Raw genomic sequence first — 57,671 nt, forward strand, 5'->3', positions numbered from 1 at the left:
TGCCGTACTTCGAAGCCGTCCTCCTGCCAGGAGGATTGCGCGACGTCGCGCCGCTCGATCACGGCCTGGCTAGGCAGCTTGAAAATGGCACCGATGTAGGTGAACAAGTCATTCATGGTCATGTGGCAAATAATTGGACGGTTCCGTCTGCACTTCGAGACACGCTGGCGGCAGCTGCAGGAACGCGCAAGAGGCAAAGTGTAGCACCAGCCCTGATCCGCGCGACACGCGCCATAGGGCATGGTTGCGTCAATCCCCGGCACCGAGCAGCCTGAGCGGCACAAGCCCGGCGAGTGCCACCTCCACTTCGACGCCATCGGCGCGCCGCAGCCAGGCCAGCCCGTCCCCGCCAGGCCGGCGCCCCAGCACCAGCACGCCTTCGCCCTGGCCATGGCGCACTAGGAGGCCGGTGCAGCGCCAGCGGCTGGCGCCAGCCTGCGCGACAGGAGTGGCCTGCGGAGATGCCGGCGGACCGGCAGCCGATGCCACGGCTGTGGCGTCGCCGCTACCGGGGGTAACCGCTTCCTCCTCGCCAAACTTCGCCCCGAGAAATGCGCGCAGCAGCTTGACGGCGCTGCGCGTGATCTCCGGCTCGCCCTCGCGCAGCCAGGCCGCGACCTCGCCCGGGTGCGACTTGTAGGCCGTCACCAGTTCATTCACGGTCGTCACGTCGCGCACCCTTCCCTCGTTGAACGCCAGGGCGATCGGTTCCGGCAAGTCCAGCAGGGCCGCATGCTGCGTCACGAAGGCGGCGGACTTGCTGATGTTGCTGGCGATCTGGCCACGCTTCAGCCCCTTCGACAGTTCGCGGCCGATGTAATTGGCGATCTCGCGCGCCGTCAGCTCGTTGCGCTGCAGGTTTTCCACCACCTGGTCGGTCTCGCTGTAGTCGTCGTCGATAAAGCCGGGGATGGTCGCCAGCTGTACCAGCCGCGATGCGCGATAGCGGCGCGCGCCGTGATTGATGATGTAGCGGCCGGGCCGTTCGGGATGATGGCGCACGGAGATCGGCGTCTTGATGCCGCGCAGGCGGATCGAGGCGGCGAGTTCGGCCAGGCTGTTCGCCGTAAAGCCCGGATTCTCGGCCGAGCGTGGCTGCAGCGGGTCTTCGTCGATATGTTCAAGCGGCAGCGCCAGCGGCCTGCCCTCCGGCGCGCGGCCGCTGGCGGCGCCTGGCGGCGCGGATGCCTTCTTCATCGCGCCTGGTCCGGCTTGCCATACGCCACGAACCAGGTCAGGTAGCAGAAGAAACCATAGTGCAGCAGCAAGGTCCATCCGGCATGCGCGCCAGGCGTATCCCACAACACCAGCGCGCGCAGCAACTGGAACAGCACATCACACACCATGATGAAGCGCAGCACTGGCCAGCATAGTGTGACGATGACCCACAAGATGGAGCGCAGGCTGGTTCGGCCCGGCGGCGGAACAAGCGCGGCCGGCAGCGGTGGCGCTTTCTCCTTGCTTGGTACCGGTGGAAACTGAATGATGTCTGCCATGCTTTTTCTCCCTCCCGCCAACTGCGCTGCCCCAATGCAACTGACATGCCGGCAAAGGCTATCGTCGCTCCGCATGCTGTCGACGACTTTGATCCAGAACAATGACTGATACTGCCATCAGCGTAATTTTTAGCAGCTAAAACGGATGGAACGCAGTCTTCGGGGACAGAACACGTAAGCATGCACGCTACATTGATCCACTGAGTCGCCACCAGTAGCTTAGACTCTTCTGATCCATAGCTCATGAAAGATGAGAAACCGAAGGGTCGTATTAGAGGTCTGGGTCTCTGCCAGACTCCTGATGTGCAATATCATAGTTGCCGGATCCAACGACGAGATCGGATCTGGATCTGTCTATCCCCCCCCCCAGCCCTGCAGCGACTCCTGCCGCGCGCCAGCAAAAACTAGCATTACACCGCTGGGAAGTAGCGTCCTCTCAGAAGGCTGCTGGCGGGTTCCAACTCCAAGACACGAATTCATCAATCCGGTTGAAGGGATAATCGGCGATGTGTGCCAGCAAATGGCGTAACCAGGCTTCGGGGTCGACACCTTCAGATTCGCCGTGCCGATCCAGCAGCAGGCGTTCTCTTGCAGACAGAATGTCATCGCTCAGAGTTGCGTGCAGCTTGAAACCTTGAACCAGTATTCTTTTCCGGAGCCTTGATATTTGAATAGAACGAATTCCCCTGCACGAACTTCTCTTTTAAGGAACGATGAATACTCCCTTGCCTGGGAAAGTCTTCCAGTGCCAACGCCAACCTTGCCGGCAGAGTTTGAGCATTCGTAAGCCTGTTGCAACATTGCTCGCTGTTCAGGTTGATTCTCGATCTTGCTCGCTTGCATTCGAGCAGCATTTACACCTGATCCGACATCTTTCACGCTAGGAAAATTTTCTATGACGTCTAATTGATCCCTGTTGTAGACGGTAGTACCGAGGTATTTCTTTTTCGTTACTCGTTCATACCTTTGAATGTCGTTGACATCGAATTCATCGCCATTCTCCTCTTCCAGGGGATGACTAATAGGGTGATTTTGTACCTCAGCCTGCCTTGCATCGTAATGCCTGCTTTCCGCATGCAATTCCTCCGACTGCAAACGCTCATGAGGATCTTCCGTACTTGTTACCTTCTCTCCCGCAGTTTCAAACGCCGCAATCGACGTCGAATCGGACTTCCAGGGCGAGTCAGATGCAACCAGAAGAAGAGCGCCAATAACTCCAATCGATATCATCGCTAGAATGGCGGGGAGACGGGCACGGTGTTTTAGTTGTTCGCGCTGCACAGAATGCGACGATCCGAACGTCTTCTTTAGGTCGGCCGTCATTCTCGCGTTCGACCCAGCAGGAGCGCTTGCCGAATGGCTAACACTTCTATCCTGCCTGAACCCGAAGAGATTGATGAGAAGCGCAATTGCCAAGGTATGAGGCACGGCTGCAGCAAGACAATGCGGAGCGAAACAGGCGCCGAATATTAACAATTGGTTGGCAATCAAAGTGACGAGCCAAACGCCAAAAAAGCGCTTCACATTTTTAACTGCCGCACGAAGAATTTTTTTAAACATAGTTAGCCGATATAAAAACGTAGGCCGCTGCTACTGTCGTTGAAAGCCTATTTCCGGAGGCATACGGTTCGCGGTGCTACGCATTTTTTAGATTTTAGAAATACCTTTGTGCACCTATTTTTAGCCGCTAAAACTGCACCGACCATCAAATGCCCCTGTGGCAGCAGCACTTGCAAACACCTTTGATCTAGTCGATATACCCGTCCGATTCCAGTTGCATTGGACGTATGCGCCATAGATACTGACTGCGTATTTTCGGAATAATGATTGTAATGCAATGTCGACAGACCGCCATTGGCGATACGACCTCAACGATCGGATCAGAGTCTTTGCCGCCATGCTGGCACCGAACCTGTCTCACTCGCTGAGGAGCAAAAGGAGCAAAAGGAGCGTACGATGACCCAAGTCACATTTCCTTCCACCCCAAAGCCACCAGCAGCACCAACTCTCAATGAAGAGCGCTTCATCCGCTTGGCTGAAGTGCTGGCCACCTGCGGGAAATCGCGCAGCAGCGTTTATGAAGGCATCAAGGATGGCACCTTCCCTGCCCCTGTAAAACTCAAAGGCCGCTCATCGGCCTGGCTAAAGAGTGAAATCTTGCACTGGATGCAGGCGTGCGTTGCCGCACGGCATCCTGTCCCGGTTGCAATACAGGCGACGTCCATGAAAACAGTGACAGCGACTGGTTTAAACACGCGCACCAGGCGTCAGCCTGCGTAAGGATGTCCCGTACAAACATCCCATCGCGCGACAGTAGGTGTGCCGCTGGCGCAAAAACAAGTCCGTGTCTGCATCAGCAAGCCACATTAATCGAAAAGATCGTCGCGCCATCGGGGGAGGGCAATCCACCCAAGTTAAGGAGCAAGCTCGTACAATTGCTGGAAAATCAATGATATAGTCCTGCGCGGGTCTGGGCAGTGTTGATCGTTGCTCGTCAATGAAGCGCTGGCGGTACAACGCTTCAAATTGGAGTATTCACTGGCTTGATTGCTCCATGAGTGAGCACAGGTTATCAGCACGTTCAAGTTAAACCGCCGAAAACGGGGGGCATCGCGCCCCCGCCACGATTACTGGAAGTGCGCCGCCAGCAAGCGCACGTCTTCGGCCGACAAGATACCGGCCGCCGCGCGCATGCGCAGAGAAGCCAGCATGTAGCCGTAGCGCCCCTGTGCCAGGTCCCTCTGCGCCGTATAGAGCTGGCGCCGGGCGTTCAGCAGATCCAAATTGATCCGCACTCCGCCCTTGATACTCTGCTCGGTCGCCGTGATCAGCAGCTGCGCCGAATCGACCGCCTTGATCAAGGCGTTGATACGCGGGATGCTGCTGGCCACCTGGTTGTAATCCTTGCGCAACTCGACCGCGACCTTGTCTTGCTGCCCTTCCAAGTCTGCCCTGGCCTTCTCGCGATTAGCCACAGCCTGCCGCGAGGTCGCGTTGACCGATCCGCCTGAATACAATGGCACGTTGAGCTGAATACCAACGCTGCGCGTGGTCGTATCCTGGCCAATCGTGGTGGTCGTCTCCGAGGCGCTCTTCTGATAGACGGCGACAAACTCCAAACGCGGCGCGTGGCCTGCGCGCGCCTTGTTCACTTCCTGGCTCGCGATCTCAATGGCAAGGCTTGCAGTTTTGATGTCAGGGTTACGCTCGAGCGCAATCTTCTTCCAGGCGTCGAAACTGAGCGTATCGCCCGGTAGCACGCGGAACCCGGGCCGCAGCTGATCGAGAGCATCAACCTCGTCAACACCGATGGTGCCGGCCAGCGTATCTTTCGCCTGCGTCAGCGCGTCCTGCGCTTCCAGCAACTGCGCTTCTGACAAATCCAGCCTGGCCTCGGTTTCCAGCACGTCGGTACGGGTACCCTCGCCCTTGCGGAACAGCTGCTCGTTGACGTTCTTTTGCTCGGCGTAAGTGTCGCGTTCGACCTTGGCCAGGGCCAACTGGTCGATCTTTAACAGCACCTCAAAATAGGCGCTGGTCACGCGCAGGATCACTTCCTGGGTCTGGCTGTCGAACTGCGCGGCGCTGTACTCGCTTTGGGCAATGCCTTGCTTGTAGCGCGCCCAAGAGTCCATATTGAACAGCGGTTGGCGTACCTGTATCACAGTCGATCGCGAGATATAGTCCCGCGGAATGGAGCGCGAGCCGACAGTGATCGTACTGTCCGCCCTACTGGCGGAATAGCTTGCGGCAACGTTGGGCAACAAGTTCGAACGTCCCAGGGCGCGGCTTTCTTTACCGCTTTCGGCGGAATAAAACGCGGCGCGGTATACCGGGTCGTTCTTGACTGCGGCGTCGTAAGCCTGCATCAGGCCCAGTGCGGATACAGTACCGCCATGCAGCAGCAAGGCAGCGCCAACCATGAGGGCTGCTTTTTTCAGAGTCAGAGCCACGCTTATTCCTCCGTCATCGAGGTCTTCGCGCGGTCCATCACCGGCTTCAGCAGGTAGCTCATCATTGTGCGCTCGCCCGTCTTGACGAACAACTCGACCGGCATACCTGACACAATTGCCAGATTTTGGTTGGCAATGATCTTCGCGCCTGCAGGTGAGACACGTGCGCGGACCTTGTACGTCGCCGCGCCAGTTCGCTCATCCACCGTGCGGTCAGCGGCAACATCGGTGACGACACCCGGAAAATGCGGCGTCTTATTGGCGTTGAACGCCGAGAAGATCAGCTCGACCGGCAGGCCGACATGGATCTTGTCGACCAGGTGCACCGGCAATTGGCCTTCCACCACAAGTGCATCGTCCGCCGGCACGATCTCCATCATCTTCGCGCCAGGGCCGACGACGCCGCCGCGTGTAAAGACATTGCTGCCAACAATAACGCCAGCGACAGGTGCCTTCACCTCGACATTGCCCGCGTCATAGGTTTGCGCGGTCAAACGGCTGGCCAGCGCTTCGGCTTCCTTCTGGACATCCGTCAACAGGGTACGTACTTCCTTCTGATACTCCTGGACCCGTTGATCACTGCGCAGCTTCAATTCCGCTACTTGGCGGCGCGCACGGGCGATATTGCCGACATCTTCAGATATGGCACCACCGATCTGGGCGTAGGTACGTTCCAGTTCCAACAAACGGCTGCGTGGAATATAGCCATCCTTTGCCAGGTCGCGACTATTTTCCATCTGTTCCATGATGATACCCAGTTGCACTTTCTTGCTCGTGAGCGACTCGTCTAGGCCTTGCGCCTGCGCATTGAGCCCGGCGATATTTTCCTGCGCGGCAGCCAGCTCGCTCTGCAGTGCCATCTGGCGCGAGCTGAATAGCTGACTCTGCAACTCGACGTTTTCCTTGAGGCGCGGGTCGCCTTTAAAGCCTTCCAACTCCTTCGGGAAAGCGATCGTCTTGGCGCCGCTCAGTTCGGCCATTAAGCGGGCTTCGGTGGTACGGGCCGTGAAGTACTGCGTACGCGTAACCTGTTCGATGGATTTAACCTGCACGTCGTTCATCCGGACCAACACCTGGCCAGCCTTAACGATGTCACCATCCTTTACTAGAATATCCTGCACTGTACCGCCGGAAAGATACTGCACGGTCTTGCGATTAGTTTCCTTCGCCACATAGCCTTGCATCGGCACCCCCTTGTCGAGCGGCGCCAGCATGGCCCACGTGACGAAGCCTAAAATACCGACCAGAATGATAATCCAGCCAACCCGCACGTAATTGCTCGCATCGGTATTGACGGTCAGTGGAATGACGTCGTGGGTAACGATTTCCGCAGCCGCTTCCGATCGTTTCTTAATGTTGTTCACTTTTTATTACTCCTGTTCCGCTGCAGCCGGAGAAGTGCTCGCAGCCGTCCGGTCCTGATTCGCCGCACTTTGATGCACAGCCTGCTGCGCTCCAAGGTGCTTCTGGTTTGGCTCGCGCAACGCCGCTAGCACTTGGTTGGTCGGGCCAAACTTTGTCAGTACGCCATCGCGCAACAACAGCAGTTTGTTGGTGATCGATATGGTGCTGGTGCGATGCGTAATCAGCACGATGGTTTTTCCCCGCCGACGCAGATCGCTCACTGCCTGGACCAAGGCCAACTCACCGACATCGTCCAGATTCGAGTTAGGCTCGTCGAGCACGATCAGCGAAGGATCGCCGTACATGGCGCGTGCCAGGCCGAGGCGCTGTTTCTGTCCGCCGGACAAGCCCACGCCACCGACACCGAGCGGCGTGTCATAGCCTTTCTGGAAGTGCAGGATCAGCTCGTGCACACCGGCGCGCTTGGCCGCCAGAACAACTTTCTCCGCATCGACTTCGCCGAAGCGAGCGATATTCTCGCTGATGGTGCCGCTAAACAGTTCAATATCCTGTGGCAGGTAACCGACGTTGGGGCCGAGTTCACCCTTGTTCCACTGATAAATATCGGCGCCGTCAAGTCGAACCTTGCCCATCACCGCCGGCCACACGCCGATCAGCAGGCGAGCTAAAGTCGATTTGCCCGAGCCGCTAGGTCCGATCACCCCGAGCACGTCACCCGACTGAATCGCAAAGTTCAAACTCTTAAGCACCGGCGTCGCCACGCCAGGCGGGGCGGCGGTCACACCTTCCACCGAGAGGTGCCCTTGTGGCTTAGGCAAAGCCATGCCCGCGTCGCGTACTGGGTTGGCGCTCAACAGACCGTTCAAACGCTCGTAGGCGCTGCGGGTGCTGCTCCAGCTCTTCCATACGCCGATCACCTGCTGCACCGGCGCCAAAGCGCGCCCGACCAGGATGGATGCGGCAATCATCATTCCAGGGGTAATTTTGTTTTCCAGCACCAGCAATGCACCGAATCCCAGCACCAGCGACTGCAGCGAGGTCTGCACGAACTTCGTCATCGAGCCAATCGTCGATGCCTTCTCGCTGGCTTCGGCCTGAAGGTGCAAGAACTTGCCGTGCATTTTGAACCAGCGGTTCAGCAGGTTCGGCAGCATGCCCATCGCCTCGATCACTTCGGCGTTGCGCAGGTTGTTGGTCGCCAGGCTACTCGCGGCAATCGCCATGCTGTTAGCCTCGGCCAGCGGCTTGCGCGTCACGCGTTCATTGACCACCGCCAGCACGACCAGCACAATGGTGCCACCCAGCGCAAAGAAGCCCAAGCTCGGCTCAAAGAAGAAGATCACGATCAGATAAATCGGGAACCATGGCGCGTCAAAGAATGCGAACAAGGCGTTGCCAGTCAAGAACTGGCGAATATTGGTCAAGTCCATCAAAGACTGGCCGGCATTGCCGCCGAAGGCCTTCAGGTTCTGCTCAAAAGCGGCCGTGTAAACGCGCTTGTTCAGTTGCATATCGAACTTGGCACCGACGCGAACGAGCACAAAGCTGCGAATCAGTTCCAGCCCGGCCATCACCGCATACGCGCCTAGCATCATCAGCGTCAACATCATCAGCGTAATCTCATTGCGGCTGCCTAGCACGCGATCATAGACCTGCAGCATGTATAGGGACGGCACCAGCATCAGCAGATTACTGAACGCGCTGAATGCTCCCACCGTGTAAAAGGTGCTGCGAAATGACATCAGCACTTTTTGAATTTCGTTCTTGGGATCGAGACTTTTTTTCATTGTTGTTTCAAAGTGCGCGGTGAAACCTGCGTCAGTAGGAGTGAATGAAATGGACGCTTCCAGCTTGATGCTACATCAAAGGTAGAGGGAGTGAGCGAAGCAAGCGGCAAGCGGCCCGTTGCGGAAGAGAACAGCATCTGCACCAAATTGAAAGCTGCATTAACTTTCTGTGCCAAAGGAGGAACCGATATAATGGTGTATAAAGACTTCGCCCGGATCGGTGTTTAAGATGGCATCTCGAGCGGCGGCCATTGTGATTCTTGAGGTAATATTAGGTTTGTGAAGACCTTAACAAAAACCACTGTAGCATTCACAATGACCACTGCCACTATCATACTATCTGAGCTCGCCAAAAATGAGGCAGCCTAGCCTAGAAAATCTCTCAGGTATTTTGACTGCCCCATCTGAATGAACAATCACCTAAATCTCGGCTAGATGGAATTTCGATAGATTGCGATGCTTTTAAAAGTATCAATGGACTGCGTTTGATTGGTAGCGGATCCACGATATCCCGCAATACTGCCCACGTTTTTGCATTCCATATTCGGGCAATGACGTCTCCACTGGCCTTTTCCTGACATGCTATGAATAATTCCACACTTGGATTGAAATGTATTGAATCAGATGCAAGGCTGCCATTTGCGCCTGGGGTTTTAATGAAATACTGATGGTGGCGCCATTTTTAGGATTAATAATACGAATCGTCTCATCCACATCCTTTACGGCGAGCAGTGAACCATCCGTACTAAATTCCATGTCGCGCGCCAGAATACCGGCGTCCTGATCGCCGAAAGGCCCAAAATACGGCATCAATTCGGCTGAAAAACTCATTGCCCGGCTTCAAAAATCCGCAACTCTTGCTGCCATCTTTTTTCGCCCGCTGGCTGGCCGACACCTGGGCTACGGAAAAAAATTAATCAGCGATTTCCTAACTATTAGAGTAAGGCATAGTAGTACGGTAGTTATGCTTGTCCTATTCTCGGACCGATATCTGCTCCTATACAGTCTCATTGCACGCAATATTTTCATCAAAATTTAAACACCAAATTATAATTTTTACCGACTTTAATATCTTGAGTAATTTTTGCAACCAACCGGAATTTTAGTCAAGCTGACAATGTTACGTGTTATTTTCTCGAGAAAACTCTCCAATTCTCACATTGCTGAATTTGCCCCGGAATGTGTTCTCAGGTTTGGTGTGTGTTGTGATTCTCAAGAGATTGGGTCCCGTGACGAGTTCAAATGCCTCCAGGCCCGACCCTTCGTTGTTGTGGCTGCTGGCCGCCAAGTACAAGAGTCTGATGGTGCGCAAATCCCTCAACAAAGCGATTATCGCGATCGGCCACAAGATGATCCGCTCGATCCTCCTGCTACTGAACCGTAAGGTCGCAATCACGACCCGCAGATCGACTACCAAGCCATGAGTGCGAAGAAGAACGCGCTACGTTGGATTAAGCAGTTCAAGGCAATTGGCCATTGGTCAGATAAGGCGACAGCGCCGACCAGTGCATAGTCATCGCCACAACCAGGGGTCGGGCCTGGCGAAATTTGCTAACCCGCTGCAACGCGGCCTGGAAAACCATGCGCCCGCGCCACTTGGCTTTCAGGGTAACGAGGTGTGTCAAACGGAGTGGGTCAATTCGGCGTGTAATAGAACTCGACTCCCGATTGTCAATCCAGAGGTTTCATTCTTAGCTATTCGAGAGAAAACAGCCATCATGTGAGAATTGAATAGATTTGCCAAAACGTAATTGGTATATTCTATCAGCTAGAGTAATTCATTAGATGAGTGTATGACGTTCAGGCACAATAATCGTTTGCAACTTCATAGCTATCAGCTTCCCCGCCTTTTTTTCTATCTGCGAACAGTGCCGTCAGTTCAACCTGCCATTAGGTGGCAGAATTACTGTTACTGCCGTCAGGTTAATATCAGAAAAACGGGTATCCACGTGCTACACCTCAATAAACTCGACAAGAAAACGTTTCTAGGCTATGTGACGTGGCATCAAAATATGCAATTTCCCTCGCTTATACGTAATCCTTCTATAAAACCGCCGTGTCCTACGGTAATTTATTCAGCCAGATGAAACCGACATTCTCAAAATTTTTTTTCTCAGTCATCTTAATAATTATTATTGGGATGCTGGTCCACTACTTACATCTTGGATATCGTAATTTTCAAGGATATTGCTCGGAAACGAATGCGTTAATTTCAGACGAAAAAAAAATTGATTTAGCAATCATTGAGCTTTTTAAATATTATCCAAAAACAAATTCGGAGCTTCGCCGACGATTTGATCGCAATGCATCACCGTTATCTACTGAGATGGCAGGAGAAAATTACCCTGTACCATATAAAAATATTAGTGAATTTAAAGATTTGAACAAAAATTGTTGTCGCGTAACGCAACAACCGAGTGATATTGAGGATGCGCGCGCGACACTTTTCGATCGCGCCATGGGAACTAAATCTTCTTTTGTCGAAATTCGATATTTCATACTTTATATCGATTCCACTGGTAAACGCAAGATGTTGCAAAGGGAAACAATGTACGCGATAACAAACTGCGGGATTGTTTGGAATGGTATATAAAAGAGAGAACTATGATTACTGCGCAAGAAGTTACAAATTATTATCTTTACGGTAGTTCAAATAAACCAGCAACGATCGACACCGCATTGATGATCCGGCCCGTTGATGAAACGTCGACTGTTTCGATTAATACAGTTGAGTATATGTCCACAGGGCCTGGGCGGTTCGCCAATCCTGTCTTATTTGAGGTAATCGACAAGTTTTTTAATCCGACAGGAACTGATGCATCGTCCATGCTGCAAGCAGGCTCTTACCAAAAGGCCGATCTCTTTTCTGCATTCGGTATCGTAAGTGGTGGTTTGGTACTTCAGCAATGGCTCTATGACGATGGTTTAGACGATATGGTTGAAAGGGCGTACATTTGGAACACTACCCAATTTCAAATCGATCCACGTGCTCGCTTCATCGTTGATCAGAACGGCAACAGATCAATCGAGAATTTTGCGATAATCCCTCGCGTCAAAGACGGCTCGCCAGAAAACTTTGACTTTAAGGCCGGTGATGGGGTGGGCAAACTCGCGAACTTGGCGCTTGAACCAGCGATTGATCCTTCTGGTATAGGGAGGACAGTCATACTGTCATTCAGCGACGATCAGATACCGGTGAAGAATTTTTCACAATCTGACTATAATACTTCCGTGAGTAATCTTGTAATTCGGAATGAATTGAATGTTGTGAAATTAATTTCAGAATTTCCATCGTTTGTTACCAATCTTTGGAACGAAGGAACAACAAATACAGTTGATGCCGATGGCCGTGTAATACTGTATGGCACGGCTGGCAGTGATGTGTTGAGTGAAGCAAGGATTGACGCCTTAACTATTGTCGATCCCATGGCTAGATATTACATTGAAAGTGGTAAAAAAGGATTGGTTTTAATAGGTGGCGGCGGCAACGACAAATTAGTCGGGACCGATATGAATGATTATATTGTTGGTGGAAATGATAGTGATACTTTAATCGGTGGAGCTGGCTTAGATATACTCGTCGGAGGTAAAGGTAATGATGTTCTTCATGGTGAGCTGGGAGGCAGCGTATTAAATGGAGGCGAGGGAGAGGACACCTATTACATATCCTCCAGAAATTATGGACATACTATTATCGATAGTGATAGTTTAGGATCGATTATCGACGACGGCTATGTTTTGCATGGCGGAAAGAGATACGATGGAAGTTATTACCTCTTCGGAGATGATTATGGAAATCAATACGGGATTTATGGTCCTGACTTGGTCATCAACGGTTCGACGATTGTCAAGAATTGGAAAAACGGGGACTTTGGAATTCATCTTGACCCACGCGCAAGCGAGATAGGCTGGTTAGATGGAGAAAATTCAATGTATAAGCCCGGTGTTCTAGCAATGTTAGCTCGATTGGACGGCGCACCTTGGGTCGGAAACCGCCCAACTGGCGACGATGATTTTTTATTTAGTGATGGGGTATCGACGACGTTAAACGGGGGGAGAGGAAATGATGTACTGTACGGTAGCGAGTTCGCTGATACCTATGTCTACAATCAAGGTGATGGCGATGACTGGATTCAGGAATATGGATCAAACGGCACCGGATTCGATACCCTAAAACTGGGTGCGGGAATTACGCCAAGTTCAATCACTTTCTCGAGGTCAGAGTCAGATCTTGTTATGTCGATGGGTGAGGGAAAAATCACATTCATTAACGGTGGTGTCGGTAGCCAATTTCGTCCAGCGCGAGTCGAATTTGCTGATGGGACCGTATGGGACGCTCGCGCGCTGTCAGATAAATTCTCTCAATTGCCGCCATTAGTGGTGATCATTCCAGATCCTAGGGATGAAACCGTCCTCCCTTCCGGAGCGGGCGACGACGAGTTAAACGGTACAGGAGGAAGTGATACTTATTTGTTTGAACGCGGTGGGGGGCATGACTCGTTAGCAAATTTTGGTCGTAGCTATAACGGCGTCGATGCGATCATCTTCGGTGCGGGTATTACTGCTTCCGACATCATTTTTTCACGTTCGAAAGATGGTGTTGTATTGACAATTTCTGGTTCGGGGGAAAGTGTCACCATTAATAATTGGAATAGCCTCTGTAAAATCCGGGCTGAATTTGCTGACGGTTCCGCTTGGGATGTGCCTACCGTGCGGGGAAAAGTAGCAGCGGTGCCGTTCGTGGGAACGGATGGTAATGACGTGCTCGAAGGGGGCCAGGATAACGATGTCTTCATCGGGGGGAAAGGCGATGACCAACTAATCGGCTCCAGCGGAAGCGACACCTATGTATTTGGTCGCAGCGATGGCAAGGACTCGATTAGCGACGATGGCACGGGCAGCGATGTCGATACAATTCGCTTCGGAGCCGGTGTCAGTGCCACTGACGTTGTCCTAGCACGCTCTGGAAGTAGTGTGGTCTTAACGATAATTGATACCGGAGATAGCATCTCCATCAGTAACTGGAACAACGAGAGCATTGAACGAGTCGAATTTTCTGATGGTACCGTATGGGATCATTCCCTGCTGATGGCCAAAATCGGGTTGCTGCCCTATGTGGGAACTGATGGGGATGACATCCTGAATGGCGACGATGGCGCCAATGTCTTCAATGGCGGAAAAGGCGATGATCTGCTCACAGGATCGACCGGAAGCGATATTTATCTCTTCGGACGTGGCGACGGCCGGGACACGATTAAGGAGTTCGGCTTTAGCAGTGACGATATCGACACTATCCAATTCGGCGCGAGTATCACCGCGAACGATATCGCCGTCTTTAGGTCGGGGAATAATATCACGCTGTCGATCTTTGGCACCGACGACAGCATTACCATCAATAATTGGAACGTTGGTAGCTATTATCAAATCGAACAAACGAAGTTTGCTGATGGAACGGTATGGGATGTAGCCACACTGATGGCGAAGTTTGGTACGGCGCCCTTCACTGGAAGCAATGGCGATGACTGGCTTGATGGAGATAAAGGTGCGAATCTTATTACCGGCAAAAAAGGTAACGACAACCTTAGTGGCTGGGCAGGCAGCGATACCTATTTGTTTGACCGCGGTGATGGCAGAGATACGATTCACGAATTCGGCTATAGCGACGACGACGTCGATACGATCCGCTTCGGTAGCAATATTAGCGCCGCAGATATCACTTTATCTCGTTCAGGAAACGACGTCGTGCTAACAATTGCAGATTCAGACGACACCATTACGATTAGCAACTGGAACGGCGGTAGCTCCTATCGTATTGAGCGCGTCGAATTCGCTGATGCAACAGTATGGGACGCGTCCGTTCTGATGGCGAAAGTCGCGCTCCTGCCTTTCGCTGGCACTGATGCCGACGACTGGATCAATGGTGATAAAGGCGCTAATGTCTTCATTGGTGGAAAAGGGGATGATCACTTGAGCGGTTCTACCGGCAGCGACATATATGTGTTCGGGCGCGGTGACGGAAATGACACGATTACAGAGTTTGACTACAGCAGTGGTGATATCGATATAATCCGGTTTGGCCCGAACATCGAGGCCTCCGATGTCACCCTGTCGCGCTCTGGAGGCGATGTTGTGCTGGCGGTCGAAGGTACGGACGACAGCGTCACAGTCGAATATTGGAGCAGTGATAGCCGCATCGAACGAGTTGAGTTTGCCGACGGCACCGCATGGGACGCTGCCACCCTTTTAGCGAAAGTGGCAGAGTTGCCGCTGATGGAAAACGATAGCGAGCACAGTTTGGTCGCTGAAGGCGTGTCGTGGGATATAGGCGAACTCTACCCTGCAGTGATCGTGGGTGTAGTGTCCAATCAGGCTGCTGTATATGGCTAGTTTCAGCGGTTTGCGATAAATGTTTTGAGGAGGAGATAAGCCAATCCACCCAAGTTAAGCAACAGGCTGCCATCAAGCAGCCTTGTAGGCCATGTATTTATGGGGCTTGTAGGCGTTGGTTTACCGTGACCTTGATTGTCCTGGGCGATGTAAAAACGTTCGCTTGGCGATCAGAGCCAGCGCGTCGGCAAGCAAGTGGGCTGCCGCCAGCCCACGCAGCAACGATGGCAAGAGCGGCTTGAGTACCGAATGGACATAGGCGCGGTTGATGCGTCTGTCCGTCGGCAATGCATCTTGCTGGCCGGCGGCACAGCTCGCCAACGCCTGCAGGTTATCGCATAGTACCTTGGCGGCCAGATCCTGCATCAGGGCCTGCTGTGACAGTCCCGTCACGTGCTCCAGATGGAGGCGGTGTTTGAGGCGCTTGAAGGCTTCCTCGATGCGCCAGCGTTGGTGGTAGAGGTCTTCGAACAATGCGGCAGGGAATTGTTCAACCTCCAGTAAATTGGTCATCAGAACACGCACCTTGCCGGTCGAGGCAACGTGGCGTATCAGGCGCACGGTCTGCGGCGCAATGGGACATTCATAGTCAAGCGCATCGCGTCGATCCGGCGCCTGCAGCGTGACGATCTGCTCCTGCAGCCCCGACTTCAGAAACTGATTGACGCAGGGAAAGCCGCCACCGCGCGCCTGTTCGACACGCATGCAGAAGGCAATGTGGCGCTGGTTCAATACGGCAGGCATCCAATAGCACGGGTAGCCTCGGTCGAGCAACAGCAGATCATCCTTGCCAAGCCGGTCGAGCTGTTCGAACAGCATCTGGCGTTCACCGACATCGGTGCTGTATAGCGAGGCCGAGAGCATCAATTCGGCACCGGGCAGAAACAAGCCAAACACCAGTTGATCGGCCACGGCGGCACGTTTGACATGGCTGGCGCGCAAGCCAAAGCGAACGGTCGAGGCGTCAGCGGCGACCAGCCTGAAACCGTGCCAGCGCGGCAGGTAGCCATGCTGCTGTACTTGTGCAATGAGCCAGTCGTTAAGCTCTGGCATGGCCGTGGTAGCAAGTTTCGAGCGTGCCTGAGCGAAAGCCTGGGCGCCCACCTGGTGCGTCAGTTGCGCCTGCTGTTGCAGATGACCAAAGAATTCATCAAGTTCGGTTTGCACGCTCTTGCGCATGCCGGTGAGCATGAGCGCCACCAAGGACGGTAGCGGCAGTTTGCGGCGCCGTTGAAACGCTGTCGGATGATCAGGATGGCGGGCGGTAAGACGGGACTGGTCGGATTGAAGATGGTCGGAGAAATCGGACAGCAAGGAAGCGAGCGACATGAAAGGCCAATGAAGATCAAAAGACCTTCATTGGCCGCCGCCTTGCCGCTGTCGAAAAAAGAGATGTCAGCAAGGCGGCGGCCGCGCAAAGCCAGTGCCACGTCAAGCACTATTTCATTGATTTGCCAGCAATTGCGCGGGCTTGCTCCTTAACTTGGGTGGATTGGGGGGGGGCTTCCTGTCTGGCAAGCGGTGTGCCAGCGCATGCTCGCATACCTCGCTCGAAAAGGTATTGGCTGCCGCCTCGGCGCACCAGTCGCGGAACGAAGAACGGTAACCATGTACGGTAATGTCGTCAAACTGATTTCCGACAACTGCGCGCCACGCTTGCGACCTGAAAAGATGACGTGCCCCTGACGCGGCAATGCGCGCAGCAGCGCAAACGCCTCACCAGACAGCGGCACGTGATGCTCCCTGCCGACCTTCATGCGCTGCGCTGGAATCGTCCGCAGCGCCGCTTCCAGATCGGTCTACTGTTACCGCGCGCGCCTAAACTCTGCTGAACACGCCGCCTTCAGAATCGCAACGCCAGCGCAGCGATCCTCTCGCTGTCCAGCATCGTCCGCATAGGTCCGAGTCTGTTTCCCGTACTTTTCCCGTACCAAACAAAAAAGGCCTACACTGGATCAGTGTAAGCCTTTGATATCAAACGAATTCTTGGTGGGAAGTGCAAGTTTCGAACTTGCGACCCCTGCAGTGTGAATGCAGTGCTCTACCCCTGAGCTAACCTCCCGAAGCGAGGCGAATTATCGCATAGGTGTTGCGGCATCTGCAAGGGCTGGCGAGAGGAAATTTATCGTGCCCCGCTTCTTTCTCACGCGGCCGCTGGCGGCGACGTGACGGCGGTCCAGATGCACTGGCCTTTGGCGGCCTTGTCGAGGCCGGCGATGGTGGCTTCGTGGGCGGCCAGTTCGTCGGCGCTGGCGCTCTGGAAGATGACTTCGGCCAGGGGCACGATTTCCAGGGCGGCGCCGTCGGCGGCCACTTCCACCTCTTCTTCCATGCTCAGGCTGTTCTGGCCGCGCGTCATGGCCAGGTAGACGTCAGCCAGCAATTCGGAGTCAAGCAGCGCGCCGTGCAGCTTGCGGTGGGCGTTCGAGACGCCGTAGCGGTCGCACAGGGCGTCGAGCGAGTTGCGCTTGCCTGGGTGCATTTCCTTCGCCTGCACCAGGGTGTCGATCACGCCATGTACTTGCTCGTGGACTGGCGGCAAGTTCAAGCGCTTGAATTCCGCGTTCAGGAAGCCGATATCGAACGGGGCGTTGTGGATGATCAGTTCGGCGTCGGCGATGTAGGCACGAAACTCGTCGGCGATTTCCGCGAATTTCGGCTTGTCGCTGAGGAATTCCGTCGTCAATCCGTGGACGGCCAGCGCGCCCTCTTCCGAGTCGCGTTCGGGATTGATGTAATGGTGAAAATTATTCCCCGTCAACATGCGGTTGTTCAGTTCGACCGCCCCGATCTCCAGGATGCGGTCGCCCGTGCGCGGGTTCAGGCCGGTGGTTTCAGTATCGAGGACAATTTGACGCATGGCAGATTCAGTCTTAAAAGCAAAAAGCGAAGGGCACAGTATAGCAAACCTGTGCCCTTCGGTTACGCCCTGCCCGCAGCTGCATGGCAGGAAATTTCAGTTCTCAGGCGCGTACGGTTTCCACGCCCAGGTTGGCCAGCTGATCGGCCCGCTCATTGCCCGGATGGCCGTTATGGCCGCGCACCCAGCGCCATTCCACTTCATGCACGGCCTGGGCCGTATCGAGCGCCTGCCACAAGTCGACGTTTTTCACTGGTGCCTTGGCGGCCGTTTTCCAGCCGCGTGCTTTCCAGCCGTGGATCCATTCGCTGATACCCTTTTGCACATACTGGCTATCGGTATACAGCACCACTTGGCAGGGACGTTTGAGCGCCGTCAAGGCTTCGATCACGGCCTTCAATTCCATGCGGTTATTCGTCGTATTCAGTTCCCCGCCGTAAATTTCTTTCTTGGCGCCATCGGCCACCATCAGCGCGCCCCAGCCGCCCGTGCCGGGATTGCCCTTGCATGCGCCATCGGCGTAAATCTCAACCTTATCCATCTTGCTGTTCCCGCCTTTTATTCGTGACCGGTGCGCCTGCGGGCGCCGTCGCCGGTTTTTTGGTCCACGCCGGACCGATCAAACGCATCCCTTTGACGCGCTTGATCGCCTGCACTATATACACTGCGCCAAGATATGGCCACCAGCGCGCACCGGCCTTGTCCATGAAGGCGTTGCGGCGCAGCCATTTTTCCGTCCTGCAAGCAGGCGCGTAGCAGCCGAAATAGCTTTGGCTCACGCCCATGTTCAGCAATTTTAACCAGTCTTTCATGCGCGGCATAGAGATCAGCTCGCCCGCCTGCGGCAAGTAATGCCGGCCCGTGACCCGCCCCACTCCCTGGCGCATGCCCCACAGGCTGGCCGGATTGAAGCCGCAGACGATCACGCGCCCTTCCGGGATCAGCACGCGCTCGACTTCGCGCAAGACCTGGTGCGGCTCGGCGGCAAACTCGAGGACGTGCGGCAAGACCACCAGGTCCAGGCTTTGCGAGTCGAACGGCAACTCGTCGAAGGCCGACACGAGGGTCAACCGGCTTTCCTGCGGCGGACGCGACGGCAGGCGCGCATCGAGCAGCCATTTGTTCGGCATGCGGTTGGCCGCCAGCGCATCGAGCTGGGGCAAGCCGATCTGCACGGCATTAAAACCGAAGATATCGACAGTCAAACTGTCGAGGCATTGCTGCTCCCAGGCACGCACGTACAGACCGGCCGGTGTCTGCAGCCAGCCGTCAAGCGCTATAATGGATTTTTCGGATGCCACACTGTCCATTCAGTTTTCTCTTTTGCTCATGACACACTCCCCTGAACACGCTTTATCGGTACTTGCCGTGCCCGCCTTTGCCGACAATTACCTGTGGCTGATCCATGACGGCCGCCATGCCGCCGTGGTCGACCCCGGCGATGCGACGGCCATCCTCGATGCGCTGCAAGCCCATCAGTTGACCTTGTCCGCCATTTTACTCACGCATCACCACGCCGACCACACGGGCGGCGTACCTGAATTGTTGCAGCATTTCGCCGTCCCCGTCTTCGGCCCGCGCAATGAGGCTATCACAGCCATCACGGAACCGCTTGCCGAAGGCGATGTCGCCCACGTGCCCGAGCTGGGCTTGCAACTGGCCGTCATCGACGTGCCCGGCCATACGAAGGGCCATATTGCCTACGTGCGCCAGCGCGACGAGCGCAGCGGCGCACCCTGGCTGTTTTCCGGCGACACCCTGTTTGCGGGCGGCTGCGGCCGCCTGTTCGAAGGCACGCCTGGCCAGATGGCCGACTCGCTGGGCAAGCTGGCCGCCCTGCCCGACGATACCGAGGTATTTTGCGCGCATGAGTACACCTTGTCCAATCTGCGCTTCGCCAACGCCGTCGAACCGGGCAATGTGGCCTTGCAGGAACGCATCGCCATCGACACGGAAAAGCGCCAGCAAGGCTTGTCCACCGTGCCGTCGACCATTGCCCTGGAGAAGGCCACGAATCCCTTCCTGCGCTACCGCGAACCGGCGATCCTGACCAGTCTGAAGGTGGAAGGCAAGCTGGCCACCGATGCCTCGCCAGTGGAAGCATTTGCCGCCTTGCGGATGTGGAAAAACAGCTTTTAAGTCCGCCCTACCGCCATAAAAAATCCCGGCAGATGCTTGTATGCATCGCCGGGATTTTTTTATCGATCTAGTTGATCAGGATCAGATTTCTTCGTACAGCGGCAAGGTCAGGAATTCGGCGAACGATTCCGACGTCGACATTTCCTCGAAGATTTGTCCTGCGCGCACATAGGTCGGGCCGTTGCCGCCCGGCGCATCGCGCTGCACTTTGGCCAGCTCTTCCGGAATCATGGCGCGCACCATCTCGGCCGTCACCTTGCGGCCATCTTCCAGCACACCCTTGCTCGAACGAATCCATTGCCACACTTGCGAACGGCTGATCTCGGCCGTGGCGGCGTCTTCCATCAGGTTGTGGATGGGCACGCAACCGTTGCCGGCCAGCCAGCTGCCCAGGTAGTGGATGCCCACGTTGATGTTGTAGCGCAAGCCCGCTTCCGTGATCGGCGCTTCCGGCTGGAAGTTCAGCAAGTCCGACGCTTTCACGTCGATGTCGGGACGCTGTTTCTCGATCTGGTTCGGCTTGTCGCCCAGCACTTTCGTGAACTCGCCCATGGCCAGTTCCACCAGGCCCGGATGAGCGACCCAGCCGCCGTCATAGCCGTCGGTGGCGTCGCGCGCCTTGTCGTTGCGCACGCCGCCCATGGCGATGTCGTTCTTTTCCGGATCGTTCTTGATCGGGATCAAGGCTGCCATGCCGCCGATGGCCGGTGCGCCACGCTTATGACAGGTTTTCAGCAGCAGCAAGGCGTAGGCGCGCATGAACGGCGCCGTCATCGTGACTTTCGCGCGGTCGGCCAGGCAGAAATCCTTGTCCAGCTTGAATTTCTTGATGCACGAGAAGATGTAATCCCAGCGGCCCGCGTTCAAGCCCGAGCTGTGCTCTTTCAGCTCGTACAGGATTTCATCCATCTCGAAGGCGGCCAGGATGGTTTCGATCAGCACGGTCGCCTTGATCGTGCCTTGTGGCAAGCCCAACTCGTTTTGCGTCATGACGAAGATATCGTTCCACAGGCGCGCTTCCAGGTGCGATTCCATCTTCGGCAGGTAGAAGTACGGGCCGGCGCCGCGCGCCAGTTGTTCCTTGGCGTTATGGAACATGAACAGCGCGAAATCGAAAATGCCGCCGGAAATGCGCTTGCCGTCGACCAGCACGTGCTTTTCATCGAGGTGCCAGCCGCGCGGACGCACGACGAGTGTCGCGATCTTGTCGTTCAGCTTGTAGGACTTGCCATTTTGCTCCAGCGAAATCGTCTTGCGCACGGCGTCGAACATATTGATCTGGCCCGTCAGCTGGTTATCCCAGTTCGGCGTGTTCGAATCTTCGAAGTCCGTCATGTAGCTGTCCGCGCCGGAATTGAAGGCGTTGATGACCATCTTGCGCTCGACGGGACCGGTGATTTCCACGCGGCGGCATTCCAGCGCCTTCGGAATCGGCGCGATCTTCCAGTCGCCGTCGCGGATGTGTGCGGTTTCTGGCAAGAAATCAGGACGCTCGCCCGCGTCGAGGCGCTTGGCCCGCTCCACGCGCACAGCCAGCAATTCCTGGCGGCGCGGCTCGAAGGCGCGCGTCAGCTTGGCCACCAGGGCCAGCGCGGCCGGCGTCAGGATCTGTTCGTAGCCGGGTGCAATGGCACCCGTGATTTGCATGCCTTCGGGAAGTGCGATCGTGTTCTGCGTCATGAAGTTCTCCGGTTTTTAGTAAATATAATCAAAGGTAATCTGGTGATCCAAGTATAAGCCGAACGACTGCGCAGGCAAGCTGGATAGAGGCGCAAAAACACTCTGCCGGGCGGCGCATTTGTTCTATAGTATTGCACTATAAGGCATGGAAACGAGATTAAAAATCACTTCATCTATGCGTTTTTATCACAAGTGATGGCATTGCGGGAGCACAACATGGGCCAGTTCAGACAAATATCAACGTTCGTGGAAGTGGTGGCCAAGGGCAGCCTGTCGGCTGCCGCGCGCGCGGAAGGCATCGCGCCAGCCATGATAGGCCGGCGCCTCGATGCGCTGGAGCAGCGCCTGGGCGTCAAATTACTCCAGCGCACGACGCGCAAGCTGGCCTTGACGAATGAAGGCGCCGCCTTCCTGGAAGATTGCCAGCGCATCCTGGGCGAACTGGAAGAGGCGGAAGCGGCCGTGGCCGAGCGCAGCGTGAAGGCCAGCGGCCATTTGCTCATTTCCGCGCCGGCCGGCTTCGGCCGCCAGCATGTGGCGCCCCTGATCCCCTCGTTTGTCGCCGAACACCGCGACGTGACGGTGTCGCTGAACCTGAACGACCGCCTCGTCGACCTGATCGGCGAAGGCATCGACGTGGCCATCCGCATCGCCAGCCTGTCCGATTCCTCGCTCGTGAGCACCAAGCTGGCGGACAACCAGCGCGTACTGGTCGGCTCGCCCGCCTATCTGAAACGGGCGGGCACGCCGCGCATCCCGGCCGACTTGGCGAAGCACAATTGCCTGGCGATCAGCAGCGAAGGCAGCCAGCGGGGCTGGACTTTCCGCGAAAACGGCAAGAATGTGATTTTAAAGGTGGCCGGCAATATGGTCTGCAACGATGGCGAAGTGCTGCACGACTGGGCGCTGGCCGGCAAGGGCCTGGCGTGGCGCTCGATGTGGGAAGTGGGCGCCGAGATCGCCTCGGGCCAGCTGGCGACGGTGCTGGACCAGTTCGCCGCCCCGGGCAACGATATCTACGCCGTGTTCGCCCAGCGCCGCCACTTGCCGCTGCGCATACGGGCGTTCGTGGATTTTTTAAGGCATAGCTATTCACAACCAGATTACTGGCGCGAACGCGCTATCTGAGGACGCGGGACCAAACCTGCCGCATGACAAAAGAGCCACTTAGCCCACACAAAACCCATGCCTCACGGAAATTCAGGCGAAAAAAAATCCTCGGAGACCGAGGATTTCTTTATTTCGTTTGATCCAGCGTATTAGATTGGCTGAATGTTCGAAGCTTGCTTGCCTTTAGGGCCAGCGGTCACTTCAAAAGAAACGCGTTGGTTCTCTTGCAGGGACTTGAAGCCGTTCGACTGGATAGCCGAGAAGTGAGCGAACAGATCTTCGCCGCCTTCGTCAGGGGTAATAAAGCCGAAACCCTTCGAATCATTGAACCATTTTACGATGCCAGTTGCCATTACAATTTCCTATTTCAGTTAAGTTGGGCTTGCGCCCGTTATATCGTTTGAAGCAAGAAAGAAATGACAGACAAACTGCACTACTACCTCGAATCCAACGATGCCCAATTATACCAACAAAACTGAGAAAAACCATTCTTTCGCAAAATAAACTTGCGAACACTACTTTAATAGCCAAATCCCCGTCTTGCGGCGCCCTGTACCAGCGGCATGGACACACTATATCCTAATCTGCGACGCGGGTGCTTTGCGTTGTATCAAATGAATCATTGCAACCACATGACTATGTGCGAGGTCACCTAGGCGGTGAAATGGGTGGCCGCCGCATCGCGTCCCGCCCAGTCCAGTAGCGCCACCACTTGCGCCCGCACGCCAGGCCAATCCGCCACCGCTTGCGCAGGGGCATTGAGCATGGCGCGCACCAGCTGTTCGAGGCGCCGGCACTCCTGCCCCAGCGCGGCAAAACCGAAGGTGGCGGCCGAGCCGGCCACCGCATGCAGCGCGCGGTGCAGCTCCGTCAACGGTTCCAGACGGGGGCCTTCGCTGTCGCAGCGGCCGCTTGCCTGCGTGATCGTCTGCATCAGGGCCGGCACGCCAGCCGCATATTTTTCATTCAGGGCGCGCAAACGCGCGCGAAAATCCGGGTCGATCAAGGTTGCCATCGCAATACTCGCCTGAACCGGTTTACTTGGTGCCGAAGATGCGGTCGCCGGCGTCGCCCAAGCCCGGCACGATGTAGGCGTGGTCGTCGAGGTGCGAATCGAGCGAAGCGCAGAACATCTTGACGTTCGGATGCGCATTCTGGAACACGGTCACGCCTTCCGGTGCGGCAACCAGGGCCAGGAAGATGATCTGCTCGTCCGTCACGCCCCGTTTTTTCAACACGTCGACGGCATACACGGCCGAATTGCCGGTCGCCACCATCGGGTCGCACAAGATGAAGGTGCGCTCGTTCAAGTCCGGCAGGCGCACCAGGTATTCCACGGGCATGTGGGTGGCCGGGTCGCGGTACACGCCGATGTGGCCCACGCGCGCCGATGGCACCAGGTTCAGCAAGCCATCGCTCATGCCGATGCCGGCGCGCAGGATGGGCACGATGGCCAGTTTCTTGCCGGCGATGACGGGCGCGTCGATGGTCACCAGCGGCGTCTTGATTTCGCGCGTCGTCAGCGGCAAGTCGCGCGTGATTTCATAGCCCATCAGCAAGGTGATTTCCTTGAGCAATTCGCGGAAGGTGCGCGTCGACGTGTCGTGCTCGCGCATGTGGCTCAGTTTGTGCTGGATCAAAGGGTGATCGGTAATGAACAAATTCGGGAAGCGCGGGTCTTGTTTCATATTGTTTTTCTTTCTATGCTAGCTGGCGCGGCGGCAAGCCTGGGCCGCAAGCGCGCTGTGTATCGATAAAATGATGGATTGCAGCATTATCCCAGCCCCCAGCCCGCCTGTGGCCGGAATTTTCGAAATAATTGCGTACCCAAGCGGAGGCAAACTCAGTACTCGCGCAGCGCGCGCGCCAGGATGGCCGCGCAATCGGTGCCTGTCGGCAAGCGGCCATACGCCCCGCCCGGCGCCTGCACCAGCCGCGACTGCAGGAACGCTTGCGCGACGAACGGCGGCGCGTGGCGCTGCAGCAAGCCGGCCTGCACGGCCAGCACGATGCGCTCCGCCAATTGCCGCGCGCCGAATTCATCCGTTTGCGGCCCATCCAGGTCGGCCAGCAGGCGCGCGCGGTAGCCGGTGAAAATGGCATCGTCATCGCCGGCCAGCGCCAGCTCGGCCGCCAGGGCGTCGCGCGCGGCCGGCGACTTGCCGAAGGCGCGCAAGACGTCGAGGCACATGACGTTGCCCGAGCCTTCCCAGATCGAATTGACGGGCAATTCGCGGTACAAGCGCGCCAGCGGCGCCTCTTCCACATAACCGGTGCCGCCCAGCACTTCCATCGCTTCGAAGCCGAAACCGGGACCCCGCTTGCAAATCCAGTACTTGCCGGCCGGCGTGAGCACGCGCGCCAGCATGGCTTGCCCTGCATCATCTTTTTCATCGAAACAGCGGGCCAGGCGCAGCGCAAACGCCGTGGCGGCTTCCGATTCCAGCGCCAGGTCGGCCAGCACGTTTTGCATCAGTGGCTGTTCGGCCACCGGCTTGCCGAACACGGCCCGCTGGCGCGCATGGTGCAACGCCTGCGTCAAGGCGGCGCGCATGATGCCTGCGCTGCCCAGCACGCAGTCGAGGCGCGTATGGCTGGCCATTTCCAGGATGGTGGGGATGCCCCGCCCCGGCTGTCCCACGAGCCAGCCGTAGGCATTCGTGAACTCCACTTCCGACGAGGCATTCGAGCGGTTGCCCAGCTTATCCTTCAGGCGCTGCACGCGGATGGCGTTGCGGCTGCCGTCGGGCAGGTAGCGGGGCAGGAAAAAGCACGACAATCCCCCCTCGTCCGCCTGCGCCAGGATCAGATGCGCATCGCACTGCGGCGCCGAGAAAAACCACTTGTGGCCGACGATGCGCCAGGCGCCGGCGGCCTCGTCGCCGAACAGCGCCTGCGCCTCGGCCGGCGGCACCTGCGTAGCGCGCGTGGTGTTGCTGCGCACGTCGGAGCCGCCCTGCTTTTCCGTCATGCCCATGCCGATCAGGGCGCCGCGTTTCTGCTCCACGGGCAGGGAGCGGGGATCGTAGTCGCGCGACAGGATTTTCGGCAGCCAGCGCTGCGCGATTTGCGGCAGATCAAGCGCCTGGCGCAAGGCCGGCACCGAGGCATACGTCATCGTCACGGGACATTGCGTGCCGTTTTCCACCTGCCCCACTAATAGATAGGCGGCCGCGCGCGCCACCTGGGCGCCGGGACCGGGCGACGCCCACGGCGAAGCGTGCGCGCCGGCGCCCACGAGGATGGCCATCAGCTCATGCCAGGCCGGATGGAACAGCACCTCGTCGATGCGGCGCCCGGCCCGGTCGAACTGCTGCAGCTCGGGCGTGTGGATATTGGCCAGGCGCGCCAGCGCATAGGTCTCGGCGCGCCCCAGCCTGTCGCCCAGCGCGTCGAGCTCCTGCAACGCCGCGCCGCCGCCCTCGCGCAGCAGCGCCTCGATCAGCGCCGGGTCGCAGGCGAACAGATTGACGTTTTCAAAGGGCGTGGCCTGGTTGAAAACTTCATGCGTGTCAAAGGCATTCATGGAGGTCTCCCGCGATTTGTTATCATGGCGCCCTTGCCGTCGCTGGCGCACCGTCAACACCGTCTGCCAGCCAGACTAGCGCAAAGCGCATGGCGGGGCAAGCGCGCCAGTGGAAGCAAGCGCAGATAAATGTTTCCATGTGGAACGAAAATGCCTGCGTGTGTCGCGCGGCATGATTTTTTTCATGGAAGGCAGGAATATTTACAAAACCTGAAGCAATGTTGCTCTATTTCATGTAATCGGGTGCTTTTCAATGATACATTTCGTGTGGATCGCGTTCCGATAGCCGCCTTCCGGCCACTATGGCACGCGTCACGCACGATGCATTCTTTCCGTTGGCGCCCTGCCCTGCAGCGAGCGCCGGCACTGATAACAAAAAGGTAAAAGCCAGCACGATGTTTTCCAGTACCCCATCCGCCGCCCACCGCGAGGCTCGCCACGAGTTGGACAACCTCATGGAAGAGGCAGGCGACGTCGTGTTCCGGCTCGATACGGACGGCCTGATCCTGTTCGCCAGCAAGCGCGCGGCCACCCTGTTTGGCGCACCTGCGGGCCTGTCCGGCCATTTGCTGCTGCCGCTGGCCGCCGAAGCGTCGCGCGCGGCGCTGCAAGCCGCGCTGGAAGACGCCCTGGAAGAACCGGGCCGCCTGGAAGTGCGGCTGCAGACGCCGGACCAGGAAATCTGGTTCGAGCTGCGCCTGTCCTCATATATGAACGCGGCCGGCGTGGCCGAATTGCTGGTGGTCGGGCGCGACACGTCGGCCCAGCACAATACGGAAGAACGGCTGCGCCACATGGCCACGCACGATGCGCTCACGGGCTTGCCGAACCGTTTGCTGCTGTCGGACCGCATCCGCATGGTGATCGCCCAGGCCGCCCGTTCGGGCCAGGGGTTTTCCGTCGCCACGATCGGTCTCGATGGCTTTAAAAAGGTCAACGATGGCCTGGGCCACCCCGTCGGCGACGCCGTGCTGCGCCTGGCCGCGGCGCGCCTGCGCAAGACGCTGCGCGACAGCGACACCCTGGCGCGCGTGGGCGGCGATGAATTCGTCGCCGTACTGCCCGGCAGCGCCACGGACGCGCAGATCAAGCTGGTGACGGGCCGCCTGCTGGCGACCCTGCAGGCGCCGTTCGAAGTCGATGGCCACACGATCTATGTCGGCGCCTCGGTCGGCGTATCGATCTATCCGCTGCATGCGGAAGATGAAGTGCGCCTGGTGGCGCTGGCCGATGCGGCCATGTCGCGCGCAAAGGAAACGGGCAAGGCCCGCTGCCTGGTCTACAGCCCGCGCCTGAACGGCCCGTCGGAACACGATATTTCGCTGGAAGCGGCCATGTTCCACGCCGTGCGCGAAGGCGAGTTTTTACTCTTTTACCAGCCCATCGTCGATGCGCACACGCGGCAAATCCAGGGTTTCGAAACCCTGATGCGCTGGAAGCACCCGACCCTGGGCCTGGTGCCGCCCGTGCGCTTCATCCCGATTGCCGAAGCCAATGGGTTGATCAACCTGCTGGGCGCCTGGGCGCTGAAGGCGGCCTGCGTACAGCTCAAGCAGTTCCAGGAAGTGGCCAAACGACCGCTGTACATCTCCGTCAACATCAGCCCGCGCCAGTTCCGCAACGACAAATTCCTCGATATCCTCGACGACGCCATCGCGTTTTCGGGGCTGTCCGGCGAACACCTGGTGCTGGAAATTACGGAAGGCACCCTGATGATCGACCCCGTGCATGCGGAAACAATCCTCGTCAAGATGACGGAGCGCCGCGCGCGCATCGCCATCGACGATTTCGGCACCGGCTATTCCTCGCTCGCGTATCTGAAGCGCTTCCCCATTTCCGTGCTGAAGATCGACCGCACCTTCATCAAGGACTTGCCAGAATCGAGCAAGGATGCGGCCATCTGCAACACCATTCTCGACCTGGCCAAGCATTTGAACCTGTCCGTGGTGGCCGAGGGCGTGGAAACCGAGGAGCAGATGCACTTCATGGAATCGCGCGGCTGCCAGTATGTGCAAGGCTACCTGACGGGCAAACCGATGCCGGCCCACGCCGCGCTATCGGCCTTGAGCGACAAAACCTATGCGGCGCTGGTGCCTGCGCCGTCTGCCAATGAACCGCGCGGAGGGGTGCAATGAATCCAGGTCATTTCACGGCGCCGACACAGCTCGGCAAAAACACCCTGGACCTGCTGTGGGCGCGCACACGCCAGCAGGGCGACATGCCCGGCTTCGCGAAGGCCATCAGCGCCATCCTCGGCGCCATGCGCGGCGAGGATGACCACGAATTCGACATCACGCAAACGGTGCTGTCCGACCCCGTCCTCACGCACAAGGTGCTGCGGCTGGCCAACAGCGGCATGTATTCCGCCTTCGGCCAGCGCGTCAACACGGTCTCGAAGGCCGTGCTGGTGCTGGGCATCGACGCCATCGGCCACCTGGCGCTGGGACTGAAACTGATCGAGGAACTGTCGCAGGCGTCACCCGATTCCGTCAGCGCCCACGTGGAAATGGAAAAGGCCGTGCTGGCCGGGATGGTGGCGCAGCAGGTGGCCACCAGCGCCGGCAGCCTGCAGGCGGAGCAAGCCGTCGTCTGCTCGATGCTGCACACCCTGGGCCGCATGATGGTGACGTTCTACATGACGGACTTCTGGGCACGCATGCAGGCGCATGCGGGTCCCGGCAACGAGGCGGCCGCCGCGCGCGAAATCCTCGGCCTCTCGCTGCCGGAAGTGGGCTATGCCACGGCCGCCCACTGGGGCTTGCCGCAGCACCTGATCAACGGCATGCGTCCGATGGACCCGTCGCCGGACAATGCGCCCGTCAGCGGCGCCGACTGGATGGCGGGCCTGTCGACGATGGCGGCGCGCTGCGCCGACTCGCTGTGGCATGACGACGCGGCCGGCGCGGCGCAGGTGCACGCGCTGATCGACGATTATGCGGGCACCCTGGGCATCACCGCGACCGACCTCGTAGTGGCCGTGGACAAGGCCAAGGCGATGGCGGCGGCCGACCTGTCGATCGCGCCCCTGTCGAAACCGGCCGAGCGGCGCGCGCGCCAGCTGGCGTCGACGCGCATGCGCGCCGAAGGCAACCGCGTGCTGATCGGCGGCCTGGCCGACCTGCGCGGCGCTATCGGCAGCGCCAGCCCGGGCCAGATGGTCTCGATGGCGCTCGAAACGCTGCACCAGGGCTTCGATTTTTCGCGCTCGGTGGCGTTCGTGCGCAACCACAGGGATCATCTGTATTCGGCGCGCATCAGCATGGGCGAAGGCATGGCCGACCTGCAGGACCTGATGGTGTTTGGCGACGCGTATGAACCGAACGTCTTCCACGCGGCCCTCAACAGCGACCGCGTGATCTTCATCGACAACGCGCGCGACCCGAAATTTGCCGCCAAGCTGCCGCAATGGTGGAAAGCGACGCTGTCGGAAGCGCGCAGCTTCGTCGTGCTGCCCCTGTCGGCCAACGGCCACCCCACGGGATTTTTATATGGCGACTGGGACGACAGCTTCCCGCCGATCCAGTTGAACCAGACGGAGTTCAACCTGATCAACGATATCCGGGCGTTGTTGGTGCAGTCGGTGGAGATGCGCCACCAATTGGAATTGGTGGCGAATAAGGTGGCATGAGAACACCTGACCAAACCTACTGCGCGTCGGCATAGGCGGCCTGCGATGCTCACCGTACTAGAGTACGGTTGCGCTTCTTAGCCACCTCTCCCTTCCGCTCGCTACGGTTTTGTCAGGTGTCGCAAGTGTCGTTGTTAAACGAGAAAACGACCATCCAGGTCGCAGGTCGGATCAGGGCCGCAGGCCCGTCATCCGACAACATTCAGCTTATTTCAACTTCGGCGTATTCACGCTGACATCGCCGCACTGCGCGCGGTGCATCAGGGCGTGGTCGATCAGCACCAGCGCCAGCATGGCTTCGGCGATCGGCGTGGCGCGGATGCCCACGCACGGGTCGTGGCGGCCGAACGTTTCCACCATCACGGGATTGCCCTCCTTGTCGATCGAGCGGCGCGGCGTGCGGATCGACGAAGTCGGCTTGATGGCGATCGAGACGCTGATATCCTGCCCCGTCGAAATGCCGCCCAGGACGCCGCCGGCGTTATTGCCGATAAAACCTTCCGGCGTCAGTTCGTCTCCGTGCTCGGAACCCTTTTGCGCCACCGAATCGAAACCGGCGCCGATTTCCACGCCCTTGACGGCATTGATGCCCATCATGGCGTAGGCGATGTCGGCATCCAGCTTGTCGTAGATGGGCTGGCCCAGTCCCACCGGCACGTTTTGCGCAATCACGTCGATGCGCGCGCCGATGGAATCGCCGTCGCGGCGCAACTGGTCCATGGCGTCTTCCATGCGCGCGATCAGGTCCGCATCGCCGCTGGCGGCAAAGAACGGATTCGCATGCACGTGCTCCCACGACTGGAACGGCACGGGAATGTCACCCAGCTGGCTCATGCAGCCCTTGAACGTGGTGCCGTACTGCTGCAGCAGCCATTTCTTGGCGATCGCCGCCGCGCCCACGACGGGCGCCGTCAGGCGCGCCGACGAGCGTCCGCCGCCGCGCGGATCGCGCACGCCATACTTGTGCCAGTAGGTGTAGTCGGCGTGGCCGGGGCGGAAGCTTTCCGCGATATTGCCGTAATCCTTGCTGCGCTGGTCTTCATTGCGGATCAGCAGGGCAATCGGCGTGCCCGTCGTCACGCCCTGGTACACGCCGGAGAGGATTTCCACCGTATCCGATTCCTGGCGCTGCGTCACATGGCGCGACGTGCCGGGCTTGCGGCGGTCCAGCTCGGGCTGGATATCGGCTTCCGACAGGATCAATCCCGGAGGACAGCCATCGATCACGCAGCCGATGGCCGGGCCATGCGATTCGCCGAAAGTGGTAACAGTAAACAGCTTGCCAAAAGAATTGCCGGACATAGTAGGAATTGTGAGGACTGGAAAACTCAATTCTACCAGCCTGCGGGGCATGCCATGCCGCTAATGCCTCAGCAAGGCCGATATTGCCCCGCCAAAATCGCCATTTTCAAATACCGTGTTTTTTTTCATATAAAAAACACCAAATATGAGTTGCAATCATGCAATTCAAGAAATATTGCTCCACAGAATAGACTTAAAAAAACATTTTGCTTATTAAATAGCTATATACTTGGATCAAAGCGCGCTACACAATACAGGTTACCAAACCGCATTTGGGCTGCGCCGAGAGCACGTCACAAAATGCCCAGGGCTAGGCGCGTTGCCGAAGACAGTACGCAAGTACGGCGAGGCAACGCAACAACGCCATGGGCTTTTTGTGACGCGCTCGTAAAAATATCGAGTCATCCTGGAGAAGCTATACATGCCCGCACCGATCATCCCCCTTGACGCCAACAAGGACGATCACGACGACCTGGTATTCCTCGATGAGCAACCAGCGGCGCCGCTGGCCGTCGCACCGCGCAGCGTCTGGCGGGTGATGATCATCGATGACGATGAAGACGTCCACTCCACCACCACTTTCGCCCTGGGCAACCTGGAAATGCAGCACCGCCCGCTGGAATTCGTGCATGCGTATTCGGCCGGCCAGGCGCGCGAACTGCTCAAGCATGAAGACGACATCGCCGTCATCCTGCTCGACGTGGTGATGGAACAGGATGACGCGGGCCTGCACCTGGTGCGCTATATCCGCGAAACCCTCAAGATGACGGATGTGCGCATCATCCTGCGCACGGGCCAGCCCGGCTATGCGCCGGAAATCGACGCCATCCGCGATTTCGACATCAACGACTACAAGACCAAGTCCGAGTTGACGCGCATCAAGCTGTTTACCACGGTGACGGCAGCCATCCGCTCGTACGAGCAGATCCGTTCGATCAGCAGCAGCCGGCGCGGCCTGGACCGCATCGTCCACGCCAGCACGCAGCTGATGGCGCTGCACGGCGTGCAAAACTTCTCGGCCGGCGTGCTGGCGCAGATCGCCGACCTGCTGGGCATCCGCGCCGACGGCGTGCTGTGCGTGCAGGACTTGCAGGACAACGGTGCGCGGGAATTGCTCGTCTCGGCCTGCACGGGCAGCTTTTCCAGCTTGCCGCACAGCGCCCTGTGCGGCCTGCAAAACCCGCGCGTGATGGCCGCCGTCGAGCACACGCTGGCGCAGCGGCGCAATGTGTACGCGCACGACTACGCCACCCTGTACTTCGCGGGCAAGGCCAGCCGCGACGCGGCCGCCTACCTGGTGCTGCCGCGCCCCCTGTCCGCCATCGATGAAAGCCTGCTGGAAGTATTCTGCAGCAACGTCGCCGTGGGCCTGGACAACGTCGAACTGGTGTCACACCTGCACAATGCCGCCTTCTACGACCAGTTGTCGAAGCTGCCCAACCGCACGCGCCTGGTGGAAATCCTCGACGCCACCCTGGCCGGTCCCGCGCGCGACGACGCCACCCTGTCGCTGGTGGACCTCGACCATTTTGCCGAGACCAACGACGCGCTGGGCCACCAGTTCGGCGACATGCTGCTCGTGGCCGTGGCGGGACGCCTGCAGACCCAGCTGGGCCCGCAGCTGACCGTGGCGCGCCTGGGCGGCGACATCTTTTGCGTGCTGGGCGACTCGTCGCAAGTCAATCCGACCAAGATCCTGGCCCTGTTCCAGGCGCCGTTCAGCATCGATGGCCAGGACGTGCAATTGTCCGCCACCCTGGGCCTGGTGCGCCTGGGCGAACATGCGGGCACGGGCGCCGATGCGCTGAAAGATGCCGATATCGCCCTGAAACGGGCGAAAAGCCAGCAGCGCGCCGGGCATTTCTATTTCTCGCGCAGCATGGGCATCGAAATCCGCGAACGGGTGCGCATGATGCACGCGCTGCGCAGGGCTTTCAGCCAGGGCCAGCTGTTTGTCGTGTATCAACCGCAGATCGACCTGACCACGCGCCGCCCCGTGGGAGCCGAAGCGCTGCTGCGCTGGCAGACGCCGGACGGCAAGTTCATCTCGCCCGACCGTTTTATTCCCATCGCCGAGTATTCCGGCATCATCATCGACCTGGGCGAATGGGTGCTGCGCACGGCGTGCCGCGAACTGGTGCTGCTGCGCGAGCAGGGCCACCGCAACTTCGTCATGTCCGTCAACGTGTCGCAAGTGCAATTCCGCCACCCCCTGTTTTTGGAAATGCTGCGCGCCGCGCTGGAAGAAACGCAGGCGCCGCCCGAGTTCATCGAGCTGGAAATCACGGAATCGATGGCCATGGAAGAGCCCGATTTATTGATCAAGATGTTGTGGCAGATCAAGCAAACGGGCGTGAGCATCGCCATCGACGACTTCGGCACGGGTTTTTCCTCCCTATCCTATTTGCAGCGCCTGCAAGTGGACCGCCTGAAGATCGACCGCGCCTTCGTGACGGAAATCACGGGTTCCGCGCGCGGCAGCAGCATCGCCGAAATGGTCATCCAGCTGGGCCGCAACCTGGGCCTGGCAGTCATCGCGGAAGGCGTGGAAGACGAGCGCCAGGCGCAGATACTGCAGGCGCTGGGCTGCCCCATGGCGCAAGGTTTCCTGTTCGCCCGCCCCATGACGGCCACGGCGCTGGGCAGCTGGCTCAACAATGAAGCGCTGCAGGGCGCCGCATAGACGCCACCCTGGATAGACAATGCAAAACGCCGGCAGTTGCCGGCGTTGTTTTTACTGCATGAGTGAGGCTTAGTCGGTGGTTTCGGCCGGCCAGTCGCGGATGTAGGCCTTGAGCATCTGGTTTTCAAAGCTTTGCGCTTCGAGCACGGCGCGCGCCACGTCGTAGAAGGAAATGACGCCCAGCAAGGTCTTGGCATTCATGACGGGCAGGTAGCGCGCATGCTTTTCCAGCATGATGCGGCGCACTTCGTTGACTTCCGTGTCAGGCGTCACGGTGATCGGGTGGTCGTCCATGTGCTTGCGCACGGTGCCGCCGCCGATCTGGCCCGCGTTTTCATGCAGCGCGTTCAACACTTCGCGGAAGGTCAGCATGCCGACCAGGTCGCCAAACTCCATGACCACCAGCGAACCGATGTCCTTTTCAGCCATGGTATTGGCCGCGTCAAGCAGGGGCTGGTCAGGCGTGACCGTATAGAGGATATTGCCCTTGACTTGGAGAATTTCAGATACTTTCATATTGGCCGTCCTGTCCGCGTGATTGGTATTTTAGTTATTCTAGCCCTTACTGCGACTGTAGCCTATGCCTGCGGAAAAATCCAGCCTTGCGCGCAATCAAATCGACGGGGATTGCCGGGCAAGAAAAACGTAGCGAGCGGATGCGCGGCGCGGCCGAGAAGCGCAGCGGTACGCGAGTACCGTGAGCATCGCCGGCCGCGCCCCGCGACGCGCAGTAGTTTTTCTCACGCCCTGCGGCGGAACCAGCCGGCGATCGACAGGCGCTCGCGCGCCGTCGGCAACACTTCGTGCAGCATCTCGCCCGACATGAACATGGCCATGCGGCCCGCTTGCGGCGCGATATCGACGTGCTCGCCGCCCTGCGGGTGCAGGCGCAGCGCGCCGCCGTGCTCGGGCTGCCAGTCATCGTTGAGGTACAGCACGACGGACACCGTGCGCTTGTCGTCGTCGCGGAAACGGTCCAGATGGGCCCGGTAAAAGGCGCCCGGCGCGTACAGGGCGAAATGGCTTTCATACTCGTCCAGCCCCAGGAACAGCTCGCGGTTGAGCATGCAGCGCAGCGCTTCCATGTGTTCCAGGTAGCGGTCGCAAGCGGCTGAGCGGCCCGTTTCCAGCCATTCGATATGGTCGCCGCGGATGTCCGGCTGCAGCAGCGGCGCATGGCCGCTGCCCACGCCGGCGCCCTTCATCTTGCCGCTGAGCATGGATTGCACGCATTCGGCGGCCAGCTGGCGGCTCAGTTCAGGGGAGATAAAATGCTCTTGCATGAGCCAGCCTGCGTGGCACAGGCCGTCGACGATAGAAGGTCCGGGTACGGCAAGGGCGCCGTCGAACGATATTGCGGGCATAAAATCTTTCCTGGTGGACATGCGATGAGAGTTCGCCTGAAGCCCAGGATTTCGCTGGCACGTAGCAGCCTTCCCTGCGGCGCGGCGCACGCGCACAGGTCAAACAGCTCGAATATCGCTGATCCGGTATCCTACCACCGCCGCACCGCAGCGGTCACTTTTTTTACACTGCAGGTTACACGCGCCACCCGCCAGCACGGCGCCATGCGCCCTGCACACGAGCCCTTTTGCTCAGATGCAAATCAGGTTACGATCTTGCCACTATAAAACTTGGCGGAGACACCATGAGCGGCCCGAAATACCCCGGTTTCGACACTTTATCCCTGCATGCGGGCGCAGCGCCCGACCCGGCCACGGGCGCGCGCGCCACGCCCATCCATTTCACGTCCTCGTTTGCCTTCAAGAGTTCGGAACATGCGGCTTCGCTGTTCAATATGGAGCGGGCCGGCCACGTGTACTCGCGCATCTCGAATCCCACCAACGCCGTGCTGGAAGAGCGCATCGCCGCCCTTGAAGGGGGCGTGGCCGGCATCGCCACGGCCAGCGGCCAGGCCGCCATGCACCTGGGTTTATGCACCATCGCGGGCGCGGGATCGCACATCGTCGCGTCGCGTGCCCTGTACGGCGGCTCGCAGAACCTGCTGGCCTACACCTTGAAACGCTTCGGCATAGCCACGACGTTCGTCGACCCGCGCGACGTGGACGCCTGGCGCGCCGCCATCCGCCCGAATACCAAGGTGCTGTTCGCCGAAACCCTGGGCAATCCCGGCCTCGACGTGCTGGACATCCCCCGGATTGCCGCCCTGGCGCACGAACACCACCTGCCGCTGATGCTCGATTCGACCTTCACCACGCCGTATCTGCTGCGCCCTTTCGAGCATGGCGCCGACCTGGTCTTCCACTCGGCCACCAAGTTCCTGTGCGGCCACGGCACGGCCATCGGCGGCTTGCTCGTCGATGGCGGCACCTTCGACTGGCAGGCGGCCTACGACAAGACGGGGCGTTTCGCCGAACTGTGCGAGCCGTATGACGGCTTCCACGGCATGGTCTTCGCCGAGGAATCGACGGTGGCGCCGTTCGCCCTGCGCGCGCGGCGCGAAGGCTTGCGCGATTTCGGCGCCGTCATGAGCCCGCACAATGCCTTCGCTATCCTGCAAGGCGTCGAAACCCTGGGTTTACGCATGGACCGCCACGTGGCCAACACGCGCAAGATCATCGACTTCCTGCTGGCCAATCCGGCCGTGGAATCCGTGTCCTACCCCGAGCTGCCGTCGCATCCCGATTACGAACTGGCGAAAACCCTGCTGCCGAAAGGCGCGGGAGGCGTGTTCACCTTCCGTCTGCGCGGCGACCGCGCGGCCGGCCAGCGCTTTGTCGACAGCCTGAAGATCTTTTCGCACCTGGCCAACGTGGGCGACGCCAAGTCGCTCGTCATCCACCCCGCTTCCACCACGCATTTCCGCGTGCCCGACGATCAGCTGGCGCAGGCGGGCATCACGCAGGGCACCATGCGTCTATCGGTGGGGCTGGAAGACGCGGACGATTTGATCGAAGACCTGGCCCGTGGCCTGAAACTGTCGCAGAAAGGCGCCTGAGATGCTGTTCACCATCGACAATACCACCGCCTACTGCTACACGGGCGGCAAAGCTTTTGACCCGAATCAACCCACGGCCGTCTTCATCCACGGCGCGCAGAACGACCATTCCGTGTGGGCCCTGCAGACGCGCTACTTTGCCCACCACGGCTGGAACGTGCTGGCCGTCGACTTGCCGGGACATGGCCGCAGCGGGGGCAAGGCCAAGGACAATGTGGCCGACCTGGCGCGCTGGATCCTGGCCGTGCTGGACGCGGCCGGCGCGCCCAAGGCCATGCTGGTCGGCCACAGCATGGGTTCATTGATCGCGCTGGAAGCGGCATTCCTGGCGCCCGGGCGGATCAGCCACCTGGCCATGCTGGGGTCCACCTACCCGATGAAGGTCTCGCCCGCGCTGCTGGAAACGTCGCTCAAGGATGAACAGGCGGCCATCGACATGGTCAATATCTGGTCGCACTCGTCGATCGCGCAAAAGCCGTCGTTTCCCGGCCCGGGCTTTTATGCCATGGGCGGCGCGCGGCGCCTGAAGCAGCGCATCGCCGCCCTCAACCCCGATCACGTGTTTCACACGGATTTTTTCGCCTGCAATGCCTACGCGAACGGCGAAATCGCCGCCGCTTCGGTACACTGCCCCACTTTATTCATTTTCGGCGCGCGCGACATGATGACGCCGCCCAAATCGACCCGCTTGCTTACTTCAAGCATCGCGCATGGCACCGTGGTGCAGGTCGACAGCGGGCACGAATTGATGGCCGAACAACCGGACGCCGTGCTCGACGCGCTGTTTACGTTTGCGCAAAGCACGCCGGCATGACGCCACGCCACGCACGTGTTTTTTTAGGATAGATGCACCATGTTGTTGAATACCCTGTTTGACGAATTGACAGGCCGCGGCAGCGGCACGGAAGCGGCGCGGCGCGAACGCTATGAATGGCTGGAACAGCTGCGCTGCGCCAATCCGCAGGCGGCCGAAGGCGGTCCCATGGCCGGCATCCCTGGCCACCACTGGTACCGGCTGCCGCAGGCGCTCGGCGTCGCCGGACAAGAATCCGACCTGCTGGTCGGCACCCTGAACGCCCAGTACCTGGTGTTCGCGGGCCGCCACGCGGCAGCTTTCGCGGCCGAACTGGGCCTGCAATACGACGCCAACAACCGTATCGACCGCCCCGGCGGCATCGACGAACTGCTCGACGCCTATGAAGAACAGGCCGACGGCAGCTGGAGCACCGTGGCGGCAGGCCTGCCGGCGCCGCCGCTGGCCGGCTGGGACGACGTGTACTTCCGCGTGCGCGACCTGAGCGACGGCAAGGCCATCCAGAGCGTGACCACCATCGCCTACGAGAGCAGCCGCTTTCCCGGCTACACCCTGCTGGGCACGACCCTGGTGGGCGCGGGCGCCATCGCGCACGACGACGAGACAGCGGAATATCTGCAGCAAGTCTTCGCCGACTGGGCCATCCAGCGCGATTGCGCCGATGCCTGTCCGCCGGCGTCCGCGCCCTGGCCCCATGCACCGCGCCAGACGCCGCCCGAGACGTACGACACTGCGTTCGATTTTGCCCGCAACCTCGCCTACCTCGACGCCCTGCTGGCTGCCTATGTCCGCGCGCAGGCGCAGGCGGAAAACGATGGCGGCGACGACGCCTACTGGGCTTGCGCGGCCGCCAGCACGGCTTACCAGGTCTTCTCGCTGCGCTACACGGCAGGCATGCCCTTGCCTGACGTGGAAACGGCACTGGAAGCGGCCATCGCCGCCTGCGAAACGGCGCGCGCAGCCCTGGCCGCGGCCTACGATGACGATGGCTTGCCCGCCTTTGATTTCGAACAATTGACGGATTACGCGCGCACCTTGCAGCTGCTGGGCGCAAGCCTGCTGTTCGGCCGCCACGACCTGGCCACGCGCCTCGCCGCCCTGCAGACGGCCTTCGATGGCGAAGATGGCGTGTACGAAGCGCTGCTGTCCGCCATCGATCCGCAGCGTCCCGCCGTCGACGAATGGTATTTCGCCGAACCCTATACGGCCCTGTACGACTGCCTCGACGCGGACGAACGCGCGCAGCAGCTCGAGCACCTGCAACGCTACCTGGCCGGCTGGCACGGCGCGCTGGTGCGCGAAGACTGGTTCAACGGCCATTTGCGCGCGCAGGGACTGGGCGGCTACTACGGCCTGTGGGCCTTCGAAGCGGCCGCCGTGGCGCAACGCCTGGGGCTGGAGCGCGGCGCCCTGGCGCACTGGGTCATGCCGCCAGCGCCCTGAATACCCCGTACACTTTTAGACAAATATCAATGATCAATACCGCAGCCCTGTTCAGCACCGCCTTCCTGCCCGGCCAGGCCGGCTTCGACACCGATACGATCACGGGCCTGGCCGAATGGCGGCTCGCTACCCCCATGCTGTTCAAGCTGCTCATCGGCGCCGGCACGCAAGCCGTCGCCTGGCCCATCTACGGCGATGGCGAAGACTGCCCCTGCGTGCTGGCCGCGCCGATGGCGCAGGCGCAGGCCAGCTGGCAAGCCTTGTCCGCCCTGATGGACAGGCCGCGCGACGCGGCCGCCATCGTCGCGCGCGCCGGCATCAGCGCCCTGCTGGCGGGGGGCCAGGCGTGGCTGATCCTCGATTGCGTGCAGCTGATCCCGCACGATATCGACACGCCGCAATACGCGGCCGGGCTCGAAGCGCTGCGCGCCGAGGCGCAAGCCCTGCACTCTGCCCTGCAGCGCGGCGACAAGGAAGCGCTGGCGCCCCTGCTGGCCGCCGGCGCCGCATCGCCCGCCATTGGCTACTGGTCGGCCACGGCCGATGCGCAGCTGGCCGATGTCGAGGAACTCGGTGCGGACGAGCTGCCTTTCCTGCAAGGCCTGGAAGTGGTGGGATGGGAGGAAGACGCGCTGTGCTATGAAGTGAGCGCCGCCGGCGAACCGGCAGTCACCGGCCTGGTCACGCCCTATGGCCGCTGGATCGTGCCGCTGTCGCAGCGCTATGTCGACCTGGGCGTTTACTACGCGGACGATGGCTGGATCACCTTTGCCACGGCGGATGCGCCCGATGCGCACGGCGTGCTGGACCTCAACGGCACGGTGGTGCTGCCACCCGCCCCCGGCGCCCTGTATGTGATTACCCCCCATCTGTTGCAACAGATCGATGCAGACGGCGCCAGCCGCCTGCTGCGCCTGCCAGATGGCGCGCTGCTCATCGACAGGGTGGACAACATGTGCCAGCGCGAAGACGGCTTGATCGACATCGAACGCCAGACGGATCAGACGGACGATGACGGGAAGCGCAATGTCTGCGGCGTGCTCGACAAGATCGGCAAGGTCGTGGTGCCGCCCGCCTACAGCTCCGTGCAGGATTTCGGCACGAAGAAAAAAATCGCCGTCGTCAGCCAGCGCATCGCCGGGCGCTTCCTGTTTGGCCTGGTGAATAGCCAGGGCGAGCTGCTGGCGCCCTGCCAGTACGAAGCCATCGATTGCGCCACGACGTCATCGCCGCCCAGGCTGCGCAAGAACCTGATCTTCGCCATCGACGCGCAAGGACTGGCTTGCATGCTGACCCTGGATGGAAAACAGGCCTTCACGCCCCTGTATCCGCCCGCCCACCATCTGCGCGGCGTGGCCGTGCAAAGCGACTTTTTATATGTCGTCAAGGATGGCATGGCCTGGAGCATGGATTTCACGGGCCAGCTGTTGGAACAGTTCGACACCGTGGAAAACTTCAAGGCGGCCATCACGGCCCAATTGAGCGAGGCCATGGGCCTGGGCAAGAAAAAGCCCGTCAGGCGCCGCAGCTTTACGCCCGCGCAAATCCTGGCAAAGGCCGACCGCGCGCAGTTGCGCGCCATGGCCGCCCTGTTCTTGCAAGGCGACGCGGATCTGGCCGCGCGCTGCGTGGACATCACGCTCGACGAGCTGGCGGAGGACGACCCGGAAGAAGAATACGAAGGCGACACGCCCGCAGCGGCCTGTTTCTTCCTGCTCTGGTCCACGGCCGCCCACACGCTGGGCCACGGCACCACCCTGGACTGGAAAGCCGTCGATGAAGTACCGCGCCTGGTCCAGTATATCGGCCTGCCCGCGCTGCGCGATTTTTCGTGGGCGGAGCGCGAGGATGGCGACGCGATGGCCGAGGGCCTGGCCGCCATCGCCGCCCACCTGGCGCCGCATCAGCTGCGCCTGATCAACATGCACGGCGGCGAAGACACGTATTATCTGGGTGTGGTGCGGGCGCAGGATGCGGCCGCGTTCAAGGCTGCGGCGCTGCTGGCGGCCTTGCGGCCCGTGGTGTACTAAGACCGCTCAGTTAAGACCGCTCAATTGCATTTGACGGCGCCGAAATGCTGCGCCAAAGTCAGGCCCAGTCCCTGCTCCACGGCGTTTTCCACCTGCGCCGCCAGGGCTGCCGCTTCTTCGGCCGCCTGGATATCGCGTTCATTGGTGGAACCGGCCGGATAGCCGGAGTTCACGCGCATGCCGCCGAAGACGAACAGCCGGTAGACATCGGCCAGGCTGATGCGGTTGACATTGCCCAGCAAGACCCAGTGGTCGGAACTGTCGGCCACGCGCTTGCCCCACTGCACCCGCACGGCGCCCTCCACGTTGACTCGTCCCACCCAGCCCTGCTGCACCATCTTGTCGAGCAGGGTTTCCATTTCCTCGAAGCCCAGGCGCGTGCTGCGGCGGATCTCGGCGGCGCCCACCAGGGCAGAATCGCCGCAGTGGCAAGCCTGGTGCAGCACTTTCAAGATGGCGACGGCGTCGACGAATTCGCTGCCCGGCGCCGCCTCATACCACCAACGCTCGTATTTCACGACGGGCAAGGCGGCCACCAGCAAGGCGCCCACGAGGGTGATCATCCAGCTCAGGTAAATCCACACGAGGAACAGCGGCAAGGCGGCCAGTGCGCCGTAGATGCGCGAATAGGTGGGAAATTCCTGGATGAATTCGCCGAAGCCCCGCTTGGCCACCTCGAACGCCAGCGCCGCCAGCAAGCCGCCCCAGGCCGCGTCGCGCCAATCCACGTCGCGGTTCGGCACGGCGATGTACAGCAGGGTAAACGCCAGCATGGTCAGGCCGATCGACACCAGCGTATAAAACACGGCGCCCAGGAAAGGCACGGCGCCCACCACGCCGCTGGTGGCCATGAAGAGGCGCGACGTCACCGTCAGCGACACGCCCACCAGCAGCGGCCCCAGGGTGACGATGGCCCAGTAGACAAGCAAGCGCTTGGTCCAGCGGCGTTCCTGGCGCACGCGCCAGATGCGGTTGAAGACGCGCTCGATCAAACCCATCATGCCCACCGACGTGACGATCAGGGCGCCCGCGCCGATGGCAGACAGGCGCGTGGCCTTCGAGGCAAACGTGGTCAAATAATCGAGGATGGTGTTCGATATGCCCTTGGGCATCACGCTTTGCACGAAATAATCTTCCAGCGCATGGCGGAAGGTATTGAATAGCGGGAAAGTGGTGAAGATCGCCAGGGCCAGGGTCAGCAGCGGCACCAGCGCAAACACGGTGGCGAACGTCAGGCTGCCGGCCACCTGCGGCAGGCTTTCCTCGCGCACGCGGCGGCGCGCGAACTGCAGCAGGTCGCGCGTTTCGGCCCAGGTCAGGCCGCGCACGACGGCCAGCCCGATGCTCAGGGCGCGCCACAGGTATTGGAAGAACGGGAATATATATTTTGAAAACATGTGCAAAATCAGAACGGCGCCATGACAGCAGTCGTATCAGGCTGTAAAGCGCCCTATAATACCAATGATGAAGCCAACCAATCTGATTATTCTCGTATTGTTTTATTCACGCCATGGCGCCACGCGCCAGTTGGCCGAGTTGATAGCCCAGGGAGTGGAAAGCGTGCCCGGTTGCGACGCCCGCCTGCGCACCGTGCCCGCCGTCTCGACGGTGACGGAAGCGACGGCGCCCGAAGTGCCGCTTGACGGCGCGCCCTACGTGGAACTGGACGACTTGCAGGAGTGCGCGGGCCTGGCCCTGGGCTCGCCCACGCGCTTCGGCAACATGGCCGCCGCCATGAAGTACTTCTGGGACGGCACGGCCAGCGACTGGCTGGCCGGCAGCCTGTCCGGCAAGCCCGCCTGCGTGTTCACGTCCACGGGCAGCCTGCACGGCGGCCAGGAATCGACCCTGCTGTCGATGATGATCCCCCTCTTCCACCACGGCATGCTGGTCATGGGCTTGCCCTACACGCATCCGGAACTGATGACGACGTCCACGGGCGGCTCGCCGTATGGCGCCACGCACTGGTCTGGCATAGACGGCGACAAGGCCCTGAGCGACGATGAAAAGCGCCTGGCCATCGCCCTGGGCCGGCGCCTGGCGGAAAACGCCGCGAAACTGGCGGGCGCGTGATGCACGGCGCACTGCACAAGTATTTTCACTGGGGCGCCATCGCCAGCCTCGTCACCCTGATCGTCTGGTGCGTGCTGTGGGAAACCGTCGTCGCGCCGCTGCAGCCGGGCGGCTCCTGGGTCGTCCTGAAGGCGGCGCCCCTGCTCATACCCCTGTATGGCGTCATCAAGCGCGACGTGTACACCCTGCAATGGTCGTCGATGGTGATCCTGCTGTACTTCACGGAAGGCGTGGTGCGCGGCTACAGCGACACGAACCCCGTCTCGGCCCGGATGGCCTGGGGCGAAGCGGCCATCGTCTGCATCTATTTTGCCTGCGCCGTGCTGTATCTGCGCCCATATAAAAAGGCGGCCAAGCGCATGGCCAGGGAATTGCTGGAAAAAGTGACTAAAGTGAGCATCAAGAAATGAACGACAAGCCCATGACTGACCAAGCCGACTTCCTCGCCGCCTGTCGCGACCTGCTGGGCGACGCCTACGTCCTCACCCTGGACGCCGACACGGCGCCCTTCCTCACCGACTGGCGCGACCGTTTCACGGGCAAGGCCCTGGCCGTGCTGCGCCCCGCCACCGTGGAACAAGTGGCAGCAATCCTGCGCGCCTGCGCGCAATGGCGCGTCCCCGTCGTGCCGCAAGGCGGCAACACGGGCCTGGTCCTGGGCAGCATCCCAGACGCCGCCGGCACGGCCATCGTGCTGTCGCTGGCGCGCCTGAACGGCATCCGCGCGCTCGATCCCGTCAACCGCACCATCACGGTGGACGCGGGCTGCATCCTGCAAACCATCCAGGAAGCGGCCAGCGCCGCCGGTTGCCTGTTCCCCCTGTCGCTGGCGGCCGAAGGCAGTTGCACCATCGGCGGCAACCTGGCGACGAATGCGGGCGGCACGGCCGTGCTGCGCTACGGCAACACGCGCGAGCTGTGCCTGGGCCTGGAAGTGGTCACGCCGCAGGGCGAGATCTGGAGCGGCTTGCGCGGCTTGCGCAAGGACAATACGGGCTACGATTTGCGCGACCTGTACATCGGCGCCGAAGGCACCCTGGGAATTATCACCGGCGCGGTCATGAAGTTGTACCCGCAGCCGAAAGCCTGCATCACGGCGCTGGCCGCCATGCCCTCGCCCGCCCACGCGCTGCGCCTGCTCTCGCTGATGCAGGACCATTGCGGCGCCAGCCTGACGGGTTTCGAGCTGATGTCGCAGTATTGCCTGCAGCTGGTGGCGGAGCAATTCCCGCAGCTGCCGCGCCCATTCGCCGACGCGCACGGCCAATATGTGCTGCTCGAATTGTCCAGCAGCCAGTCCGAGGCGCACGCCGTGGAATTGCTGGAAGCGAGCATCGGTGCGGCCCTGGAAGACGAATTGATCGAAGACGCCGTCGTCGCCAGTTCCGTGGCGCAGTCCGAGGGACTGTGGCAGCTGCGCGAGCACATCCCGCTGGCGCAGGCGCAGGCGGGCAAGAACATCAAGCACGACATCTCGCTGCCGATTTCCTGCATCGCCGACTTCATCGCCATCACGGATACGGCCCTCGAGTCAGCCTTCCCCGGCTGCCAGCTCGTGTGCTTCGGCCACCTGGGCGACGGCAACCTGCATTACAACGTGGCGCCGCCAGCCGGCATGACGGACCGGGATTTCCTCGCCAACCAAGATGCGATCAACCGCATCGTGCATGACCAGGTGCACGCTTTTGGGGGTTCGATTTCGGCCGAACACGGCATCGGCGCGCTGAAAAAGGCGGATCTCGCCCGCTACAAGTCGCCGCTGGAATTGCAGCTGATGCGCGCCGTGAAGCAGGCGCTGGACCCGCAGAACATCATGAATCCGGGGAAGATATTGTGAAGCCCTCAACCCTCCTGCTATGCGCCATGGCCTTGCTGGCCGGTTCCGCCAGTGCGCAGGACGTCTACAAGTGCGTGAAGGATGGCCAGAGCAGCTATAGCGCCACGCCCTGCACGGCCGGCCAGTTGCAAATCCTGGAAATCCCCCCGCCGCCGCCCGCCGTCGACAAGGGTGCGGCCACGCGCCAGGAACGGGTGGCCAGCCAGATGGAAGCGGCGCGCAAGAAGCAGGAGCAGCTGGAAGACCAGGCGCGCGAACGGGGCGCCAGGCAGCAGGAAGTGCACGAGAAGCACTGCGCGCAGCTGCGCCTGGAGCAGAAATGGGCGGCGCAGGACGCCGTCGGCGCGGGCGACAAGAACCGCGATGCGGCGCAATTGAAAGCACGGCGCGCCGGCGAACGCCTGGCCGTCGAATGCCTGCATTGAGTGCGCCGGCAGCCGATCCTGCGGGCACGCGCCTGCTGTCTCGCTGGCTGCTGCTGGGCGAATGGCGCGCGCATCCCGTGCGCGCCCTCGTCGCCATCCTGGCCATCGCCATCGGCGTATCGCTGGGCTTTGCCATCCACCTGATCAACGCGGCCGCCTTCAATGAATTTTCCACGGCCGTCAAAAGCCTGTCCGGCCAGGCCGACGTGCAGGTGGCCGGGCGCGAAGCGCTGTTCGACGAAGCCATCTACCCATGGCTGGCGCAGCGCGACGGCGTGGCTGTCGCTTCGCCCGTGCTGGAACTGCAGGCCACGGTGGCGGGCAAGAAGGACGGCGGCCCGCTGCACATCCTGGCGCTCGACGTCTTCCGCGCCGGCTTCATCTCGCCCGACCTGATCGGCGCACCGGCCGAAGGCCAGCCTTTCGACACCCTGGCCGACGACGCCCTCTTTTTATCGCCGGCCGCCCTGCGCTGGCTGGCTGTCGCCCAAGGCGGCCAGGTCGCCCTGCAATCGGGCACGGGCACGGTGCCGCTGCGCGTGGCCGGTTCGCTGCAGCGCGCGCGCGCCGGCCAGCGCATCGCCGTGATGGATATCGGCGCGGCGCAATGGCGCTTCAACAAGCTGGGCAAGCTGTCGCGCATCGACTTGAAACTGCGCCAGGGCGTCAACCGCGACGCCTTCCAGGCCGAGTTGGCGCGGGCGCTGGAAGCGCAGTCCCCGGGGCGTTTCCAGGTGGGCCAGCCCAACGACGAGAACCAGAATAGCCGCAACAATAACCTCAGCCGCGCCTACCGGGTCAACCTGACGGTGCTGGCCCTCGTCGCCCTGTTTACGGGGGCGTTCCTCGTGTTTTCCACGCAGGCGCTGTCCGTCATCCGCCGCCGCGGCCAGTTCGCGCTGCTGCGCGTGCTGGGTATGGAACGGGGCCGGCTGCTGCGCCAGGTGCTGCTGGAAGGCGCCAGCCTCGGCATCGTCGGCGCCGGCCTGGGCATCGCTGGCGGTTACGCCATGGCGGCCGTGGCCCTGCGCTTCTTCGGCGGCGACCTGGGCGCCGGCTATTTCGCGGGCGTGCAGCCGCAGGTGCAATTCACGCCCGTCGCCGCCTTCGTCTACTTCATCCTCGGCCTCGGCGTCGCCTTGCTGGGCTGCGCCGCGCCCGCGCTGGAAGCGGCGCGCGCGGCGCCCGCCATCGCCCTGAAATCGGGCAGCGAGGAAGTCGTGACGACGCGCCTGGCGAAAACCTGGCCCGCGCTGGTCTGCCTGCTGCTGGCCGGCGCCCTGACCTTCCTGCCGCCCGTGTTCGAGCTGCCCCTGTTCGGCTATCTGTCCATCGCACTGCTGCTGATCGGCGCCATCGCGCTGATGCCGCAACTGGCCGCCGTCGTCTTCCGCTTCCTGCAGCGCGCCTGGCTGCGCACAGAGACCAGCCTGCATGCGCCCGTGCGCAGCCTGACCCTGGCCCGCCTGGCGAACGCCTCGGGCCAGGCCGGCATCGCCCTCGGCGGCGTGCTGTCGAGCTTTAGCCTGATGGTGGCGATGGCCATCATGGTGTCGAGTTTCCGCGTTTCCGTCGACGACTGGCTGCTGCAGATCTTGCCGGCCGACGTGTACGCGCGCACGGCCGCCAGCGGCGGCACGGCGGGTTTGAACCCGCGCGAACAGGCCAGCATCACCGCCCTGCCCGAGGTGGCCAGGGTGGATTTCCAGCGCCTGCGCTCGCTGTCGCTGGCGCCCGACCGTCCGAATGTGGTGCTGCTGGCGCGCCCGATCCTGCTGTCCGATCCGGGCAAGAGCATGGTGCTGGTGGGTGAAACCTTACCCGTGCCGGTGGGGGAGAAACCCGTGTGGCTGTCGGAGGCGGCGGCCGACCTGTACAACGTCAAACCGGGCCAGCAGATAGCCGTGCCGCTGGCAGGCGGCTTGCACAAGTTCTTCATCGCCGGCATCTGGCGCGACTATGCACGCTCTTCCGGCGCCATCCAGATGCCGCTGGACGACTACCGCGCGCTGACGGGCGACCTCGATGTCAGCGACGCCGCCCTGTGGCTGGCCAAGGACGCCACGGGCGACGCGCTGCAACAGCGGCTGAAAGCGCTGCCGTTCGGCGCCAGCCTGGAAGTGTCGAATCCGTCGGCCATCCGCGCCCTGAGCCTGCAGATCTTCGACCGCAGTTTCGCCGTCACGTATCTGCTGGAAGCCATCGCCATCGTCATCGGCCTGTTCGGCGTGGCCGCCACGTTTTCCGCGCAAACGCTGGCGCGCGCCCGCGAATTCGGCATGCTGCGCCACGTGGGCGTGACGCGCGGGCAGATTTTGTCCATCCTGGCGCTCGAAGGCGGCGCGCTGACGGCGCTGGGCATCGCCACCGGTTTTATTTTGGGCCTGCTGATCAGCTTTGTGCTCGTCTTCATCGTCAATCCGCAATCGTTCCACTGGACCATGCAGCTGCACTTGCCGTGGCCATTGATCGCCACCGTGGCCGGCGCCCTGCTGACGGCGGCCGCCGCCACGGCGCTGATCGCGGGCAGACAAGCCTTGTCCGCTGGCCCCATCCGCGCCGTCAGGGAGGACTGGTAATGCGTCGTGTTTTCATCTTGTCATTGGCGCTGGCGCTACCTGCGCTGGCCGCGCCGCCCGCCTTCGCCCCCGTCACGCCGCTGCCGGCCGGCCAGACCCTGCGCCTGCCGCACGACTTCGGCGCCCATCCCGCGTATAAAACGGAATGGTGGTACGCCACGGGATGGGTCAAAACGGCCGGCGGCGAGCAGCTGGGCTACCAGGTGACCTTCTTTCGCAGCGCCACGGCCACCGATACGGACAACCCCAGCGCGTTTGCGCCGAAACAGCTGATCATCGGCCATGCGGCCCTGTCCGACCCGAAGGTCGGCAAGCTGCTGCACGACGAGAAAAGCGCGCGCGAGGGTTTCGGCCTGGCCTACGCCAAGGTGGGCGACACGGACGTGAAACTCGACGACTGGCGCATGCAGCGGCAAGCGGACGGCAGCTACCGGATCAGCCTGGCCGCGCGCGAATTCAACCTGCAGCTGACCCTCGCGCCCACCCAGCCCGTGCTGCTGCAAGGCGTTGGCGGCTATTCGCGCAAGGGCGCCCGGCCCGCGCAATCGAGTTACTACTACAGCAAGCCGCAGCTGCGCACGACGGGCACGATCGCGCGCGCGGGCGGCAAGCCGGAAGCCGTAACGGGCGCCACCTGGCTCGATCACGAGTGGTCCAGCCAGGTGCTCGATGCGGACGCCAGCGGCTGGAACTGGATAGGCGCCAACCTCGACGACGGCGGCGCCCTGATGGCCTTCCAGATCCGCAGCAAGACAGGTGCTAAACTATGGGCGCACGCGACATGGCGCGACGCGTCCGGTAAGATGACGCAGTTCGCCCCAGGCGACGTCGATTTCACACCCACGCAGATGTGGCGCTCGCCCCGCACGCAGGCCGAATACCCGGTCGCCACCGAGATCCGCACGGGCGCGACGCGCTGGCAGATCAAGCCGCTGCAAGCGGACCAGGAACTCGATTCGCGCCGCTCGACGGGCGCCGTGTACTGGGAAGGCGCCGTGACGGTGGAGCGCGACGGCCAGCCCGTGGGCCGCGCCTACCTGGAAATGACGGGCTACGTCCAGCCGATGAAGTTGTAAGCACTACCGAATATGTAAATCAAAGCGAAAAACAATGACAACCAGCACAGAAACAGGCAGTACCAGTACAGCAAGCACCGCATCGACTCCCGACACCGGCACCAGCCGCGAACTGAAAAAAGGCAGCCTGGCCGCCTTCAAGGGCTTGATGCCCTTTTTGACGCCGTACCGCAAGCAGTTCTTCCTGGCCGGTATCGCGCTGGTGGTGGCCGCCGCCTCCACCCTGGCCATTCCCGCCGCCTTCAAGCAGATGATCGACCTCGGTTTCGGCGGCGCGGCCGGCTCGAAGAGCATCCAGCACGTCGACCTGGTCTTCCTGGCCCTGTTCGGCGTGGCGTCCATCCTGGCGCTGGCCACGGCCGCGCGCTTTTACACGGTGTCGTGGCTGGGCGAGCGCGTCACGGCCGACATCCGCAGCGCCGTGTACCGCCACGTCGTCACGCAAAGTCCCGAATTCTTTGAAACCACGCAGACGGGCGAAGTCCTGTCGCGCATCACCACCGACACGACCCTGATACAGGCCGTCGTCGGCACCAGCATCTCGATGGCGCTGCGCAACGTGCTGCTGTTCCTGGGCGGCCTGGTGATGCTGTTCGTCACCAGCGCCAAGCTGGCGGGCATCATCATCGGCCTGTTGATCCTCGTCGTCGTGCCCATCATCGTGTTTGGCCGCAAGGTGCGCAAGCTGTCGCGCGACTCGCAGGACCGCATCGCCGACGCGTCGGCCATGGCCGGCGAAATCCTCAACGCCATGCCCACCGTGCAAGCGTTCACGCACGAGAAAATCGAATCGAAACGCTTTGGCGACTCCGTCGAAGGCGCTTTCATGACGGCCATGCGCCGCATCCGCGCCCGCGCCCTCTTGACCATGATCGCGATTTTGCTGGTCTTCGGCACCATCGTGTTTGTCTTGTGGCTGGGCGCGCGCGCCGTGCTGGAAGGCTCGATGACGGGCGGCGACCTGGGCCAGTTCATCCTGTACGCCTCCATCGTGGCCGGCGCCATCGGCGCCCTGTCCGAAGTCATGGGCGAAGCGCAGCGCGCCGCCGGCGCCACCGAGCGCCTGCTGGAACTGATGGCCGTCAAATCGGAAATCGCCTCGCCGGCCACGCCGCTGCCGCTGCCCGCGCGCGCCGCCACCGGCGCCGCCTTGACATTGGACAATGTCATGTTCTCCTACCCGTCGCGCCCGGACACCCACGCGCTGGATCACGTCAGCCTCGACATCCGCGCCGGCGAAACGGTGGCCGTCGTCGGCCCTTCCGGCGCCGGCAAGACCACCCTGTTCCAGCTGTTCCTGCGCTTCTATGACCCGCAAAGCGGCAGCATCCGCCTCGATGGCGTGGATATCAAGCAGCTGGACCTGCACACCCTGCGCGACGCAATCGGCATCGTGCCGCAGGATACCGTGATTTTCTCGGCCGACGCCATGGAAAACATCCGCTACGGCCGCGCCGGCGCCAGCGACGAGGAAGTGATCGCCGCCGCGAAGATGGCGGCCGCCCACGAATTCATCGAGCGCCTGCCGAACGGCTACAAATCCTTCCTCGGCGAACGGGGCGTGCGCCTGTCCGGCGGCCAGCGCCAGCGCATCGCCATCGCCCGCGCCCTGCTGAAAAACCCGCCGCTGCTGCTGCTCGATGAAGCCACCAGCGCGCTGGACGCGGAATCGGAACGCCTGGTGCAAAAGGCGCTGGAAGCGGCCATGGTGGGCCGCACCACGGTCATCATCGCCCACCGCCTGGCCACCGTGCAGCGCGCCGACCGCATCATCGTCATGGAAGACGGCAAGATCGTCGAGACGGGCACGCATGCGTCGCTGGTCGCAATGAAAGGCATCTATGCGAACCTTGCCGCACTGCAATTTCACAACGTACAGATCAACTAAGCAAAAACAGCCATGAACGCACTTTTCCACGCCAACCTGGGCATCACCGATTTCTGGACCTTTTTATTGGGGACCATCTTCATCGTCATCCTGCCCGGCCCCAATTCCATGTATGTGCTGTCGGTCGCCGCCCAGCGCGGCGTGCGGCCCGCCTACCAGGGCGCCTTCGGCATCTTCGCCGGCGACCTGATACTGATGGTGCTGTCGGCCTGCGGCGTGGCCTCCCTGCTGAAAGCCAGCCCGGCCCTGTTCTACGTTGTGAAATACATCGGCGCCGCTTACCTGGGCTGGATCGGCCTGCAGATGCTGATTGGCTGCTGGCGCAAGCTGCGCGCACCAAGCGCTGCCGAAGGCGAAGCGGCGGCCATCCCTGCCCCCGTCAAGGAAAGCGACCCGTTCCGCAAAGCGCTGATCATCAGCCTGATGAACCCGAAGGCCATTTTGTTCTTCATTTCGTTTTTCATCCAGTTCGTCGACCCGGCCTTCCCGAATCCCGTGCTGTCCTTCATCGGCCTGGGCCTGATCTGCCAGGTGATCAGCTTTACCTACCTGACGGCCATCATTTTTGTCGGCGCGCGCCTGGCCGAGACCTTCCGCCGCCGTCGCCGCCTGTCGGCCGGCATGGGCGGCGGCGTGGGCGCCATGTTCATCGGCTTCGGCGCGAAACTGGCCACGGCCACCCTGTAAGGAAACCACCGTGACCGAACTCGAACTGCGCCAGCGCTGCCACACCGTCCTGCCGGGCCACCGCCAGCCCGCCCCAAGCGCCACCTTCGCCGCCATGGCCGCCTGGTGCGACGCCAACGATGTTGCGCACGATACCTATGGCGAAGGCGCGCTGATCGAACAGTTCGAGAACAAGGTCGCCAGCCTGCTCGGTTTCGAGGCGGCCGTGTTCTGCATCACGGGCACCATGACGCAGGTCACGGCCCTGCGCCTGGCGTGCCAGGACCGCGGCTCGCGCCTGGTGGCGCTGCATCCCACCTCGCACATCCTGCGCCACGAGCGGGGCAACCATGAATTGCTCGATCACTTCAAGGGTTTGATGATCGGCGACCCGCACCGCCCGTGGACGGTGGACGACTTGCGCGCCGTGCCCGATCATCTGGGCGCCGCGCAGCTGGAACTGCCGATGCGCGAAATCGGCGGCCAGTGCCCTTCCAGGGAAGACTTGAGCCAGATCAAACAGCACTGCCGCGAGCACAATATTCACCTGCACATGGATGGCGCGCGCCTGTGGGAAGCGCAAGCGGGTTTCGGCCAGTCCCTGCCCGCCATCTGCGACGGATTCGATTCCGTGTATGTGTCGCTGTACAAAGGCATCGGCGGCCTCGGTGGCGCCATGCTGGCCGGCAGCCGGCCGTTCGTCGAACGGGCGCGCGAATGGTTCCGCCGCCAGGGCGGCAATATCGTGCACCGCACGCCCTGGGTGGTGGCCGCCGCCATGCAGTTCGACGCGCGCCTCGCCGCCATGCCGCGGTATTTTGCGCGCACGCAGTGGCTGTACGCGCTGCTGCGCGACTTCCCGGCCATTGCCGTCAACCCCGCCAGTCCGCAAGCGAACATGCTGCACCTGCACTTGCCCGTCTCGCGCGAACGGGCCGTCGCCATCCGCAACCGGGTGGCCGCCGACCACGGCATCTGGCTATTCAGCCGCGCCAGCCACGCAGCCCTCCCCGGATACAGCGTGGTGGAATGGTATGTGGGAGACCAGTTGCTGGAACTGCCGGACGACAGCGTGCGGCTGGCCTTGACCCTGCTGGACGAGGCCATGCGCGCCAGGGATTAATTGACAATCGTGACACCCAAAAAAAAAGCGCCCGAAGGCGCTTTTTTTCTTTCATGGCGGCCGGGTTGGCCGCCACTACCTGCTTAGAACTTGTAGTTATAAGCGAGACCGATCAACTGCATGCGGGTCTTGAACAGGCCTTTGGTGGTTTCACCGTTGCCGGTGCAGCCAGCGGTCACCGGCGAGCAGTTATTCGTATAGTTGACACTGGCATCCTTGAAGTCGATATAGCTGTACGCCAGATCCAGCGAGGAGTTCGCGTTCAGCTTCCAGTTTGCGCCGATCGAGTACTGCATGCGGTCGCTGTCCGGCAAGGCTGGGTGACGCAGTTCCGCGCTGCGCACTGGTGCCTGGTCATGCGCAATACCGGCGCGCAGCAGCAGGTTTTCGTTGTACTTGTAGTTGGTACCCAGCGAAACACGGTAAGTGTCTTTCCAGTTCTGGCGGATGCGTTCCGGGCCTTCGGCCGTCGGCGGGAACTGGATATCCAGGTTTTCCAGGCGCGAAGTGCGGGTCCAGGTGACGTCGCCCATCAAAGCCCACTTGTCATCCATCTGGTGGAAGGCATTGACCGACAGGGTTTCCGGCGTGCGCAGTTCGACCAGCGCCTTGGAATTGACCTTGTTCGATGCGGCGGCGATAAAGCCGTTCACGGCGGCATTGCTCGTCACTTGCGAGAAGTCCCAGATGGTGCTGCCTTTGAGCTTGTGCGAAATCGACGAACGGTAAGCGATACCGAAACGCGTGCCTTCGTTCAACTGGTACAGATAGCCGAGATTGAAGCCAAAGCCCCAGTCATGACCGTCCATCGACGCGTGGCCATCCTTGATGGGACCCAGCAGCGCGGCACCAGCGGCTTGTGCCGCAGCCAAGCCTTGCGTCTTGGCAATATTGTTCACGAAAGCCTGCGATGCGGCCGGCGCATTCTTGCGCAGGAAGGCTACCGAACCTGGCACGTCCACGCCCTGGCCCAGTTCCGCCTTCATGTATTCGGCCGTGATGCCGAAACCGAACGAGTGGTGCTGGTCCAGCTTGAACGATACGGAAGGATTCAGGGCGATGGCTTCGAGCTTGATGTTGGTGATCGCGTAGCGGCCATACCAGTCATTGCCGTAGTCGAGCTTGGCACCATAAGGTACGAACAGGCCGGCACCGACCGTCCACTGGTCATTGATTTTCTTGCTGGCGTACAGCGCAGGTGCGAATACGGCGTCCGGCGCATAGTCCTTGGTTGCGCTGAAAGGCTTGCGATTGTCAGGAACGGCAGTAAAGAAAGGCTTCGAACCCGAATCCGTGTAGGTCGAATGCGGCACGACGATGGTGCCGCCGCCAACGAATTGTGTGCCTTCCAGGCGCGACAGGCCGGCCGGGTTGTAGAAAATGGTCGATGCGTCGGCCGCTTCGGCGCCGCTGGCATCGGCCGTGCCCTGGGCGGAAACGCTTTGCGAGCCGAAACGATAGCCCGATGCTTGTGCGGTGGAGGAAATGCCGGCGAATGCGGCAACGATCAGGAGGGGCAGATATTTATGTTTCAAGTTGGTCTCTCTTTATTATATGAAATTGTCTTCGGCACACTATCGCGGGCATATCCAGCTGCCCCGTCTTGCACTTTTCTTGCCGCCGTGAACTCCAATTCACTGACGGCATGAGCGAAGCATATAATATTTTTTAGAAAAAAGCGAACGTTCGCTCTTTTTATGAAACGGCGTTGTTTTTCCTGCGCATACGACCTTCTACAGTGCCAATGCAGGGGCTGGAAGCGGTATCAGAAAGCGCTGATGCATCAGCGACAGCATCTGTTCCGCCGGCACGGGACGCGAGATGAAATAGCCCTGCACCTCATTGCATTGCAGGGTGCGCAGGATGTCGAGCTGCTCGCGCGTCTCCACCCCTTCGGCCACCACGCTCATGCCCAGCGCATGCGCCATCGACAGGATGGCGCGCACGAACACTTCGCCCTGCTCCGAGCGGCCCAGCTCCATGGTGAAGGCGCGGTCGATCTTCAAGCCATCCATGGCGAACTTCTGCAGCTGCGACAGCGAGGAATAGCCGGTGCCAAAATCGTCGACCAGCAGGCGCACGCCCAGCGCGCGGATGGCGGACAACTGCTCCACGGCGCGGTTCTGTTCATCCATCATGGCCGATTCCGTGATTTCCACCTCGATCAGGCGCGCATCGATGCGGTGACGCGTCAGCGCAGACGCCAGCACCTGGTGCACGTCGCCGCGGCCGAACTGGCGCGCCGAGACGTTGATGGAGACTGGCACCAGTTCCAGTCCGCTGGCTTGCCAGCGCGCCATCTGCAGGCACACCTTTTCGATGACGACTTCGCCCAGCTGGGAAATCAGGCCGCTGCTCTCGGCCACGGGGATGAATTCCAGCGGCGGCACCATGCCGTGCTGCGGATGGTGCCAGCGCACCAGCGCCTCCATGCTGCACAGCTGCCCGCTCATGGCGTCGACCCTCGGCTGGTAGACGACGAGGAACTGATCCTGCTCCAGCGCCGCCACCAGGCTTTGCTCCAGTTCGCGCCGGTTGCGGATGGTTTCGAACAATTCCGGCTGGAAGAAGCGGTGATGGCCCTTGCCCGCCACTTTCACGGCATACATGGCGATGTCGGCGTTCTTCAGCAGCACTTCCGTCTCGGCCCCATCGCGCGGATACAGGCTGATGCCGATCGAGGCGCCCATCTTGTGGCGTTCGCTGCCCAGGTAAAACGGCTCGTCGAAGGCGATGGCGATGCGCTGCGCCACCTGCTCGGCGCGGCTGTCGTCCTCCACCGGGTCGAGCACGACGACGAATTCGTCGCCGCCCAGGCGCACCACGTGGTCGCCCGGCCGCAGCACGGCCTTCAAGCGCAAGGAGGCGGCGCGCAGCACCTTGTCGCCCTCCGCGTGGCCCTGCGTGTCGTTGATATCCTTGAAGCCGTCCAGGTCGATGAACAGCAGCGCCAGCATGTGCCGCGCGATGGCGGCGCGGCCCAGGGCGCCGGGCAGGAATTGCTGCAGCCAGTAGCGGTTGGGCAAGCCCGTCAAGCCGTCTTCATTGGCCAGGCGGCGCAAGTCGCGCTCGTGCTCCTTGGCCGTGCTGATGTCTTGCAGGGTGACGGCCAGGCGGTCGCCGCTGCGCACCAGGCGCCGGCGTATCCAGCGCAGCTTGAAGGGGTTGCCTTCCGGCAACTCGATCTCTTCCTCGGAAAAGCCGGAGACCATGGCGGCCCGGTAATTATGGATCAAGTCGCGGAAATACGGCTCGTGGGCGCGCGACTGCAGGCGCATGCCCAGCAACTGTTCGCGGCGCACGCCAAAGTAGCCGGCGCCCGGCTCGTTGCAGTCGACGATCTCGAAGTCGAGGATGCTGCCATCCGCGCCGCGCAGGGCGGCGATGATATAAAAGCCGTCGCTCGTGCCTTCGGTGGCCATGCGGTAGGCGTTGCGCACGCCTTCGGACTGGTGGTGGCGCCACGCCAGGCGCAGCGACAGCACGGTGGCGACGGCGGCAAAGGCCAGCAGCAGCACGGTGACGGCCAGGGCGATGCCGAGATAAATCGTGCGCGTTTCCTCGTAGGGATGCAGCATTTCACCGTCCGACAGTCCGACCACGGCCGTAAACGGATAGGCTTTCAGCGCCTGCCAGCCCACATAGCGATTTTGCTTGTCGGAAAAAGCTATCCTGCCGCCCGAATGCAGGGCGCCGCTCTCCGTTTCCAGGAAGCTGGTGTCGAGAAACGGCGTGCCCTGGCCGCTCTGGGTCGGCAGCACGCGCGAGCCCAGGCGCGTGCTGAACAGCTCTCCCTCTTCGCCCACCATGGCCGACATGCCGAACTTGCCAAAATTGACACTGTTATAGAATTCGGAAAAATAGCTGGAATGGATGGAAATGAGCAGCACGCCGTCGAAGTTGCCATCCTCGTCTTCCAGCCGGCGCGTGAAATGCACGAGGCTTTCGCCGGCGCCCGGCGCTGACGGGGCCGCCTCGCTGGCCCTCCCCAGCGCGATGCGCAGCGCGCTGGAGTTGCTGCGCCAGTGGCGCAACAGGAAATCGCTGCGCTCGTTGACGCGCAGCCGCTGCAGCGGCGCCGTGGCCGTCACGGGATGGCCCTTGCGGTCGAGGATGGCGACGATGGCAAATTGCGGCAAGGCATACATGCCCTGCGTCTTCAATTGATCGAGGCGCAACTGGCCGCGCGAGTTTTCCCATTCATACTTGAGCTGCAAGGTCAGCTGGTCCATCTGCTCCAGGGTGCGCAGCAGGTACTGGCCATATGCTTTCGACAAGGAAGACACGCTGTCGAGCGCCTGCTGCTGCGCCACCTTCTTTTCCGCTTCCAGCTGCAGCAAGGTGGCCGTCCACAATACCGCGCACAGGATCAGGCCCAGCAAGGGCCAGGCCAGGATCAGGCGCAGGTTAGCCTTGAGAAAATCGGCCCTGCTCATCTCCACCACGGCGGCGTTATTATTATTTACAAATTGTCGCAAGAACATGGTGCAGCATCTGCCGTTTCTATGTATTTCTTCAAGGACACACAAATTACCACAGAGTCATGTTTGCAGGTAAGACGGCAGCGTAATTATGTGCGTGGGCCGCGGCCCGCCTGTCGCGCCTGCGTTACAATCACCATCCTTACCGTTGGAGAAATACATGCAGCAATATCAAGATTTGATCAAGACCGTGCTCGAAACGGGCAGCTGGCAAGACAACCGCACGGGCATCCGCACCCTGAGCGTGCCGGGCGCCATGATGCGTTTCGACTTGGCCAACGGCAACTTCCCTGCCGTGACAACCAAGAAACTGGCTTTCAAATCCGTGATCGGCGAATTGTGCGCCTTCCTGCGCGCCTCG

The 57,671-nt window shown here is 60.8% G+C and carries 46 protein-coding genes and 1 tRNA gene (2 of these 47 only partly in view); 22 read left to right on the top strand and 25 right to left on the bottom strand.

The genetic code is table 11. The annotated features are described in order from the left end of the window. From O0881_RS04475 to O0881_RS04495, 5 genes are all read right to left on the bottom strand, one after another. On the bottom strand, nucleotides 1–116 hold the start of the coding sequence (locus O0881_RS04475; RefSeq protein WP_289910346.1) for a hypothetical protein. Its footprint begins 214 nt before the window's first position; 116 of the gene's 330 nt are visible here — the first part of the coding sequence; the start codon lies at nucleotides 114–116; its stop codon lies beyond the left edge, outside the window. A gap of 133 nt (nucleotides 117–249) precedes the next feature. Next, the gene (locus O0881_RS04480; RefSeq protein WP_289910347.1) at nucleotides 250–1,197 is read right to left on the bottom strand and encodes a ParB/RepB/Spo0J family partition protein; all 948 of its coding nucleotides are present in this window, start codon (nucleotides 1,195–1,197) and stop codon (nucleotides 250–252) included. Then, a complete protein-coding gene (gene kleE / locus O0881_RS04485; RefSeq protein WP_289910348.1) occupies nucleotides 1,194–1,496 on the bottom strand; it encodes a KleE stable inheritance protein in 303 nt (100 codons plus the stop codon). Before kleE ends, O0881_RS04480 begins: the two co-directional genes overlap by 4 nt. Before the next feature lie 436 nt (nucleotides 1,497–1,932). Next, on the bottom strand, nucleotides 1,933–2,178 hold the full coding sequence (locus O0881_RS29225; RefSeq protein ID WP_354670211.1) for a transposase domain-containing protein: 246 nt from the start codon (nucleotides 2,176–2,178) through the stop codon (nucleotides 1,933–1,935). Beyond that, nucleotides 2,106–3,056, bottom strand: a complete 951-nt coding sequence (locus O0881_RS04495) for a hypothetical protein (RefSeq protein ID WP_289910349.1) — start codon at nucleotides 3,054–3,056, stop codon at nucleotides 2,106–2,108. Before O0881_RS04495 ends, O0881_RS29225 begins: the two co-directional genes overlap by 73 nt. A 396-nt stretch (nucleotides 3,057–3,452) precedes the next feature. Here O0881_RS04495 and O0881_RS04500 point away from each other — a divergent pair, with 396 nt between their 5' ends. Further along, on the top strand, nucleotides 3,453–3,776 hold the full coding sequence (locus tag O0881_RS04500) for an AlpA family transcriptional regulator (protein ID WP_289910350.1): 324 nt from the start codon (nucleotides 3,453–3,455) through the stop codon (nucleotides 3,774–3,776). A 347-nt stretch (nucleotides 3,777–4,123) separates the two neighbouring features. Here O0881_RS04500 and O0881_RS04505 read toward each other — a convergent pair whose 3' ends face one another. The 4 genes from O0881_RS04505 to O0881_RS04520 all read right to left on the bottom strand — a co-directional run bounded on the left by O0881_RS04505 (nucleotide 4,124) and on the right by O0881_RS04520 (nucleotide 9,432). After that, nucleotides 4,124–5,449 carry a TolC family outer membrane protein gene (locus O0881_RS04505; RefSeq protein WP_289910351.1) on the bottom strand — a complete coding sequence of 442 codons (1,326 nt, stop codon included), beginning with the start codon at nucleotides 5,447–5,449 and terminating at the stop codon, nucleotides 4,124–4,126. A gap of 2 nt (nucleotides 5,450–5,451) precedes the next feature. Then, complete coding sequence (locus O0881_RS04510) at nucleotides 5,452–6,813, bottom strand: HlyD family type I secretion periplasmic adaptor subunit (protein ID WP_289910352.1); 1,362 nt, start codon at nucleotides 6,811–6,813, stop codon at nucleotides 5,452–5,454. 6 nt (nucleotides 6,814–6,819) lie between these two features. Continuing rightward, a complete protein-coding gene (locus O0881_RS04515; protein WP_289910353.1) occupies nucleotides 6,820–8,601 on the bottom strand; it encodes a type I secretion system permease/ATPase in 1,782 nt (593 codons plus the stop codon). A 582-nt stretch (nucleotides 8,602–9,183) separates the two neighbouring features. Continuing rightward, nucleotides 9,184–9,432 (bottom strand): hypothetical protein, encoded by a 249-nt coding sequence (locus O0881_RS04520; protein ID WP_289910354.1) that lies wholly within the window; start codon nucleotides 9,430–9,432, stop codon nucleotides 9,184–9,186. A gap of 1,252 nt (nucleotides 9,433–10,684) precedes the next feature. Between O0881_RS04520 and O0881_RS04525 the strand changes: the two genes are divergently transcribed. Both O0881_RS04525 and O0881_RS04530 read left to right on the top strand, forming a co-directional pair. Further along, entirely contained in the window at nucleotides 10,685–11,194 is a 510-nt protein-coding gene (locus tag O0881_RS04525; protein ID WP_289910355.1) for a hypothetical protein, read from the top strand. An 11-nt stretch (nucleotides 11,195–11,205) separates the two neighbouring features. Then, a complete protein-coding gene (locus tag O0881_RS04530) occupies nucleotides 11,206–14,988 on the top strand; it encodes a calcium-binding protein (protein ID WP_289910356.1) in 3,783 nt (1,260 codons plus the stop codon). A 120-nt stretch (nucleotides 14,989–15,108) separates the two neighbouring features. Here O0881_RS04530 and O0881_RS04535 read toward each other — a convergent pair whose 3' ends face one another. From O0881_RS04535 to O0881_RS04555, 5 genes are all read right to left on the bottom strand, one after another. Continuing rightward, on the bottom strand, nucleotides 15,109–16,317 hold the full coding sequence (locus O0881_RS04535; protein ID WP_289910357.1) for an IS4 family transposase: 1,209 nt from the start codon (nucleotides 16,315–16,317) through the stop codon (nucleotides 15,109–15,111). Between the two features lie 658 nt (nucleotides 16,318–16,975). After that, nucleotides 16,976–17,050, bottom strand: a tRNA-Val gene (locus O0881_RS04540). 81 nt (nucleotides 17,051–17,131) lie between these two features. After that, the gene (dnaQ, locus tag O0881_RS04545; protein ID WP_099667648.1) at nucleotides 17,132–17,848 is read right to left on the bottom strand and encodes a DNA polymerase III subunit epsilon; all 717 of its coding nucleotides are present in this window, start codon (nucleotides 17,846–17,848) and stop codon (nucleotides 17,132–17,134) included. A gap of 103 nt (nucleotides 17,849–17,951) precedes the next feature. After that, the gene (rnhA, locus tag O0881_RS04550) at nucleotides 17,952–18,389 is read right to left on the bottom strand and encodes a ribonuclease HI (RefSeq protein ID WP_034784447.1); all 438 of its coding nucleotides are present in this window, start codon (nucleotides 18,387–18,389) and stop codon (nucleotides 17,952–17,954) included. Next, nucleotides 18,382–19,158, bottom strand: a complete 777-nt coding sequence (locus tag O0881_RS04555) for a class I SAM-dependent methyltransferase (RefSeq protein WP_289910358.1) — start codon at nucleotides 19,156–19,158, stop codon at nucleotides 18,382–18,384. The genes rnhA and O0881_RS04555 overlap by 8 nt, the downstream gene beginning before the upstream one ends. Nucleotides 19,159–19,177: 19 nt before the next feature. On the opposite strand from O0881_RS04555, the gene gloB reads away from it, so the two are divergent. Then, the gene (gene gloB, locus O0881_RS04560) at nucleotides 19,178–19,987 is read left to right on the top strand and encodes a hydroxyacylglutathione hydrolase (protein ID WP_289910359.1); all 810 of its coding nucleotides are present in this window, start codon (nucleotides 19,178–19,180) and stop codon (nucleotides 19,985–19,987) included. An 81-nt stretch (nucleotides 19,988–20,068) separates the two neighbouring features. Here the strand turns inward: gloB and aceB are convergent, their stop codons facing one another. Next, nucleotides 20,069–21,667: a malate synthase A gene (aceB, locus tag O0881_RS04565; RefSeq protein WP_289910360.1), complete on the bottom strand. Its 1,599-nt coding sequence runs from the start codon at nucleotides 21,665–21,667 to the stop codon at nucleotides 20,069–20,071. A gap of 216 nt (nucleotides 21,668–21,883) precedes the next feature. On the opposite strand from aceB, the gene O0881_RS04570 reads away from it, so the two are divergent. Next, nucleotides 21,884–22,795 (top strand): LysR family transcriptional regulator, encoded by a 912-nt coding sequence (locus tag O0881_RS04570; protein WP_289910361.1) that lies wholly within the window; start codon nucleotides 21,884–21,886, stop codon nucleotides 22,793–22,795. A 131-nt stretch (nucleotides 22,796–22,926) separates the two neighbouring features. Here O0881_RS04570 and O0881_RS04575 read toward each other — a convergent pair whose 3' ends face one another. The 4 genes from O0881_RS04575 to O0881_RS04590 all read right to left on the bottom strand — a co-directional run bounded on the left by O0881_RS04575 (nucleotide 22,927) and on the right by O0881_RS04590 (nucleotide 26,303). After that, nucleotides 22,927–23,130, bottom strand: coding sequence for a cold-shock protein (locus O0881_RS04575; protein ID WP_010398811.1), 204 nt, complete (start codon nucleotides 23,128–23,130; stop codon nucleotides 22,927–22,929). A 299-nt stretch (nucleotides 23,131–23,429) separates the two neighbouring features. Further along, on the bottom strand, nucleotides 23,430–23,792 hold the full coding sequence (locus O0881_RS04580; RefSeq protein ID WP_289910362.1) for an Hpt domain-containing protein: 363 nt from the start codon (nucleotides 23,790–23,792) through the stop codon (nucleotides 23,430–23,432). Nucleotides 23,793–23,814: 22 nt separating this feature from the next. Continuing rightward, nucleotides 23,815–24,465 (bottom strand): uracil phosphoribosyltransferase, encoded by a 651-nt coding sequence (upp, locus tag O0881_RS04585; RefSeq protein ID WP_010398816.1) that lies wholly within the window; start codon nucleotides 24,463–24,465, stop codon nucleotides 23,815–23,817. A gap of 155 nt (nucleotides 24,466–24,620) precedes the next feature. Next, nucleotides 24,621–26,303, bottom strand: a complete 1,683-nt coding sequence (locus O0881_RS04590; protein ID WP_289910363.1) for an isovaleryl-CoA dehydrogenase — start codon at nucleotides 26,301–26,303, stop codon at nucleotides 24,621–24,623. A 395-nt stretch (nucleotides 26,304–26,698) separates the two neighbouring features. Between O0881_RS04590 and O0881_RS04595 the strand changes: the two genes are divergently transcribed. Continuing rightward, nucleotides 26,699–28,438: an EAL domain-containing protein gene (locus O0881_RS04595; RefSeq protein ID WP_099668486.1), complete on the top strand. Its 1,740-nt coding sequence runs from the start codon at nucleotides 26,699–26,701 to the stop codon at nucleotides 28,436–28,438. Beyond that, nucleotides 28,435–29,931 (top strand): HDOD domain-containing protein, encoded by a 1,497-nt coding sequence (locus tag O0881_RS04600; RefSeq protein WP_251348431.1) that lies wholly within the window; start codon nucleotides 28,435–28,437, stop codon nucleotides 29,929–29,931. The genes O0881_RS04595 and O0881_RS04600 overlap by 4 nt, the downstream gene beginning before the upstream one ends. 207 nt (nucleotides 29,932–30,138) lie before the next feature. Here the strand turns inward: O0881_RS04600 and aroC are convergent, their stop codons facing one another. Next, entirely contained in the window at nucleotides 30,139–31,233 is a 1,095-nt protein-coding gene (aroC, locus tag O0881_RS04605) for a chorismate synthase (protein WP_035819465.1), read from the bottom strand. Between the two features lie 421 nt (nucleotides 31,234–31,654). Between aroC and O0881_RS04610 the strand changes: the two genes are divergently transcribed. Then, nucleotides 31,655–33,916: an EAL domain-containing protein gene (locus O0881_RS04610; RefSeq protein WP_289910364.1), complete on the top strand. Its 2,262-nt coding sequence runs from the start codon at nucleotides 31,655–31,657 to the stop codon at nucleotides 33,914–33,916. Between the two features lie 69 nt (nucleotides 33,917–33,985). Here O0881_RS04610 and O0881_RS04615 read toward each other — a convergent pair whose 3' ends face one another. Together O0881_RS04615 and O0881_RS04620 are read right to left on the bottom strand one after the other, a co-directional pair. Further along, nucleotides 33,986–34,432, bottom strand: coding sequence for a CBS domain-containing protein (locus O0881_RS04615; RefSeq protein WP_010398828.1), 447 nt, complete (start codon nucleotides 34,430–34,432; stop codon nucleotides 33,986–33,988). 224 nt (nucleotides 34,433–34,656) lie between these two features. Then, the gene (locus tag O0881_RS04620) at nucleotides 34,657–35,280 is read right to left on the bottom strand and encodes a 2OG-Fe(II) oxygenase (RefSeq protein ID WP_289910365.1); all 624 of its coding nucleotides are present in this window, start codon (nucleotides 35,278–35,280) and stop codon (nucleotides 34,657–34,659) included. A 284-nt stretch (nucleotides 35,281–35,564) separates the two neighbouring features. Between O0881_RS04620 and O0881_RS04625 the strand changes: the two genes are divergently transcribed. From O0881_RS04625 to O0881_RS04640, 4 genes are read left to right on the top strand one after another with little or no spacing between them, the layout of a single operon-like run. Further along, the gene (locus O0881_RS04625) at nucleotides 35,565–36,875 is read left to right on the top strand and encodes an O-acetylhomoserine aminocarboxypropyltransferase (RefSeq protein WP_289910366.1); all 1,311 of its coding nucleotides are present in this window, start codon (nucleotides 35,565–35,567) and stop codon (nucleotides 36,873–36,875) included. 1 nt (nucleotide 36,876) lies between these two features. Next, nucleotides 36,877–37,689 (top strand): alpha/beta hydrolase, encoded by an 813-nt coding sequence (locus O0881_RS04630; protein ID WP_289910367.1) that lies wholly within the window; start codon nucleotides 36,877–36,879, stop codon nucleotides 37,687–37,689. A 39-nt stretch (nucleotides 37,690–37,728) separates the two neighbouring features. Then, nucleotides 37,729–39,132 (top strand): PoNe immunity protein domain-containing protein, encoded by a 1,404-nt coding sequence (locus O0881_RS04635; protein WP_289910368.1) that lies wholly within the window; start codon nucleotides 37,729–37,731, stop codon nucleotides 39,130–39,132. Nucleotides 39,133–39,161: 29 nt separating this feature from the next. Beyond that, nucleotides 39,162–41,162, top strand: a complete 2,001-nt coding sequence (locus O0881_RS04640) for a WG repeat-containing protein (protein WP_289910369.1) — start codon at nucleotides 39,162–39,164, stop codon at nucleotides 41,160–41,162. A 20-nt stretch (nucleotides 41,163–41,182) separates the two neighbouring features. On the opposite strand, the gene O0881_RS04645 is transcribed toward O0881_RS04640, so the two are convergent. After that, nucleotides 41,183–42,559, bottom strand: a complete 1,377-nt coding sequence (locus tag O0881_RS04645) for a YihY family inner membrane protein (protein WP_289910370.1) — start codon at nucleotides 42,557–42,559, stop codon at nucleotides 41,183–41,185. 67 nt (nucleotides 42,560–42,626) lie between these two features. Between O0881_RS04645 and wrbA the strand changes: the two genes are divergently transcribed. Genes wrbA through O0881_RS04690 form a run of 9 tightly spaced genes read left to right on the top strand, consistent with a single transcriptional unit; the run spans nucleotide 42,627 to nucleotide 52,829 of the window. Next, nucleotides 42,627–43,235 (top strand): NAD(P)H:quinone oxidoreductase, encoded by a 609-nt coding sequence (gene wrbA / locus O0881_RS04650; RefSeq protein WP_099410250.1) that lies wholly within the window; start codon nucleotides 42,627–42,629, stop codon nucleotides 43,233–43,235. Next, a complete protein-coding gene (locus tag O0881_RS04655; RefSeq protein ID WP_099667632.1) occupies nucleotides 43,235–43,645 on the top strand; it encodes a DUF2069 domain-containing protein in 411 nt (136 codons plus the stop codon). The genes wrbA and O0881_RS04655 overlap by 1 nt, the downstream gene beginning before the upstream one ends. A gap of 11 nt (nucleotides 43,646–43,656) precedes the next feature. Beyond that, the gene (locus O0881_RS04660) at nucleotides 43,657–45,072 is read left to right on the top strand and encodes an FAD-binding oxidoreductase (protein WP_289910371.1); all 1,416 of its coding nucleotides are present in this window, start codon (nucleotides 43,657–43,659) and stop codon (nucleotides 45,070–45,072) included. Then, nucleotides 45,069–45,497 carry a DUF4124 domain-containing protein gene (locus O0881_RS04665; RefSeq protein WP_289910372.1) on the top strand — a complete coding sequence of 143 codons (429 nt, stop codon included), beginning with the start codon at nucleotides 45,069–45,071 and terminating at the stop codon, nucleotides 45,495–45,497. The genes O0881_RS04660 and O0881_RS04665 overlap by 4 nt, the downstream gene beginning before the upstream one ends. Further along, nucleotides 45,485–48,076, top strand: coding sequence for an ABC transporter permease (locus tag O0881_RS04670; RefSeq protein WP_289910373.1), 2,592 nt, complete (start codon nucleotides 45,485–45,487; stop codon nucleotides 48,074–48,076). The genes O0881_RS04665 and O0881_RS04670 overlap by 13 nt, the downstream gene beginning before the upstream one ends. Continuing rightward, complete coding sequence (locus O0881_RS04675; protein ID WP_289910374.1) at nucleotides 48,076–49,152, top strand: carotenoid 1,2-hydratase; 1,077 nt, start codon at nucleotides 48,076–48,078, stop codon at nucleotides 49,150–49,152. The genes O0881_RS04670 and O0881_RS04675 overlap by 1 nt, the downstream gene beginning before the upstream one ends. Nucleotides 49,153–49,186: 34 nt before the next feature. After that, the gene (locus tag O0881_RS04680) at nucleotides 49,187–51,040 is read left to right on the top strand and encodes an ABC transporter transmembrane domain-containing protein (RefSeq protein WP_251348417.1); all 1,854 of its coding nucleotides are present in this window, start codon (nucleotides 49,187–49,189) and stop codon (nucleotides 51,038–51,040) included. A 12-nt stretch (nucleotides 51,041–51,052) separates the two neighbouring features. After that, entirely contained in the window at nucleotides 51,053–51,727 is a 675-nt protein-coding gene (gene leuE / locus O0881_RS04685) for a leucine efflux protein LeuE (RefSeq protein ID WP_289910375.1), read from the top strand. Between the two features lie 10 nt (nucleotides 51,728–51,737). Continuing rightward, nucleotides 51,738–52,829: a beta-eliminating lyase-related protein gene (locus O0881_RS04690; protein ID WP_289910376.1), complete on the top strand. Its 1,092-nt coding sequence runs from the start codon at nucleotides 51,738–51,740 to the stop codon at nucleotides 52,827–52,829. Between the two features lie 83 nt (nucleotides 52,830–52,912). Here the strand turns inward: O0881_RS04690 and O0881_RS04695 are convergent, their stop codons facing one another. Together O0881_RS04695 and O0881_RS04700 are read right to left on the bottom strand one after the other, a co-directional pair. Next, a complete protein-coding gene (locus O0881_RS04695; RefSeq protein ID WP_289910377.1) occupies nucleotides 52,913–54,364 on the bottom strand; it encodes an OmpP1/FadL family transporter in 1,452 nt (483 codons plus the stop codon). Between the two features lie 198 nt (nucleotides 54,365–54,562). Beyond that, nucleotides 54,563–57,265 (bottom strand): EAL domain-containing protein, encoded by a 2,703-nt coding sequence (locus O0881_RS04700; protein WP_289910378.1) that lies wholly within the window; start codon nucleotides 57,263–57,265, stop codon nucleotides 54,563–54,565. Nucleotides 57,266–57,470: 205 nt separating this feature from the next. Between O0881_RS04700 and O0881_RS04705 the strand changes: the two genes are divergently transcribed. Next, nucleotides 57,471–57,671 carry the beginning of a thymidylate synthase gene (locus O0881_RS04705; RefSeq protein WP_289910379.1) on the top strand. 774 nt of this gene lie beyond the right edge of the window, so only the first 201 of its 975 coding nucleotides appear in the window; the start codon lies at nucleotides 57,471–57,473; its stop codon lies beyond the right edge, outside the window.

It is taken from the genome of Janthinobacterium sp. SUN100 (assembly GCF_030397705.1).
GTDB classification, from domain to species: domain Bacteria; phylum Pseudomonadota; class Gammaproteobacteria; order Burkholderiales; family Burkholderiaceae_D; genus Janthinobacterium; species Janthinobacterium kumbetense.

Coding starts and splice junctions, on each gene's coding strand:
- O0881_RS04655 (WP_099667632.1), top strand. CDS start 43,235: ATGCACGGCGCACTGCACAAGTATTTTCACTGGGGCGCCATCGCCAGC.
- O0881_RS04680 (WP_251348417.1), top strand. CDS start 49,187: ATGACAACCAGCACAGAAACAGGCAGTACCAGTACAGCAAGCACCGCA.
- O0881_RS04590 (WP_289910363.1), bottom strand. CDS start 26,303: ATGAATGCCTTTGACACGCATGAAGTTTTCAACCAGGCCACGCCCTTT.
- kleE (WP_289910348.1), bottom strand. CDS start 1,496: ATGGCAGACATCATTCAGTTTCCACCGGTACCAAGCAAGGAGAAAGCG.
- gloB (WP_289910359.1), top strand. CDS start 19,178: ATGACACACTCCCCTGAACACGCTTTATCGGTACTTGCCGTGCCCGCC.
- O0881_RS04595 (WP_099668486.1), top strand. CDS start 26,699: ATGTTTTCCAGTACCCCATCCGCCGCCCACCGCGAGGCTCGCCACGAG.
- O0881_RS04660 (WP_289910371.1), top strand. CDS start 43,657: ATGACTGACCAAGCCGACTTCCTCGCCGCCTGTCGCGACCTGCTGGGC.
- O0881_RS04525 (WP_289910355.1), top strand. CDS start 10,685: ATGAAACCGACATTCTCAAAATTTTTTTTCTCAGTCATCTTAATAATT.
- O0881_RS04675 (WP_289910374.1), top strand. CDS start 48,076: ATGCGTCGTGTTTTCATCTTGTCATTGGCGCTGGCGCTACCTGCGCTG.
- wrbA (WP_099410250.1), top strand. CDS start 42,627: ATGAAGCCAACCAATCTGATTATTCTCGTATTGTTTTATTCACGCCAT.
- O0881_RS04495 (WP_289910349.1), bottom strand. CDS start 3,056: ATGTTTAAAAAAATTCTTCGTGCGGCAGTTAAAAATGTGAAGCGCTTT.
- O0881_RS04555 (WP_289910358.1), bottom strand. CDS start 19,158: ATGGACAGTGTGGCATCCGAAAAATCCATTATAGCGCTTGACGGCTGG.
- O0881_RS04620 (WP_289910365.1), bottom strand. CDS start 35,280: ATGCCCGCAATATCGTTCGACGGCGCCCTTGCCGTACCCGGACCTTCT.
- O0881_RS04600 (WP_251348431.1), top strand. CDS start 28,435: ATGAATCCAGGTCATTTCACGGCGCCGACACAGCTCGGCAAAAACACC.
- O0881_RS04635 (WP_289910368.1), top strand. CDS start 37,729: ATGTTGTTGAATACCCTGTTTGACGAATTGACAGGCCGCGGCAGCGGC.
- leuE (WP_289910375.1), top strand. CDS start 51,053: ATGAACGCACTTTTCCACGCCAACCTGGGCATCACCGATTTCTGGACC.
- O0881_RS04515 (WP_289910353.1), bottom strand. CDS start 8,601: ATGAAAAAAAGTCTCGATCCCAAGAACGAAATTCAAAAAGTGCTGATG.
- O0881_RS04575 (WP_010398811.1), bottom strand. CDS start 23,130: ATGGCAACTGGCATCGTAAAATGGTTCAATGATTCGAAGGGTTTCGGC.
- O0881_RS04530 (WP_289910356.1), top strand. CDS start 11,206: ATGATTACTGCGCAAGAAGTTACAAATTATTATCTTTACGGTAGTTCA.
- O0881_RS04500 (WP_289910350.1), top strand. CDS start 3,453: ATGACCCAAGTCACATTTCCTTCCACCCCAAAGCCACCAGCAGCACCA.
- O0881_RS04580 (WP_289910362.1), bottom strand. CDS start 23,792: ATGGCAACCTTGATCGACCCGGATTTTCGCGCGCGTTTGCGCGCCCTG.
- O0881_RS04645 (WP_289910370.1), bottom strand. CDS start 42,559: ATGTTTTCAAAATATATATTCCCGTTCTTCCAATACCTGTGGCGCGCC.
- O0881_RS04700 (WP_289910378.1), bottom strand. CDS start 57,265: ATGAGCAGGGCCGATTTTCTCAAGGCTAACCTGCGCCTGATCCTGGCC.
- O0881_RS04535 (WP_289910357.1), bottom strand. CDS start 16,317: ATGTCGCTCGCTTCCTTGCTGTCCGATTTCTCCGACCATCTTCAATCC.
- O0881_RS04610 (WP_289910364.1), top strand. CDS start 31,655: ATGCCCGCACCGATCATCCCCCTTGACGCCAACAAGGACGATCACGAC.
- aroC (WP_035819465.1), bottom strand. CDS start 31,233: ATGTCCGGCAATTCTTTTGGCAAGCTGTTTACTGTTACCACTTTCGGC.
- O0881_RS04670 (WP_289910373.1), top strand. CDS start 45,485: ATGCCTGCATTGAGTGCGCCGGCAGCCGATCCTGCGGGCACGCGCCTG.
- O0881_RS04640 (WP_289910369.1), top strand. CDS start 39,162: ATGATCAATACCGCAGCCCTGTTCAGCACCGCCTTCCTGCCCGGCCAG.
- O0881_RS04630 (WP_289910367.1), top strand. CDS start 36,877: ATGCTGTTCACCATCGACAATACCACCGCCTACTGCTACACGGGCGGC.
- dnaQ (WP_099667648.1), bottom strand. CDS start 17,848: ATGCGTCAAATTGTCCTCGATACTGAAACCACCGGCCTGAACCCGCGC.
- O0881_RS04615 (WP_010398828.1), bottom strand. CDS start 34,432: ATGAAAGTATCTGAAATTCTCCAAGTCAAGGGCAATATCCTCTATACG.
- O0881_RS04625 (WP_289910366.1), top strand. CDS start 35,565: ATGAGCGGCCCGAAATACCCCGGTTTCGACACTTTATCCCTGCATGCG.
- upp (WP_010398816.1), bottom strand. CDS start 24,465: ATGAAACAAGACCCGCGCTTCCCGAATTTGTTCATTACCGATCACCCT.
- rnhA (WP_034784447.1), bottom strand. CDS start 18,389: ATGGATAAGGTTGAGATTTACGCCGATGGCGCATGCAAGGGCAATCCC.
- O0881_RS04570 (WP_289910361.1), top strand. CDS start 21,884: ATGGGCCAGTTCAGACAAATATCAACGTTCGTGGAAGTGGTGGCCAAG.
- aceB (WP_289910360.1), bottom strand. CDS start 21,667: ATGACGCAGAACACGATCGCACTTCCCGAAGGCATGCAAATCACGGGT.
- O0881_RS04480 (WP_289910347.1), bottom strand. CDS start 1,197: ATGAAGAAGGCATCCGCGCCGCCAGGCGCCGCCAGCGGCCGCGCGCCG.
- O0881_RS04520 (WP_289910354.1), bottom strand. CDS start 9,432: ATGAGTTTTTCAGCCGAATTGATGCCGTATTTTGGGCCTTTCGGCGAT.